This is a genomic window from Cellulomonas sp. (assembly GCF_036279715.1).
In the GTDB taxonomy this organism is placed as follows: domain Bacteria; phylum Actinomycetota; class Actinomycetes; order Actinomycetales; family Cellulomonadaceae; genus Cellulomonas_A.
The window spans coordinates 1-42645 of sequence record NZ_DASUIR010000141.1; the positions used below are offsets into that span (position 1 = coordinate 1).

37 protein-coding genes and 2 pseudogenes are annotated in these 42645 nt (G+C 72.1%); 13 read left to right on the forward strand and 26 right to left on the reverse strand.

What is annotated here, in order from left to right:
• Positions 1–84: 84 nt before the first annotated feature.
• Positions 85–603 carry a dihydrofolate reductase gene (locus VFW79_RS13305; RefSeq protein ID WP_329677775.1) on the reverse strand — a complete coding sequence of 173 codons (519 nt, stop codon included), beginning with the start codon at positions 601–603 and terminating at the stop codon, positions 85–87.
• Between the two features lie 11 nt (positions 604–614).
• Positions 615–1433: a thymidylate synthase gene (locus tag VFW79_RS13310; RefSeq protein ID WP_329677776.1), complete on the reverse strand. Its 819-nt coding sequence runs from the start codon at positions 1431–1433 to the stop codon at positions 615–617.
• Between the two features lie 60 nt (positions 1434–1493).
• Here VFW79_RS13310 and VFW79_RS13315 point away from each other — a divergent pair, with 60 nt between their 5' ends.
• The 4 genes and pseudogenes from VFW79_RS13315 to VFW79_RS13330 all read left to right on the forward strand — a co-directional run bounded on the left by VFW79_RS13315 (position 1494) and on the right by VFW79_RS13330 (position 4195).
• On the forward strand, positions 1494–2966 hold the full coding sequence (locus tag VFW79_RS13315; RefSeq protein WP_329677777.1) for an NAD-dependent succinate-semialdehyde dehydrogenase: 1473 nt from the start codon (positions 1494–1496) through the stop codon (positions 2964–2966).
• Between the two features lie 42 nt (positions 2967–3008).
• Positions 3009–3347: pseudogene (locus VFW79_RS13320) on the forward strand (AzlC family ABC transporter permease); the annotation flags it as partial.
• Positions 3346–3465 (forward strand): annotated as a pseudogene (locus tag VFW79_RS13325) (AzlD domain-containing protein); the annotation flags it as partial. The pseudogenes VFW79_RS13320 and VFW79_RS13325, both read left to right, overlap by 2 nt.
• 163 nt (positions 3466–3628) lie before the next feature.
• Positions 3629–4195, forward strand: a complete 567-nt coding sequence (locus VFW79_RS13330; protein ID WP_329677778.1) for a GNAT family N-acetyltransferase — start codon at positions 3629–3631, stop codon at positions 4193–4195.
• A 70-nt stretch (positions 4196–4265) separates the two neighbouring features.
• On the opposite strand, the gene VFW79_RS13335 is transcribed toward VFW79_RS13330, so the two are convergent.
• The gene (locus tag VFW79_RS13335) at positions 4266–4745 is read right to left on the reverse strand and encodes a hypothetical protein (RefSeq protein WP_414647974.1); all 480 of its coding nucleotides are present in this window, start codon (positions 4743–4745) and stop codon (positions 4266–4268) included.
• Positions 4742–5497: a 4-hydroxy-tetrahydrodipicolinate reductase gene (dapB, locus tag VFW79_RS13340; protein WP_329677780.1), complete on the reverse strand. Its 756-nt coding sequence runs from the start codon at positions 5495–5497 to the stop codon at positions 4742–4744. The genes VFW79_RS13335 and dapB overlap by 4 nt, the downstream gene beginning before the upstream one ends.
• A gap of 107 nt (positions 5498–5604) precedes the next feature.
• On the opposite strand from dapB, the gene VFW79_RS13345 reads away from it, so the two are divergent.
• Positions 5605–6594 carry a hypothetical protein gene (locus tag VFW79_RS13345; protein WP_329677781.1) on the forward strand — a complete coding sequence of 330 codons (990 nt, stop codon included), beginning with the start codon at positions 5605–5607 and terminating at the stop codon, positions 6592–6594.
• A 50-nt stretch (positions 6595–6644) separates the two neighbouring features.
• On the opposite strand, the gene VFW79_RS13350 is transcribed toward VFW79_RS13345, so the two are convergent.
• From VFW79_RS13350 to VFW79_RS13365, 4 genes are all read right to left on the reverse strand, one after another.
• Entirely contained in the window at positions 6645–7976 is a 1332-nt protein-coding gene (locus VFW79_RS13350; protein ID WP_329677782.1) for a pitrilysin family protein, read from the reverse strand.
• 1 nt (position 7977) lies between these two features.
• Positions 7978–10203 carry a polyribonucleotide nucleotidyltransferase gene (locus tag VFW79_RS13355; RefSeq protein ID WP_329677783.1) on the reverse strand — a complete coding sequence of 742 codons (2226 nt, stop codon included), beginning with the start codon at positions 10201–10203 and terminating at the stop codon, positions 7978–7980.
• Positions 10204–10416: 213 nt separating this feature from the next.
• A complete protein-coding gene (gene rpsO, locus VFW79_RS13360; RefSeq protein ID WP_109132862.1) occupies positions 10417–10686 on the reverse strand; it encodes a 30S ribosomal protein S15 in 270 nt (89 codons plus the stop codon).
• A 133-nt stretch (positions 10687–10819) separates the two neighbouring features.
• The gene (locus VFW79_RS13365; protein WP_329677784.1) at positions 10820–11839 is read right to left on the reverse strand and encodes a bifunctional riboflavin kinase/FAD synthetase; all 1020 of its coding nucleotides are present in this window, start codon (positions 11837–11839) and stop codon (positions 10820–10822) included.
• A gap of 111 nt (positions 11840–11950) precedes the next feature.
• Here VFW79_RS13365 and VFW79_RS13370 point away from each other — a divergent pair, with 111 nt between their 5' ends.
• Positions 11951–12481 carry an NUDIX hydrolase gene (locus VFW79_RS13370; RefSeq protein ID WP_329677785.1) on the forward strand — a complete coding sequence of 177 codons (531 nt, stop codon included), beginning with the start codon at positions 11951–11953 and terminating at the stop codon, positions 12479–12481.
• A gap of 18 nt (positions 12482–12499) precedes the next feature.
• On the opposite strand, the gene truB is transcribed toward VFW79_RS13370, so the two are convergent.
• From truB to rimP, 6 genes are all read right to left on the reverse strand, one after another.
• The gene (truB, locus tag VFW79_RS13375; protein ID WP_329677786.1) at positions 12500–13435 is read right to left on the reverse strand and encodes a tRNA pseudouridine(55) synthase TruB; all 936 of its coding nucleotides are present in this window, start codon (positions 13433–13435) and stop codon (positions 12500–12502) included.
• Positions 13428–13895 carry a 30S ribosome-binding factor RbfA gene (gene rbfA / locus VFW79_RS13380; RefSeq protein ID WP_329677787.1) on the reverse strand — a complete coding sequence of 156 codons (468 nt, stop codon included), beginning with the start codon at positions 13893–13895 and terminating at the stop codon, positions 13428–13430. The genes truB and rbfA overlap by 8 nt, the downstream gene beginning before the upstream one ends.
• 141 nt (positions 13896–14036) lie before the next feature.
• The gene (gene infB / locus VFW79_RS13385; protein ID WP_329677788.1) at positions 14037–16922 is read right to left on the reverse strand and encodes a translation initiation factor IF-2; all 2886 of its coding nucleotides are present in this window, start codon (positions 16920–16922) and stop codon (positions 14037–14039) included.
• 173 nt (positions 16923–17095) lie between these two features.
• The gene (locus VFW79_RS13390) at positions 17096–17359 is read right to left on the reverse strand and encodes a YlxR family protein (protein WP_329677809.1); all 264 of its coding nucleotides are present in this window, start codon (positions 17357–17359) and stop codon (positions 17096–17098) included.
• Between the two features lie 89 nt (positions 17360–17448).
• Positions 17449–18567: a transcription termination factor NusA gene (gene nusA / locus VFW79_RS13395; protein ID WP_329677789.1), complete on the reverse strand. Its 1119-nt coding sequence runs from the start codon at positions 18565–18567 to the stop codon at positions 17449–17451.
• 1 nt (position 18568) lies between these two features.
• Positions 18569–19171, reverse strand: coding sequence for a ribosome maturation factor RimP (gene rimP / locus VFW79_RS13400; RefSeq protein ID WP_329677790.1), 603 nt, complete (start codon positions 19169–19171; stop codon positions 18569–18571).
• 127 nt (positions 19172–19298) lie between these two features.
• Between rimP and VFW79_RS13405 the strand changes: the two genes are divergently transcribed.
• Positions 19299–20375, forward strand: a complete 1077-nt coding sequence (locus VFW79_RS13405; RefSeq protein ID WP_329677791.1) for a DUF4439 domain-containing protein — start codon at positions 19299–19301, stop codon at positions 20373–20375.
• A 117-nt stretch (positions 20376–20492) separates the two neighbouring features.
• Here VFW79_RS13405 and VFW79_RS13410 read toward each other — a convergent pair whose 3' ends face one another.
• Positions 20493–22304, reverse strand: coding sequence for a proline--tRNA ligase (locus tag VFW79_RS13410; RefSeq protein WP_329677792.1), 1812 nt, complete (start codon positions 22302–22304; stop codon positions 20493–20495).
• Between the two features lie 121 nt (positions 22305–22425).
• Between VFW79_RS13410 and VFW79_RS13415 the strand changes: the two genes are divergently transcribed.
• Positions 22426–23319, forward strand: coding sequence for an Fpg/Nei family DNA glycosylase (locus tag VFW79_RS13415; protein WP_329677793.1), 894 nt, complete (start codon positions 22426–22428; stop codon positions 23317–23319).
• A 5-nt stretch (positions 23320–23324) separates the two neighbouring features.
• Here the strand turns inward: VFW79_RS13415 and VFW79_RS13420 are convergent, their stop codons facing one another.
• From VFW79_RS13420 to VFW79_RS13430, 3 genes are all read right to left on the reverse strand, one after another.
• Positions 23325–24227, reverse strand: a complete 903-nt coding sequence (locus VFW79_RS13420) for a GNAT family N-acetyltransferase (protein WP_329677794.1) — start codon at positions 24225–24227, stop codon at positions 23325–23327.
• A gap of 117 nt (positions 24228–24344) precedes the next feature.
• Positions 24345–25508 carry a flavodoxin-dependent (E)-4-hydroxy-3-methylbut-2-enyl-diphosphate synthase gene (gene ispG / locus VFW79_RS13425; protein WP_329677795.1) on the reverse strand — a complete coding sequence of 388 codons (1164 nt, stop codon included), beginning with the start codon at positions 25506–25508 and terminating at the stop codon, positions 24345–24347.
• A 112-nt stretch (positions 25509–25620) separates the two neighbouring features.
• Positions 25621–26940: a M50 family metallopeptidase gene (locus VFW79_RS13430; protein ID WP_329677796.1), complete on the reverse strand. Its 1320-nt coding sequence runs from the start codon at positions 26938–26940 to the stop codon at positions 25621–25623.
• A gap of 204 nt (positions 26941–27144) precedes the next feature.
• On the opposite strand from VFW79_RS13430, the gene gabT reads away from it, so the two are divergent.
• Positions 27145–28512 (forward strand): 4-aminobutyrate--2-oxoglutarate transaminase, encoded by a 1368-nt coding sequence (gabT, locus tag VFW79_RS13435; RefSeq protein WP_329677797.1) that lies wholly within the window; start codon positions 27145–27147, stop codon positions 28510–28512.
• Positions 28513–28528: 16 nt separating this feature from the next.
• On the opposite strand, the gene VFW79_RS13440 is transcribed toward gabT, so the two are convergent.
• The 7 genes from VFW79_RS13440 to VFW79_RS13470 form a co-directional block, all read right to left on the reverse strand.
• Positions 28529–29674 carry a GGDEF domain-containing protein gene (locus VFW79_RS13440; protein ID WP_329677798.1) on the reverse strand — a complete coding sequence of 382 codons (1146 nt, stop codon included), beginning with the start codon at positions 29672–29674 and terminating at the stop codon, positions 28529–28531.
• 11 nt (positions 29675–29685) lie between these two features.
• Positions 29686–30966, reverse strand: a complete 1281-nt coding sequence (locus tag VFW79_RS13445) for a saccharopine dehydrogenase family protein (protein ID WP_329677799.1) — start codon at positions 30964–30966, stop codon at positions 29686–29688.
• A gap of 25 nt (positions 30967–30991) precedes the next feature.
• Positions 30992–31855: an ABC transporter permease gene (locus tag VFW79_RS13450; protein WP_329677800.1), complete on the reverse strand. Its 864-nt coding sequence runs from the start codon at positions 31853–31855 to the stop codon at positions 30992–30994.
• Positions 31852–32772: an ABC transporter permease gene (locus VFW79_RS13455; RefSeq protein WP_329677801.1), complete on the reverse strand. Its 921-nt coding sequence runs from the start codon at positions 32770–32772 to the stop codon at positions 31852–31854. Before VFW79_RS13455 ends, VFW79_RS13450 begins: the two co-directional genes overlap by 4 nt.
• The gene (locus tag VFW79_RS13460; RefSeq protein ID WP_329677802.1) at positions 32769–33920 is read right to left on the reverse strand and encodes an ABC transporter ATP-binding protein; all 1152 of its coding nucleotides are present in this window, start codon (positions 33918–33920) and stop codon (positions 32769–32771) included. Before VFW79_RS13460 ends, VFW79_RS13455 begins: the two co-directional genes overlap by 4 nt.
• Positions 33920–35125, reverse strand: a complete 1206-nt coding sequence (locus VFW79_RS13465) for an ABC transporter substrate-binding protein (RefSeq protein ID WP_329677803.1) — start codon at positions 35123–35125, stop codon at positions 33920–33922. Before VFW79_RS13465 ends, VFW79_RS13460 begins: the two co-directional genes overlap by 1 nt.
• Positions 35126–35393: 268 nt before the next feature.
• A complete protein-coding gene (locus tag VFW79_RS13470) occupies positions 35394–36842 on the reverse strand; it encodes a gamma-aminobutyraldehyde dehydrogenase (protein WP_414647976.1) in 1449 nt (482 codons plus the stop codon).
• A 200-nt stretch (positions 36843–37042) separates the two neighbouring features.
• Here VFW79_RS13470 and VFW79_RS13475 point away from each other — a divergent pair, with 200 nt between their 5' ends.
• Genes VFW79_RS13475 through VFW79_RS13485 form a run of 3 tightly spaced genes read left to right on the forward strand, consistent with a single transcriptional unit; the run spans position 37043 to position 40292 of the window.
• Complete coding sequence (locus VFW79_RS13475) at positions 37043–37519, forward strand: Lrp/AsnC family transcriptional regulator (protein ID WP_329677804.1); 477 nt, start codon at positions 37043–37045, stop codon at positions 37517–37519.
• The gene (locus tag VFW79_RS13480) at positions 37516–38898 is read left to right on the forward strand and encodes an aspartate aminotransferase family protein (RefSeq protein WP_329677805.1); all 1383 of its coding nucleotides are present in this window, start codon (positions 37516–37518) and stop codon (positions 38896–38898) included. Before VFW79_RS13475 ends, VFW79_RS13480 begins: the two co-directional genes overlap by 4 nt.
• Complete coding sequence (locus VFW79_RS13485) at positions 38895–40292, forward strand: FAD-dependent oxidoreductase (protein ID WP_329677806.1); 1398 nt, start codon at positions 38895–38897, stop codon at positions 40290–40292. The genes VFW79_RS13480 and VFW79_RS13485 overlap by 4 nt, the downstream gene beginning before the upstream one ends.
• A 7-nt stretch (positions 40293–40299) precedes the next feature.
• Here the strand turns inward: VFW79_RS13485 and dxr are convergent, their stop codons facing one another.
• Positions 40300–41502, reverse strand: a complete 1203-nt coding sequence (gene dxr, locus VFW79_RS13490) for a 1-deoxy-D-xylulose-5-phosphate reductoisomerase (protein ID WP_329677807.1) — start codon at positions 41500–41502, stop codon at positions 40300–40302.
• A 136-nt stretch (positions 41503–41638) separates the two neighbouring features.
• Here dxr and VFW79_RS13495 point away from each other — a divergent pair, with 136 nt between their 5' ends.
• A complete protein-coding gene (locus tag VFW79_RS13495; RefSeq protein WP_329677808.1) occupies positions 41639–42625 on the forward strand; it encodes an ATP-binding cassette domain-containing protein in 987 nt (328 codons plus the stop codon).
• Positions 42626–42645: the final 20 nt, after the last annotated feature.

Genomic DNA, 42645 nt, shown 5'->3' on the forward strand with positions numbered 1-42645 from the left:
CCGGTCCGGGGGCGACGGGGCTCACGGCGCGAGGGCTCGGGGCGCGGCGGGGCGCGGCGGCGGGCTGCCCCGCGTCCGGCGGGCCTATCTTGCGGCCGGCTCCGGGCTGGCGCGCCGGTAGGAGCAGAACCGGTAACGCACGCCGGTCGTGACCGACGTGTGCCAGCCCGCCTCGGGTTCACGCGCGGTCAGCGTCCAGGCCGCGTCGATCACGGGTGCGTAGGTGTCCCCCGCGACCATGTCGTCGATCTCGGTGACCTCGAGCCGGTCCGCGTGCCCGACGGCGGCCTCGTAGACGGCGCCACCGCCGATCACCCAGGCCTCTCGACCCGCGACGAGCTCGAGCGCGGCGGCCATCGTCGCCACCACCCGGGCGCCCTCGGCGACATACCCCGGCGTGCGGGACAACACGATGTTCTCGCGACCCGGCAGGGGCCGGAAGCGCTCCGGAAGCGACTCCCACGTCGCGCGTCCCATGACGACGGGATGCCCGGACGTGAGCGCGCGGAAGTGCGCCAGGTCCTCCGGCACGTGCCAGGGCAGAGCACCGTCGCGGCCGATGACGCCGTCTGGCGTCTGCGCCCACACGAGTGCGAGGGTCACCGCGCGACCCGTCAGACCGCGATCGGGGCGGGGATCGTCGGGTGGTGCTGGTAGCCGACGACCTCGACGTCCTCGAACGCGTACTCGTTGATCGACGGCGCCTTGCGCAGCGCGAGCGTCGGGTAGGGGTACGGCTCGCGCGCGAGCTGCTCACGCACCTGGGCGACGTGGTTGTCGTAGATGTGGCAGTCGCCGCCGGTCCAGATGAAGTCCCCGACCTCGAGACCGGTCTGCTGCGCCACCATGTGGGTGAGCAGGGCGTAGGACGCGATGTTGAACGGCACCCCGAGGAACATGTCGGCCGAACGCTGGTAGAGCTGGCACGAGAGCCGTCCGCCCGCGACGTAGAACTGGAACATCGTGTGGCACGGCGCGAGCGCCATCGACGGGATCTCGGCGACGTTCCAGGCCGAGACGATGTGACGACGCGAGTCGGGGTCGCGACGGATCGCCTCGATGACCTGCGCGATCTGGTCGATGTGGCCGCCGTCGGGCGTCGGCCACGAACGCCACTGCACGCCGTAGACCGGCCCGAGGTCGCCGTTCGCGTCGGCCCACTCGTCCCAGATCTTGACGCCGTGCTCGCGCAGCCACGCGACGTTCGAGTCCCCGCGCAGGAACCACAGCAGCTCGTAGACGATCGACTTGAGGTGCACGCGCTTGGTCGTGACGAGCGGGAACCCCGCCGACAGGTCGTACCGCAGCTGGTGGCCGAACAGGCTCCGCGTCCCGGTGCCCGTCCGGTCGGACTTGGGGGTGCCCGTCTCGAGGACCAGGCGCAGGAGATCCTCGTACGGAGTCGGGACCGAGGCACCCGCCGGAGTCGTCATGGCGGCAATCCTAAGGGCAGGCACCTGGCGCGACCCGGGGCCCAGGTCGACACTGGGCACATGTCGACGCCCACGCTCCCCCCCACCGTCGCGGCCCACGTCCCGACGGAGCTGCTCATCGACGGCGTGTGGCGCGCGGCCGCGTCCGGGCGCAGGTTCGAGGTGGCGGACCCGGCGACCACGCAGGTGCTGTTCGAGGTCGCGGATGCCGGCCCCGAGGACGCCCTGGCGGCGCTCGCGGCGGCGGACTCCGCCCGCGAGGAGTGGCGCGCGGTCTCGCCCCGCGCACGCGCCGAGCTGCTGCGCGCGGTGTTCGAGGAGATGCGGGCCCACGCCGAGGACCTCGCGGCCCTCGTGACCGCGGAGGGGGGCAAGCCGCTCGCCGAGTCCCGCGCCGAGGTCGCGTACGCGGCCGACTACGTGCGGTGGTACTCCGAGCAGGCCGTGCGGCTCGACGGGTTGGCGCGCCGGGCGCCGGCCGGTGGCGCGCACCAGCTCGTCCTGCGGCGCCCCGTCGGCCCCGCGCTGCTGATCACGCCGTGGAACTTCCCGATCGCGATGATCGCGCGCAAGATGGCGCCCGCGCTCGCAGCCGGCTGCCCCGTCATCGTCAAGCCGGCCCAGCTCACCCCGCTGACCACCGCATACGTCGCGGAGATGGTACGCGCCGAGCTCGAGGCGCGCGGTCTTCCGGCGGGTGTCCTGGGAATCCTGCCGAGCTCGTCCGCGAGCGCTCTCACGACGCCGCTGCTCGCCGACCCGCGGCTGCGCAAGCTGTCGTTCACCGGCTCGACGGAGGTCGGCAGGATCCTGCTGCGCAGCGCCGCACAGGGCGTCCTGCGCACGTCGATGGAGCTCGGCGGCAACGCGCCGTTCCTGGTGTTCGACGACGCGGACATCCCTGCCGCTGTCGAGGGTGCGCTCGCGGCGAAGATGCGGAACTCCGGGCAGACGTGCGTCGCGGCGAACCGCTTCCTCGTGCACGAGTCGGTCGCGGCCGAGTTCACCGACGGGCTCACCGCCGCGTTCGACCGCCTGGTCATGGGCCACGGCGCGACGCCCGGAACCACGGTGGGCCCCCTGATCGAGGCGGCTGCTGTCGACCGGGTCGAGGCTGCGGTTGCCGCCGCGGTCGACGGTGGCGCGGTCGTGCGGTCGGGTGGCCACCGCCCGCGGGGGGCGGGGTACTTCTACGCGCCCACGGTCCTCGAGAACGTGTCCCCGGACGACCTCGTGGTCACCGAGGAGGTGTTCGGTCCCGTCGCCCCCGTCGTGACGTTCGCGACCGAGGACGAGGCCGTCGCGCTCGCGAACGGCACCGAGTTCGGGCTCGTCGCCTACGCGTACACGCGCGACGTCGGGCGCGTCATGCGGCTCGTCGAGAGCGTCGAGACGGGGATGCTCGGCATCAACCGCGGCATGGTCTCGGACGCGAGCGCGCCGTTCGGGGGCGTGAAGTCCTCGGGGCTGGGGCGCGAGGGCGGCGAGGCGGGGATCGAGGAGTACCTCGAGACCGTGTACGTCGCGTTGTAGGACGCCATGGCCGCTGCGGTGGCCTCGGGCTGACCGACGGGCCTGTACGGCGTGTCGTTCGGGGCGCTCTCCATCACCGCGGGCCTCGACCTCCCGCAGACCGCGGCGCGCAGCCTCCTGATGTTCTCCGGGGGCTCGCAGTTCGCCTTCATCGGGGTGAGGGGCCCGGGCGGCGCCGTCGCAGCGGTCGCGACCGCCGGGCTGCTCGGGACGCGCAACGGCCTGTAAGGCCCGCAGGTCGCTCCTCTGCTCGGTGCCCGCGGGTGGCGTCGGCCCGTTGCGGCCCACCTGACGATCGACGAGTCGATCGCCGTCGCCGCGGCACAGCGAGACCCGGCTGCGTCGCGCGCAGGGTTCTGGTGGACCGGCATCGGGGTCTTCGCGGCTGCCCGCCGTCGTCGTCGCCGCGATCGCGCTCGCGCTGCGCGCGCCGTTCATCGTCGTGGTGATCGCCGCCGCCGCGACGGCGGCAACCCTGCGCGCTCTGGGGATGCCCTGAGCCCGGAGCGGGAGCCCAGCCGCAGTTGCTAGCCTCGAGACCCTTCCCCGCACCGCCCTCGTCGGCGCCCGTCGACCACACTCCTGGAGGTCCCGTTGGCCACGCGCTGCCGATTGCTCGCCTGTGGACCTGCGACGGGCTCCGGCGCCCTGGTCAGCGCCTGATGGCGCTCTTCAGCGAGCAGGCCGACGTCTCGGTCCGCCCCGCCGTCCCAGGAGACGAGCTCGCGATCGCCGCCACGCAGCTCGCCGCGTGGCGCGACACGCACCGGGACACGCTCGGCGAGGCTGTCCTGGCTGCCCTCGACGGAGCGGCGTTCGCCGAGCAGTGGGCGGTCGCGATCACGTCCCCGCCGTCTCGGGGCCACCGCGTGCTCGTCGCGTGCGACGGTGCCGACGTCGTCGGCTTTGTCGCAGTCGGCCCGATCCCGGCCCCGGAGGAGTCCCCGCTCGACGCGCCCGGAGGCGAGATCCTCGCGCTCGAGGTCGCCCCCCGGTCGCAGCGCGCAGGGCACGGTTCGCGGCTGCTCGCGGCCGCGGTCGACCTCCTGCGCGAGGACGGCGCCGATCACGTGCAGACCTGGGTCCTCGACGGGGACTCCGCGCGTGCGCAGTTCCTCGCCTCGGCCGGGCTCGGAGCCGACGACGCGATCCGCACCCTGGCGAGCGGCACGATGGCCGACGGCACGGAGCGCCAGGTGACCGAGCACCGCTGGTCCGCCGCGATCTGAGCACGGGTCAGCCGCCGGCCGCCCCGTGCCGGCCAGCTGCCGCGGTGCAGGTCAGGCCGCTGGGTGCAGGTCAGACCGCGCGGTGCAGCCGCGAGGCCGTGCGCAGCGACTCGCGGGCCCGACGCCGGTCCCCCGCGGCGTCGTACGCGAACGCCAGGCGGTACCACGAGCCCCAGTCGTCCGGGGCAGCCTCGACCTCGGCGCGGCTGGTCTCGAACTGGGCCCCCGCCGCGGTCCGGTCGATCCGACCCCCAGGAGAACGCGGCAGGTCGTCGACGCGCAGGGCACCGACCGCGGCGAGCTCGTCGGCCATGCGCTGCACGTCGACGGCCAGGCGCCACTCGCGCACGATCGACCAGACACCGAGCAGCGGCAGCAGGAGCACTCCCGCGCCGAGCACGATCCCGACGGGGGAAGCGGTCCGCAGCAACGCGACGGCACGATCGGTGACGAGCCACAGGTACAGGGCCAGCAGTGCCGTGAGCGCGACCGCACCGACGAGCGACGCGCGCGGCAACCGCCGGCGCAGCGACGACGTCACGTCCGTCACCCGAGGTCGAGCAGGTGCTCGAGCCCGACAGTGAGGCCCGGTCGCGCGCCGACGCGCCGCACGGCGTGCAGGACGCCGGGCATGAAGCTCACGCGGTCGAACGAGTCGTGCCTGATGGTCAGCTGCTCTCCGGGGTTGCCGAGCAGGATCTCCTCGTGCGCGATGAGCCCGCGCAACCGCACCGAGTGCACCCGGATGCCGTCGACGTCGGCACCCCGTGCCCCGGCGAGCGCCGTGGTCGTCGCATCGGGGCTGGGTCCGACGCCCGCCGCTGCGCGCGCCGCGGCGATCGCTGCGGCCGTGTGCCGAGCAGTCCCGGACGGCGCGTCGACCTTGTCGGGGTGGTGCAGCTCGATGACCTCGACGGACTCGAAGTACCGCGCGGCGCGGGCTGCGAACGTCATGGCAAGCACCGCGCCGAGGGCGAAGTTCGGCGCGATCAGGACGCCGACACCCGGACGGCTCGCGAGGTGGTCGCGAACGCGCCCGAGCGACTCCTCGGTCCAGCCCGTCGTGCCGACCACGGCGTGGATGCCGGCGTCGATGAGGGCGTGGACGTTCCCCTCGGTCGCGGACGGAACGGTGAAGTCGACGGCCACCTGGGCTCCGACCTCCGTCAGCAGGGAGAGGTCGCCTCCTGCGTCTATCGCCGCCACGACCTCGAGGCCGGGTGCCGCACGAACCGCCTCGACAACGGTCGAACCCATGCGTCCGGCTGCTCCCAGGACGGCGACCTTGATCTGCGCGCTCACGGAGAGTCACCCTAGTCGACCCCGTCGCGGTGGTCGGAGGCAGCCATCGGGGTGCTCCCGCTGCCGGCCGCCTCAAGGCGAGACGCAGAGGCGCCGATGGAGCAGCCATGCGCACCCCGACATTCGCGACATCGGCACGCCACCCCGCGACCGGTGTCGTGGTCCTGGTCGCCGGTGTCGCGACCTCGTCGTGGGCGCTGGTCCACGCCGCGGAGTCCTCGGCGCGCGCGGCGTGGGAGGTCCCCCACCTGACCGCACCGGACGGGTCGCCGGTCGCCCTGGCTGCCTTTCCTCCCGTCCTCGCGAGCGAGAGCCTGCGGATGTCGATCGGCTGGACGCTGACCGTGCTCGCCTGGGTCGCCGCGTGCTGGGTCGCCACCGCACGCCAGGCCCGCAGCGGTCGCGCGTGGCTCCCCCTGGGCGTGGGCGCCACCGCCGTCGCGGTCCAGTGCGTGCTGGCGTTCGCACCCCCCAACGGGATCGTCGCGCCGGTCGGCTGGCCCGGTCCGGCCCAGCCGATCGACTGGTCCGTCGACGCCTGGCCTCTCACGCTCGCCGACCCTGCGGCACTCTCGCCGCTCGTCGTGCTGCTCGCCCTGGCAGGCGCATCGTGGTGGGCCCAGCGCCCGGCACGGAGATCGGCCGGTCGGCGTCGGGACGAGGCCGGGGTGGGTCGCGCGGCTGCTCGCCGAGCACTGCTGGCCGTCGGCGTTCCCGCCCTCGCGCTCTGGCTCGGCGCCGTCACGGTGCTCGTCGCGACCGACGCCTACGGGTGGGGAACGGGCCGGGCCGCGCTGCTCCCCATGGCCGTCCTCGAGCCGGGCGGGTCGCTCCTCCTGCTGGTCGCCGCCGGAGCGCTCATCTCGGGCGCCGGCCGCGTCGGGGCGTTGACGCTCGTCGCAGCCCAGATCGCAACGACAGCCCCGATCGTGCTGATGTGGTGGGGCGGCAGCTCCGACCAGCTGCTGCTCGCGTGTGCGCTGTCCGCCGGGGCATCGGCCTGCGCGGCCACCTGGCGTCCCGTCGCACGAGCCCTCGCTGGTCTTGCTCCCGACGCGACCGACATCACGGCTGCTCCCAGCTCGCTCGCGTCCTGACGGTCGGCCGCGCGCCGCGGGGGTCTTCGCCGAACGACCCGCCCAGGTTGTCAGTCGCCGAAAGGGCCGATCCGCACGAACGACCGCGGGCGCGACGCGAGGTCGGCGGCGAGCTCCTGCACCCCGGCGGCTGTCACGGACTGGACGGCTTCGAGCGTCTCGTCGAGCGACATGAGCTCACCGAGCACGAGCTCGGCCTTGCCGAGCCGGTTCATGCGCGAGCCGGTGTCCTCCATGCCGAGCACGAGCCCGCCCGAGAGCTGCCCGATGGACCGTCGCAGCTCGCCGTCGGTGATCCCGCTGTCGGCGAGGCGCTCCCACTCCGAGACGAGCAGCTCCGTGACCTGGTCGACCTTGCCCGGGGCGCATCCGGCATAGACCCCGAAGATCCCGGTGTCGGCGTGGCCCGATGCGAACGAGTAGGTCGAGTACGCGAGCCCGCGCTTCTCCCGGATCTCCTGGAAGAGTCGCGAGGACATGCCGCCGCCGAGGACGGCGTTCAGCACCGACAGCGTGAACCGCCGCGGGTCCGTGGCCGTGAGCCCGGTGCCTCCGACGATGACGTTCGCCTGCTCGGTCACCCGGTGCGTCGTCATCTCGACGCCGGCGGTGGGGATGCCACCCTCGACGTCGTCGGCCCCGCGCCTGCCCAAGGGCGTTGCGTCGGCCGTGAGGTCCCAGCCGCCGTCGGCCAGCGCCGCGGCGACCTGCGTGCAGAGTGCGTCGTGGTCGACGCCGCCGGCCGCGGTCACGACGAGGCCAGCAGAGCGGTAGTGCTCGCGGTAGTGCTCCCAGACAGCCGAGCGCGGCACCGCCCGGATCGTGTCCGGGGTGCCACCGATGGGCCGTCCGAGCGGGTGCGCTCCGAGGACGGCGGTCGCGAACTGCTCATGGACGACGTCGCTCGGGTCGTCGTCGTTCATCGCAAGCTCTTCGAGGATGACGCCACGCTCGATCTCGAGCTCGTCGACGTCCAGGCGCGCGGACGTGACCATGTCCGCGATGACATCGACCGCCATGGGCAGGTCGGTGTCGAGCACCCGCGCGTAGTAGCAGGTGTGCTCCTTGCCGGTCGCTGCGTTGGCCTCGCCGCCGACCTCGTCGAAGGCCTCCGCGATGTCCATCGCCGTGCGCCGTGCGGTGCCCTTGAACAGCAGGTGCTCGAGGAAGTGCGTCGAGCCGTGGTGACCGTCGCTCTCGTCCCGCGATCCGACCCCGACCCACGCCCCGACCGTGGCCGAGCGCAGACCGGGCATGTGCTCCGTGAGCACCCGGACCCCACCGGGCAGGACGGAACGACGCACATGTGCGCCGCCGTCCTGCCCGGCGGTCAGCTCGCTGCCCGGCTGACCGGGCGCGACGAGCGGGAGGTCCAAGGGCACGTCAGTCGTCGGCTCCGGCGTCGACCGCGGCAGCAGCGCCCTCGGCCTCGTCGACGACCGCGTGCAGCGACAGCTTGCCGCGCGGGTCGATCTCACCGATCTCGACCTGGACCTTCTGGCCCACCGAGAGGACGTCCTCGACGTTGTCCACGCGCTTGCCGCCGACGAGCTTGCGGATCTGCGAGATGTGGAGCAGACCGTCCTTGCCCGGCGAGAGCGACACGAACGCGCCGAAGGTCGTGGTCTTGACCACGGTGCCCACGAAGCGCTCACCGATCTCGGGCATGTGCGGGTTCGCGATGGCGTTGATCGCGGCCCGCGCGGCCTCGGCCGACGGTCCGTCGGTCGCGCCGATGTAGACGGTGCCGTCATCCTCGATCGAGATGTCGGCGCCCGTCTCAGCCTGGATCTGGTTGATCATCTTGCCCTTCGGCCCGATGACCTCGCCGATCTTGTCGACCGGGACCTGCACCGTGATGACCCGAGGCGCGTACGGGCTCATCTCGTCGGGCGTGTCGATGGCCTCGTTGATGACGTCGAGGATCGCGAGACGCGCCTCCTTCGCCTGCGTCAGCGCGCTGGCGAGGACCGAGGCGGGGATGCCGTTGAGCTTCGTGTCCAGCTGGATCGCTGTGACGAACTCACGCGTGCCGGCGACCTTGAAGTCCATGTCGCCGAACGCGTCCTCGGCCCCGAGGATGTCGGTGAGCGCCGCGTAGCGGGTCTCGCCGTCCACGGTGTCGGAGACGAGACCCATCGCGATGCCCGCGACCGCTGCGCGCAGCGGCACACCGGCGTTGAGCAGCGAGAGCGTCGAGGCGCAGACCGAGCCCATCGACGTCGAGCCGTTCGAGCTGAGCGCCTCGGAGACCTGGCGGATCGCGTAGGGGAACTCCTCGCGGCTCGGCAGGACGGGCAGGAGCGCGCGCTCGGCGAGCGCCCCGTGACCGATCTCGCGGCGCTTCGGCGAACCGACACGGCCCGTCTCACCCGTCGAGTAGGGCGGGAAGTTGTAGTTGTGCATGTAGCGCTTGCGCGTCTCCGGGGAGAGCGTGTCGAGCTGCTGCTCCATGCGGAGCATGTTGAGCGTCGTGACCCCGAGGATCTGGGTCTCGCCGCGCTCGAACAGCGCCGAGCCGTGGACACGGGGAAGGACCTCGACCTCGGCCGAGAGCGTGCGGATGTCCCGCAGCCCACGCCCGTCGATCCGGAAGCCGTCCGTCAGGATGCGCTGGCGGATGAGCTTCTTGGTGACCGCGCGAACAGCCGCGGACAGCTCCTTCTCGCGACCCGCGAACGCGTCGGCGAGCGACGCCAGGGCCTCGGCCTTGACCTCGTCGAGCCGGCTCTCGCGGTCCTGCTTGTCAGCGATCGACAGCGCCTGGCCGAGCGGGCCCTCGACTGCGGCCTCGACGGCTGCGTACGCGTCGGGCTGGTACTCGGGGAACACCGGGAAGGCCTGCGTCGGCTTGGCGGCGCGAGCGGCCAGGTCGGCCTGCGCGGCGCACAGGACACGGAGGAACGGCTTGGCCGCCTCGATGCCCTGCGACACGACCTCCTCGGTCGGTGCGGTGGCGCCCTCGAACTTGATGAGGTTCCACGACTTCTCAGGCGCCTCGGCCTCGATCATCGCGATCGCGACGTCGTCACCGACGACACGGCCGGCCACGACCATGTCGAACGTCGCGCGCTCGCGCTCGGAGTAGCGCGGGAACGCGACCCACTGGCCGTCGATGAGCGCGACGCGCACACCGGCGACGGGGCCGGAGAACGGCAGGCCCGACAGCTGGGTCGAGATCGACGCAGCATTGATGGCGAGGACGTCGTACGAGTCGTCCGGGTGGATCGTCAGGACGGTGATGACGACCTGGACCTCGTTGCGCAGACCCTTGACGAACAGGGGGCGCAGCGGGCGGTCGACGAGCCGGCAGGCCAGGATCGCCTCGGTGGACGGGCGCCCCTCACGACGGAAGAACGAGCCGGGGATCTTGCCGGCGGCGTACTGCCGCTCCTCGACGTCGATCGTCAGCGGGAAGAAGTCGAACTGGTCCTTCGGGTGCTTCCCGGCGGTCGTCGCTGCCAGCAGCGTGGTCTCGCCGTCCAGGTAGGCGACGGCCGAGCCGGCGGCCTGGCGCGCGATGCGGCCGGTCTCGAAGCGGACGGTGCGTGTTCCGAAGCGACCGTTGTCGATCACTGCCTCGGCGAACTGAATCTCGGGACCCTCCATGGGTGCCCTCCTCTTTTGTGAAGGCGTCGCCCTGACCACGACGGTCTTCGATCGAGGCGCACGGAGCACGAGAGCTCCGGATGCCACTACCGAGGACCGGACGGGCGGGTCGGCGCGGGTGGTGTCACGGTCGTACGGCTGGGTCCGACGACGATGCCGGGCCCAGCGTGGAACCAGCCCGGACCCGTGCGGGTCCGGGCTGGTTGCGAACAGCTAGCGGCGCAGGCCGAGCCGCTCGATCAAGCTGCGGTAGCGGTTGATGTCGACCTTCTGCAGGTAGCCCAGGAGGCGACGACGCTGGCCGACCAGCAGCAGCAGGCCACGCCGGCTGTGGTGGTCGTGCTTGTGGACCTTGAGGTGCTCGGTGAGGTCCTTGATGCGCTGCGTGAGCATCGCGATCTGGACCTCGGGAGAACCGGTGTCGCCCTCGTGGGTGGCGAACTCGGTCATGATGGACTGCTTGACGGCACTTTCGAGGGGCACAGCTCTCCAGGTGTACTCGTTGCGCGGTGCTCCGGGGCATGTCCACCCGAGCGCTCTCGGTCCGCGGCCGATCTGACGGCTCTTAGATGCTACCAGGGACGACGCGCGCGCCCGACCCGGGCTGCTCGAGCGGTCAGCCCCGCGGCGGAGCCGGCGCCAGCACGTCCCGGACACGCTCCACATCGAGGCGCATCTGCCCGACGAGCGCGTCGATCGAGTCGAACCGCACCGTCGGACGCAGCATGGCGACGAACTCGAGGACGACCTCCCGGTCGTACAGCTCGAGGTCGGTGCGGTCCAGGACGTACGCCTCGACCCGTCGCTGGACACCCTCGAACGTCGGGTTGGTCCCCACCGAGATCGCAGCGGGCAGCACGTCCGTCGCCTCCGCGGCCGGGTCGCCGGGCGCGCGGAGCGGGCGCAACCAGCCCGCGTAGACGCCGTCCGCCGGCACCATGCCCGTCGCGTCCTGGGCGAGGTTGGCCGTGGGGAACCCGAGCTCGCGCCCCCGCGCGTCGCCGTGCACGACGATGCCGCGCATACGGTGCGGGCGGCCCAGGACCCGCGCCGCACCGGCGACGTCGCCGGCCTCGAGCAGCTCGCGGACCCATGTCGAGGACCAGCGTCGGTGCGGGGCGACGCCCGGAGCCGGCGCCGCCACGATGGCCGTGGAGACGACCGGCGCGACGTCGTCGATGACCTCGACCGTGAACCCGTACGTCCGGCCGAGCTCGATCATCGTCGTCAGGTCACCAGCGTTGTCCCGGCCGAACCGCACGTCGTGGCCCACGACCACGGTGCACGCCGCGAGCCCCTCGACGAGGTAGCGCACGACGAACTCCTCGGCCGTCTGGCGAGCGAACGCGAGCGTGTACTCGAGCAGCAGCACGGCGTCGAGACCGGTCTGCGCGAGCAGCTCGAGACGGTCGGCGTCGCCGGTCAGCAGCGGTGGCGCGGTGTCCGGCCGGTGCACCTGCGAGGGGTGCGGGGTGAACGTCACCGCGACGGCTCGCACCCCCGCCGCCCGCGCGTCCCCCACCATGCGTTCCAGCACCCCGACGTGACCGCGGTGCACACCGTCGAAGTTCCCGATCGTCACGACCGACGGCCCGTAGCCGCTCGGCACGTCCGCCAGATCGGTCCAGCGCTGCACGCGTACTCCTCGAATCTCGGACGGGGACCGTGCCTGCGCGCGGCAGGATCAGCCGGGACAAGACTGCCACGCTCGGCGCACGCACCCGAACGCGGGCCGTAGGGTCGGGGCATGCTGTGGCAGACCTTCGGTGAACGGACCATCTACGACAGCCCGTGGGTGCGGCTCGTCCTCGTCGACGTCGACGTGCCCGGGCACGGCCGGATCGACCACCACGTCGTGCGGATGCCGATGCACGCGGCCGGCACGGTCGTCCACGATCCCGACCGCGGCCTCCTGCTGCTGTGGCGGCACCGGTTCATCACCGACACGTGGGGCTGGGAGATCCCGGCCGGACGCGTCGACCCCGGCGAGACACCGGCGCAGGCGGCGGCCCGCGAGGTGCTCGAGGAGACCGGCTGGCGTCCAGGCCCGGTCCGACCGCTGCAGACGTACCACCCGGCGAACGGCACGTCGGACCAGACGTTCCACGTGTTCGTCGCCGACGGCGCGACCCACGTCGGGCCGCCGTCCGACCCGAGCGAGTCCGAACGTATCGCGTGGGTCTCCGTGGACGAGGTGCGCGCTCTCGTGCTCGCCGGGGAGGTGCGCGACGGGCTCTCGCTCACCGGTGTGCTCCGCTACCTCCTCGCACCCACCTGAGGGAGCCGAGCCACGGGCTCAGGCCGGCGCGAAGACCAGCACCGGCCGGGCCTGCTCGCCGCTCGTCTCGAGCAGCGCCACGAGCTCTCCCGCCGGCGACAGCGCAGCGATCGGCTCGCTCAGGGTCGGTGGACCGGCCTCGATCCGCTTGCCGAACGACAGCGCAGCAGCCTCGGCCACCGTGAGCTCACGGACGGGGAAGGTCGCCCGGGCGGCGTCGGCGAGCGGGAGGACGTCCAGCGGGACGTCCTGCGGCCAGGCCTCGAGCTCGTCGAGGGTGCGCGCCATCGCGAGCGGGTAGCCACCGACCCGGGTCCGGCGCAGCGCCGTGAGGTGCCCGCCGACTCCGAGACGGACCCCGAGGTCGCGCGCGAGCGCCCGGACGTAGGTGCCCGACGAGCACACGACGCGGACGTCGACGTCCAGCGCGGGCGTCCCCCTGTCGCCCGCGTCGACCGAGCGCACGTCGCCCACGGCGAACTCGCTCACGGTGACCGGGCGGGCGGCCAGCTCGACGTCCTCGCCGGCGCGCACCCGCGCGTAGGCCCGCTGCCCGTCGATCTTGATCGCGCTCACCGAGCTCGGGACCTGCAGGATCGAGCCCGTCAGGAGCGCGACCTCGCGATCGATGTCGGCGCGGGTCACCACCGACGCGTCACCTGAGGTCACGAGCTCCCCCTCGGCGTCGTCCGTCGTCGTCGACGCGCCGAGGCGGATCGTCGCGACGTACTCCTTGTCGGCGCCGACGACGTAGGTCAGCAGCCGCGTCGCCCGGCCGATGCCGAGCACGAGCACGCCGGTCGCCATCGGGTCGAGCGTGCCGGCATGCCCGACCTTCCGCGTCCCGGCCAGGCGGCGCATGCGTGCGACGACGTCGTGGCTCGTGCAGCCGGCCGGCTTGTCGACGACGACGAGCCCGTCCGGCGCCGTAGGACGCCGGACGCGGTCAGGCACCGGCGCGGTCGTCGTCGTCCTCGTCGTCCGACTCGTCCGCGTCGGCCGGCTTGCGGTACGGGTCGGCGTCGCCGGCGAACTGGGCCGTGGCCGCGAGTGCCGCAACCTCCGCGTCCCGACGCGCGGCCTCCGACAGCGCTGCGGTCAGGTGGGCGGCCGTCTCCGGGACGGCGTCGAGGTGGAAGTCGAGCGACGGCGTCAGTCGCATGCCGGTCTGCTTGCCGACCTCGGAACGGATGAGACCCTTCGCGCTGTCGAGCGCGGCCGCGGAACCGGCCCGCGCCTCGTCGTCGCCGTAGACGGTGTAGAAGACGTCCGCGTGCTGCAGGTCGCCGGTCACCCGCACATCGGTGACGGTGACGAACCCGAGCCTCGGGTCCTTGATCCGCGTGTCGAGCATCTGCGCGACGATCTGCTGGATCCGCTCGGCGAGCTTCCTCGCACGACCCTGGTCTGCCATGTTCTCCGGCCTTCTGGAAGGTCCGCCCCGGCCTGCGGGACGGGTGATCGACGTCGACGCCCGCGGGGCACTCGACACTGACGGACGCACGACGCGCGGTGGCCCGCGCCGAAAGGCACGGGCCACCTCCACGTCACGTCGTCACTTGCGAGGCTTCTCGCGCAGCTCCCACGTCTCGATGACGTCACCGATCTCGACGTCGTTGAACGACCCGAGCCCGATACCGCACTCGAACCCTTCGCGGACCTCGGTCGCGTCGTCCTTGAACCGCTTGAGCGACTCGATCGTGAGGTTGTCCCCGACCACGGCACCGTTGCGCTTGACACGCGCCTTGGTGTTGCGGCGGATCTCTCCGGACCGGACGATCGACCCGGCGATGTTGCCGAACTTCGACGAGCGGAACACCTCGCGCACCTCTGCGGTGCCGAGCTGGGCCTCCTCGTACTCCGGCTTGAGCAGACCCTTGAGGGCCGCCTCGACGTCGTCGATCGCCTGGTAGATGACCGAGTAGAACCGGACGTCCACCCCCTCGCGATCGGCGAGGTCCTCGACGCGCTCCCCGAACTTCACGTTGAAGCCGATGATGATCGCGTTGTCGACGGTGGCGAGGTTGACGTCGTTCTGAGTGATGGCACCCACACCGCGGTGGATGACCCGCAGCTCGACCTCTTCGCCGACGTCGATCTTGAGCAGCGCGTCCTCGAGCGCCTCGACGGCACCCGACACGTCGCCCTTGAGGACGAGGTTGAGCGTCTCGACCTTGCCCAGCTGGAGCGCCTGCGTGAAGTCCTCGAGGCTGATGCGCTTGCGACGCTTCGCCAGGAGTGCTGCACGCTCGGCCGACTCGCGCTTCTCGGCGATCTGCCGCGCGGTCCGCTCGTCCGGTGCCACCAGGAAGGTGTCGCCGGCCCGCGGGACCGAGGCCAGACCGAGCACCACGACGGGACGAGCCGGACCGGCCTCGTCGAGCGTGTTGCCGTGCTCGTCGAACATCGCCCGGACGCGTCCGTGGGCGGTGCCCGCAACGATCGCGTCACCCACGTGCAGCGTGCCGACCTCGACGAGAACCGTCGCCATGGGGCCGCGACCCTTGTCGAGGTTGGCCTCGATCGCGACGCCACGAGCGTCCTTGTTCGGGTTGGCCCGCAGGTCGAGCGACGCGTCTGCCGTGAGCAGGACGGCCTCGAGCAGCTGGTCGATCCCCTGGTTGAGCTTCGCCGACACGTCGACGAACATCGTGTCGCCGCCGTACTCCTCGGCCACCAGGTTGTACTCCGTGAGCTGCTGGCGGACCTTGGCGGGGTTGGCCCCCTCCTTGTCCACCTTGTTCACCGCGACGACGATCGGGACGCCTGCGGCCTGGGCGTGGTTGAGCGCCTCGATCGTCTGAGGCATCACACCGTCGTCGGCCGCGACCACGAGGATCGCGATGTCGGTGACCTGCGCACCACGCGCACGCATGGCCGTGAAGGCCTCGTGACCCGGGGTGTCGATGAAGGTCACCGCGCGGTCCACGCCCTCGTGCAGCGTGCGGACCTGGTAGGCACCGATGTGCTGGGTGATCCCGCCGGCCTCGCCCGCGACGACATCCGTCTGGCGGATGGCGTCGAGGAGCTTGGTCTTGCCATGGTCGACGTGACCCATGACGGTGACCACGGGCGGGCGGGCGAGCAGCTGCTCGTCGTCCTCGTCCGCGAGCTCCGCGTCGAGGTCGATGTCGAAGGACCCGAGCAGCTCGCGGTCCTCCTCCTCGGCCGAGACCATCTCGATGATGTAGCCGAGCTCCTGCGCGAGCGTGCCGAACGTGTCCTCGTCGAGCGACTGCGTCGCCGTCGCCATCTCGCCGAGGTGGAACAGCACCGTCACGAGGCTCGCCGGGTTCGCGTCGATCTTGTCCGCGAAGTCGTTGAGCGACGAGCCGCGACGCAGGCGCACGACAGTCGTGCCGTTGCCGCGAGGAACCTGCACGCCACCCAGCGACGGGGCCTGCATCTGCTCGAACTCCTGGCGCTTCGCCCGCTTGGACTTGCGCCCACGGACCGGGCGCCCTCCTGCGCGACCGAACGCACCCTGGGTCGAGCCGCGACCCGCACCACCCGGACGGCCACCGCCACCACCAGGACGACCGGCGAAACCGCCGCCACCACCGGGCGCGCCACCAGGACCGCCAGCCCCACCGGGACCGCCGGCGCCACCACCGGGACGACCGGCGTAGCCGCCGCCGCCCCCGGGACGCGCACCGCCACCGGCACGAGCGGGACCAGGACGCTCACCCGGACGGCTGACGCCGCTCGCGTTGCGCCCGGGCATCATGCCGGGGTTGGGACGCGGGCCGCCGGGACGAGGACCGCCCGGACGCTCGGTGGCTCCTGCGGGCGCACCGCTCGCGGCGGGTGCCTCGGTACGACGCTCGCCCGGTCGGGGCATGCCCTGAGACGGAGCGAACGGGTTGTTGCCCGGACGCGGGCCGCCGGAGCGCGGGCCCGCAGACCCACCGGGTCCGGACGGACGCTCGCCGCGACCCATGCCCTGCGACGGCGCGAAGGGGTTGTTGCCCGGTCGCGAACCGCCGGTGCGGGCCGGTGCCGGTGCAGGAGCCGGTCGCGGACCGGGACGGCCGGCGTCGGCAGCCGGTGCGGCCGTCCGAGCCGGGGCCGGGGCGCTGGGAGCGGACGCAGCTGCGCTCGGCGCAGCGACGGTCGGCGCCGAGGATGCCGGGGCGCTGAGAGCGCTCGCGGCAGGAGCAGCGACCACGGGGGTCGACACGACAGCCGGAGCCGCCGGCGCGGGAGCCGTCGGCGCTGAAGCAGCGGGTGCCGCGGCTGCCTTCGGGGCGGGACGCGGAGCAGGTGCGGGCGCCGGGGCGGCACCTGCGGGGTAGAGGTCGCGCAACTTGCGCACGACCGGCGGCTCGATGGTCGAGGACGCCGAACGGACGAACTCCCCGAGCTCGCCGAGCTTGGTCATCATGGTCTTGCTTTCAATGCCGAGCTCTTTTGCGAGCTCGTAGACGCGGACCTTGGCCACATCTCTCCTGTCTCGGTCCGCCCAGGAGAGGGTCGGACCGTCGTTAGTTCTGGGTACTCATCGCTGGGTACTCATCGGTGCGTGCTCATCGGGCAGCCATCGGCTTGTCAAACCCGCTTCCCATGTCGACGGTTCGACGTTGCCGGGTACGGACCCGGCAACGGTGATGCTCCTCACGGTGCTCCGAGGTGTGCCTCGACCGCAGCGGCGTCCAGCGGCCCTGCATGTCGCAGGGCCCGCGGGAAAGCGCGGCGGCGTTCGGCGAGCTCGAGACAACGGGGGTCGGGGTGCAGCCACGCACCCCTGCCCGGCATGCAGCGGCCCTCGTCCACGACCAGTGCGGGGAGACCCGCACCGTCCGTCCTGACGACGATCCTCAGCAGTACCGACCTTCGATCGGTCGACCGGCACCCCACGCACGTGCGCACCGGGCCCATGGCGACGACAGCGAGGTCGTCGGGGGTCCGCCTGCTCGGCGAGGAGAGCCGGGTGTCCGACCCAGCCTCGGCAAGTCTAGCGCGCCGCGTCACCGGCTGTGACCGGGCGCGGCCCCCTGACCGCTCCGGCCGCCGCGCGAGTCGCCGCGCGACTCGACTCTGGTCGGGCCCGAGGTGGGACGCTCGGTCGGCGCCTCGGCGACGTCCTCGGCCGTGTCGGACCGGATGTCGATGCGCCAGCCCGTGAGCTTGGCCGCCAGTCGGGCGTTCTGACCCTCCTTGCCGATCGCGAGCGACAGCTGGTAGTCCGGGACGACGACGCGAGCAGCACGCGCGACCGGGTCGACGATGGTGACCGACAGGACGCGCGCGGGCGACAGCGCGTGCGCCACCATCTCGGCGGGGTCGTCGGAGTAGTCGACGATGTCGATCTTCTCGCCGTGCAGCTCCGCCATGACGGCCCGCACGCGTGCGCCCATCGGTCCGATGCACGCGCCCTTGGCGTTGAGCCCCGGCACGTTGGCGCGGACCGAGAGCTTGGTGCGGTGCCCGGCCTCGCGGGCGATCGACATGATCTCGACGGTGCCGTCCGCGACCTCGGGGACCTCGAGGGCGAACAGTCGGCGCACGAGGTTGGGGTGCGTCCGGGACAGCGTGACCTGGGGACCCTTCATCCCGCGTGCGACCTCGAGCACGAGCGCGCGCAGGCGCTCCCCGTGCACGTACCGCTCCGTGGGCACCTGCTCGTGCGCCGGGAGCACTGCCTCGGTCCCGCCGACGTCGACGAGGACGACGCGGCTGTCGCGGCCCTGCTGGATCACTCCCCCGATGACCTCGCCCTCCTTGCCGCGGAAGTTGCCGAGCACCTGGTCGTCCTCGGCATCGCGCAGCCGCTGGACGATGACCTGGCGCGCGGTCGCGGTTGCGATCCGGCCGAACCCGTCGGGGGTGTCGTCGAACTCGGGCCCAGGCAGCGGGCGCGGCGCCGGCTCGCCGTCGGGACCGGGCTCAGGGGTCGGCAGCTGCTCGCGCGCCCACACGGTCACATGACCGGTCTTGCGGTTGAGCTCGACGCGCGCGACGGCCTGTGCCCCCGGCGTGCGGTGGTACGCCGACAGCAGCGCCTGCTCGATCGCCGAGGCGAGCACCTCGAAGCTGATGTCGCGCTCGCGCTCGAGCATGCGCAGTGCCTGGATGTCGATGTCCATGTCAGCCCTCCAGGCCGGTCGGGTCGTGGGCTGGCTCGTCGGTCTCGGCGTCGTCCAGCACGTCGGCGAACGCGTCGTCGGGCAGCTCGGCCATGCGGGTCAGCTCGACCTCGACGCGGCCGTCGCGCACCTCGGCGAGGCGCACGCGCACGGGCTCGCCCACGGCGGGCCGCCGGCCCTTCACCGCCGGCGGCTCGGGCACGAGGATGAGGACGGCGTCGTCGGTCGAGCGGTCCACGTCCACGAGGCGCCCGGTGAGCGTCGAGCCGTCGAGCAGACGCAGGGTCACGAGCCTGCCGCGGGCGCGCGTGAAGTGGCGGCGCTCGGTCAGGGGGCGGGAGACACCGGGGCTCGACACCTCGAGGGTGAGCTCGCCCGCGAAGGCGTCCGTCGCGTCGATGGCCGTCGAGATCTCGCGTGAGATCGCCGCGACGCGCTCGAGGTCGAGCCCCCCGACGGCGTCCTCCTCGAGATCGACGACGATGCGGACGACCGAGCGCGCCCCGGCGCTGGTGACCTCGACGTCCTCGAGGTAGAGGCCTGCCGCCGCGATGAGCGGCTCCACGGCGTCGCGTACCCGCTGCGTGTGTGCTGGCGCTGGCATGATCGCCTCCTGTCGGCTCCAGCGGGTCACCCTGCTTGGCGTCGACCCTGTGATGTTGTGACCTCAAGAGTAACGACTCCGCGTCGGGTCGCTGGACCGACCCTGCGGCGTGGCAGGATCACCGGCGATGAGCCTGTTGCGACCGACCCCACGAACGCGCGGTGCAGCACGCCGCCAGATCCCCGCCCTGCGGCTGGCCGTTGCCGCACTGGCGGTCGCGACCGCCCTGGCCGGATGCGACATCCGGCTCGAGACGCCGGCGCCGACAGCGCCCGCACCGGACGCGACCGAGACGGTGCGCAGCCGGACGGTCGACGACGCGCTCGAGCTCGCGGCGGGTGCGCGCGCCGCGAGCACGAGTGCGAGCGCTGAGGTCCAGGCGGTCCTCGCCCAGGTCGCCGACTTCTCCGCCCAGCATGCCGTCGAGCTGGGCGGCACCTACGACTCGGGCCTGGCGACACCGTCTCCGAGCACCTCGACGCCCGCGGCGGAGCCGACCGCTCTGCCCGACGCCTCACAGGTCCTCACGCTGCTCGCGACGGCCGACAGGACAGCCGCAGCCGACGCGGCCGACGTTCCCGGCGGTGCACTCGCGCGCCTCCTGGCCTCGATCGCGGCCTCGCGCGCCGGCCTCGTGGCCCGGCTCGCCGCTGCCCTCGGAGTGGCTGCGCCGGTCGCTGGACCCGCGGTCGCATCACCGTCCGCGTCGGCGTCCGCGCCCACCGACAGCGCGACTGCCACCCCCACCGCCGGCGCGCCGGGCACAGCCACGCCGCACCCGGCCGACGTCCCGACGGCGGACCGCACCGGCATCGTGGCGGCCGAGGACCAGGCCGGCTACGGCTTCGAGGTCCTCGCCGCGAAGCTCGACGACCCCAGCCGATCGTCGGCGAGAGCTGCCGCCGCGGCGCACCGCGCGCGGGCCGAGGCCTGGGCGACGGAGTGGGCGCTCGACGGCACGGCGACGGACCCCCGACGAGCGACGTACGCGCTCCCGGCCGGCCTCGACGACCCCGCGACCGCTCGCGCGCTGGCTCAGACCCTCGAGCTGGGGCTCACCACGACGTACGCGAGCGCCGTGGCGGACAGCGCACGCGCCAGCAGGCCCGAGCTCATCGCCGCGCTCCTCGTGGCGGACGCCGACGCGGCAGCCTGGGGAGTGCCGACGACGGCCTTTCCGGGTCTCCCCGAGCGGGTCGGCTGACCCGTTCCGACCCGGCGACGCCCGCCGCATCGCCGGCCCCGCGGCCGGCACCGGGGCGATGCTGCCCAGCACGACCGGGCGAGGTCGCCAGGTCGGACGGGCAGAGCGCCCGGGAGGTCAGCGCGCGAGGAGCCCGTCGACGAGCTCGGCGACCCGGTCGGCCGCCACGGCGACGGGAACCTGCTCCGTGCCACTGCCGTCCTCGGCCGCGACACGCGGGCGCACCTCGACGACGCCCTCGGCCAGACCTCGTCCGACGACGACCACGAGAGGCACGCCCAGGAGCTCCGCATCCGCGAACTTCACGCCCGGCGACACCTTGGGGCGGTCGTCGTACAGGACCTCGATGCCCCGCGCCGACAGGGTCGTCGCGAGAGCTTCGGCTGCCTCGAACACCGCGGCGTCGCGACCCGTGGCCACCACGTGGACGTGCGCCGGGGCCACCCCGGCCGGCCAGGCGAGCCCGCGGTCGTCGTGGTTGGCCTCCGCCAGAGCGGCGAGCACCCGCGTGACGCCGATGCCGTAGGAGCCCATCGTCACGACGACCGACTTGCCGTTCTGGTTGAGGACCGACAGTCCGAGCGCCTGCGCGTACTTGCGACCGAGCGCGAAGATGTGGCCGATCTCGATGCCGCGTGCGAGCTCGAGCGGGCCCGAGCCGTCCGGTGCCGGGTCTCCCGCGCGCACGTCGGCGGCCTCGACGGTGCCGTCGGCCGTGAAGTCGCGGCCGGCGACCAGGTCGAAGACGTGCCGGCCGGGCTCGTTCGCCCCGGTGATCCAGCGGGTCCCTGCCACGACGCGCGGGTCGAGCAGGTACCGCACGGCACGGCGACCCTCGTCGTCCACTGCGGTCCCGTCGATGTTCGGACCCAGCACTGCCGGCCCGAGATACCCCTTGACGAGCTCCGGATGAGCGGCGAAGTCCGCCTCCCCGGCCGCCTCGACCTCGGCGGGCGCGACCGATGCCTCGAGGCGCTTCAGGTCGACGTCGCGGTCCCCGGGCAGGCCGACGACGAGCAGCGTGCGCTCCCCCGTCGGCTGCACGAGCGCCAGGACGACGTTCTTCAGCGTGTCGGCAGCGACCCACGGCCGGTCGGCGCGCGGGAAGCGCTCGTTCGCGACCGCGACAAGCGTGTCGATGGTCGGGGTGTCCGGGGTGTCCTCGATGTGCGCGGCGGGCGCGTCGTCGAACGCGATCGCGGCCGGGACGACCGTGGTGACAGCCTCGACGTTCGCGGCGTACCCGCCCGGGGACCGCACGAACGTGTCCTCGCCGATCGGCGTCGGGGTGAGGAACTCCTCGCTGCGCGAGCCGCCCATCGCGCCCGACGTCGCCGCCACGATGACGTAGTCGAGACCGAGCCGGGTGAAGATCCGCTCGTAGGCGTCCCGCTGGCGCTGGTAGGAGGCCGCGAGCCCGTCGTCGTCGACGTCGAACGAGTAGGCGTCCTTCATGATGAACTCGCGCCCGCGGATGAGGCCGGCGCGGGGACGGGCCTCGTCGCGGTACTTCGTCTGGATCTGGTACAGCGCGAGGGGCAGGTCCTTGTACGACGAGTACAGGTCCTTGACGAGCAGCGTGAACACCTCCTCGTGCGTCGGCGCGAGCAGGTAGTCACCGCCCTTGCGGTCCTTGAGTCGGAAGATGTTGGGGCCGTACTCGGTCCACCGCCCCGTCGCCTCGTACGGCTCACGCGGCAGGAGCGCCGGGAAGTGCACCTCCTGAGCGCCGGCCTCGGCCATCTCCTCGCGGACGACCGCCTCGACCTTGGCGAGGACCCGCAGCCCGAGCGGGAGCCAGGTGTAGATGCCCGGCGCGGACCTGCGGATGTAGCCGGCGCGCACGAGCAGCCGGTGGCTCGCGACCTCGGCGTCGACCGGGTCCTCTCGCAGGGTGCGGACGAACAGCGTGGACAGACGAAGAAGCATGGGCACGAGCCTAGTGCCGGTGCCGGAGGGTCTTGGCGCCGCGGTCGCGGCGTGCCTCGCGGGTCCGGACGCGAGAAGGAGGGGGTGCGCAGCGCTGGTCGTGTGCGCCACGATGGGGTCCGTGCCTGAGCTGCCCGAGGTCGCGGCGCTCGCGCTGTTCCTGCGCGAGCGGACGGTCGGGCGCGTGGTGACGCGCGTCGACGTGGCGGAGATCAGCGCCCTCAAGACCTTCTCGCCCCCGCCGACGGAGCTCGTCGGCCGTCGCGTCACCGACGTCTGCCGGCACGGCAAGTGGATCGACCTGATCGCCGCCGGGGAGCAGGACGGTGAGCCGCTGCACCTCGTCGTGCACCTGGCGCGGGCCGGATGGCTGCGCTGGCACGATCGTGTGCCCGATACTCCCGTGCGACTCGGCAGGTCCCCGCTGGCTCTGCGCGTCCGCTTCGATGACGGCTCGGGCTTCTCGCTCACCGAGGCCGGCACGCGTCGGCGGCTCGCCGTGCACGTCGTGACCGACCCGCAGCAGGTCACCGCCATCGCGACGCTCGGGGTCGAGCCGCTGTCGGACGCCTTCACGGTCGAACGGCTGGGCGAGCTCCTGGCCGCACGCCGCCAGCAGGTCAAGGGCCTGCTGCGGGACCAGGGCACCATCGCCGGGATCGGCAACGCCTACTCGGACGAGATCCTGCACGCGGCGCGCCTCAGCCCGTTCACCCCGACGACGAGCTTCGACCCGGCGCGCACCGCCGAGCTGCACCGCGCGATCGTCGGGGTGCTGCGCGACGCGGTCGAGGCCGCCGCCGGCCGACCCGCCGACGAGCTCAAGGACGCCAAGCGACGCAACCTGCGCGTGCACGGTCGCACCGGTCTGCCCTGCCCCGGCTGGGACGGCACCCCGTGCGGCGACATCGTGCACGAGGTCGCCTTCGCGGACTCGTCGCTCCAGTACTGCCCGACGTGCCAGACCGGCGGGCACCCGCTCGCGGACCGGCGTCGCTCCCGTCTGCTGCGCTGAACGGCTCAGAACAGGACTGTCGCGTACGTGCCGACCTGGCGGAAGCCGACCGCACGGTAGGCCGCGAGAGCGCGGTCGTTGTAGTGGTTCGCATAGAGCGACACGACCGGCGCGACGTCCCGCCGGGCCGCGGCGACGACGGCCGCCATGCCTGACTCCGACAGGCCGCGGCCGCGGTACGAGGGATCGACCCAGACGCCCTGAACCTGCGCGACCCCACCCGCGATCGCCCCGAGCTCGGCCTTGAAGACAACGACCGGCGTCCCCGAGCGCGCCCCCTCCCCCTCGTCGATGCGCACGTACGACCGGTGCTGGTCGATGAGCGAGCGCACACGGACCTCGTACGGGCCGTCGAACCCCGACACCGGCGAGTAGCCGACCTCCTCGACGAACATGCGCACGCACGCCGGCAGGATGAGGGGGTACTCGTCGGGCACGGAGAGTCGCACGAGCGGGTCCGGCTCGATCAACGGGTCGCCGTCGATGACGTAGGAGGGCTGGTCGGACCGCACCTCGCGGGCCGGCGGCCAGATCGGTGAGAGCCGGCTCCACAGGCCGAGGACCGCCCAGTCCGTCCCGACGATCGACGACGAGCGGCGACCGTGCGAACGGCCGAGGGCGGCAAAGGCGTCAAGGGCGGCGGGATCCCGCGTGGGGACCACGGGCACGAGGTTGACACCGGCCCAGCAGACCGCGACGAGCTCGCCGTCGGCCTCGTACCCCCACAGCTGTCCGCCCGAGCGGCGCAGACCCTCCCGCGCCGCAGCCTCGATCCTCGACGTCGCGAGCACGGACGCGACCGGGTCGACGGCGCAGACCGCGAGCGCCGACGCGAGATCCACGTCGGCGAGCACCCGGCCTCCCGCGGGTCGACCGTCGATGGTCGACTCGCGCGCACGTCCGATCATGAAGGGATTGTGCACCACCGACCCGCGGGTCGGTGCGGGGCGACGCGCCGCCGGGCCCCGACCTCGTGAACCCGCCGTGCGGTCAGGGCCCGGCGGTCGTGCGTACTGTGCGTCGTGTCAGCCGACGGTGACGACCGGGGTCCGCGGGGCGCCGTCGCCGACGGGCTCCATCGTCTCGGCGAGCCGCATGGCCTCTTCGATCAGCGTCTCGACGATCTGCGACTCGGGGACGGTCTTGATGACCTCGCCGCGCACGAAGATCTGACCCTTGCCGTTGCCCGACGCGACGCCGAGGTCGGCCTCGCGCGCCTCGCCGGGTCCGTTGACGACACAGCCCATGACGGCGACGCGCAGGGGCACGTCGAGGCCCTCCAGTCCCGCGGTCACGCGCTCGGCGAGCGAGTACACGTCGACCTGGGCGCGCCCGCAGGACGGGCAGGAGACGATCTCGAGCTTGCGGGGACGCAGGTTGAGCGACTGCAGGATCTGGATCCCGACCTTGACCTCCTCGACGGGGGGCGCGGACAACGAGACCCTGATGGTGTCGCCGATCCCCTTGCTCAGCAGCGCGCCGAACGCCGTCGCGGACTTGATGGTGCCCTGGAACGCCGGCCCGGCCTCGGTGACGCCCAGGTGCAGGGGCCAGTCCCCGCGCTCGGAGAGCATCTCGTAGGCGCGCACCATGATCACGGGGTCGTTGTGCTTCACGGAGATCTTGAAGTCGTGGAAGTCGTGCTCCTCGAACAGCGACGCCTCCCAGACGGCCGACTCGACGAGCGCCTCCGGCGTCGCCTTGCCGTACTTGGCGAGCAGACGCGGGTCGAGCGAGCCGGCGTTGACGCCGATCCGGATGGAGACGCCCGCGTCCTTGGCAGTGCGGGCGATCTCCTTGATCTGGTCGTCGAACTTGCGGATGTTGCCGGGGTTGACGCGTACTGCCGCACAGCCGGCCTCGATCGCCGCGAAGACGTACTTCGGCTGGAAGTGGATGTCGGCGATCACCGGGATCTGCGACTTGTGCGCGATCGCGGGCAGCGCGTCGGCGTCGTCCTGGGTGGGGACGGCGACGCGCACGATGTCGCACCCCGCGGCGGTGAGCGCGGCGATCTGCTGGAGGGTGGCGTTGATGTCGGTCGTCGGTGTGGTGCACATCGACTGGACGCTCACGGGTGCGTCGCCACCGACGTCGACCTTGCCGACCTTGATCTTGCGGGTCGGGCGTCGAGGGGCAAGCACCGGGGCTGGCGCCTCCGGCATGCCAAGGCTGATCGGGATGCTCACCCGTCCATTATCGTCACTGCCGCCGCGCGCGACGCCGCGGGGAGTGTGTCTCGCACGACATCGGCACATCTCCCCCGCGACGCCACCCTGCCACGCCGCCCGCGCAGGCCGGTCAGCCGAGCGAGATGGGGTGGACGATGTCGGCGTAGATCAGCAGGACGCCGAGCCCCGCGAGCAGGACGAACACCCCGTAGGCGAGCGGGACGAGCCGGGCTGTGTCGAAAGGTCCGGGCCGGGGCAGGCCCCGCACGCGCGCGACCTGCCGCCGCGCGCCCTCCCACAGAGCCCCCAGCACGTGCCCTCCGTCGAGCGGCAGCAGCGGGATGAGGTTGAACACGAACAGCGCGATGTTGAGCGAGGCGACGAGGCTCAGCAGGCTCGCGACCCGCTCGCCCATCCCATAGCCAGGGGCCTGGTCGGAGGCGATCTCCCCCGCGAACCGACCGATCCCGACGATGCCGATGACCCCGGTCCCGTCGCGGGGTTCGGCCCCCGCTGCCGCCTTGGCGACGTCGACGACGCGTGCGGGCAGCGTGGCCACGACCTTCATGGTCTGCCACACCGCCGAGCCGGTCACGACCGGGACCTGGGCTATCGACTGCCGCTCGAGCACGGTCCCGGGTGAGATCCCGAGGAAGCCCACGGACTGCGTGACGGGCGTGCCGTCCGCCGCACGCTGCTGCGTGCCGTCCGCGGCGTACACCGGGCGGTCAGCGACGACCGGCGACACCGACGTCGTGACCTGCTTGCCATCGCGCTCGAGCACCACCTGGACCTCGCGGGCGCCCGTCGTGCGGATCAGCTCCGAGAGCTGGGCCCACGACGTGATCGCGTGGCCGTCATAGCTCGTGATGCGGTCCCCGGGCAGCAGGCCTGCGGCGGCGGCCGGCGCGAGCGGGTCGGCCGAGGTGCACGTGGCCGACGTGGCCGCGCTCGCGGGGAGCACGCACTGCGACACGCCGGCGAGCGTCGTCGACGCCACGGGCGACCCGAAGCCGACCATCACGACGCCGAGCAGCACGGCCGCGATCACGAGGTTCATGACAGGGCCGCCGAGCATGACCACGAGCTTCTTCGGTGCCGAGAGCCGGTAGAACGCCCGGTGGTCCTCGCCGGGACGGATCTCCTCCGCGCTGACCTCACGCGCCTGCGCGGCGATCCGCCCGAAGACGGTGCGCGGCTGCGGGTTGCCCATCGCCTCCGCGGTCGGGTACATCCCGACGAGCCGGACGTACCCGCCGAGCGGGATCGCCTTGATGCCGTACTCGGTCTCGCCGCGGGTACGCGACCACACGGTCGGGCCGAACCCGACGAAGTAGTGGCTGACGCGCACGCCGAACCGTCGGGCGGGCACCATGTGCCCGACCTCGTGGAGCGCGATCGACACGAGCACGCCGACGAGCACGACGAGGACACCGACGAGGTACGCCACCACAGCTCCGATCAGGTCGTGCGGGCCCGACGCGCCCGTCCCTGTCCTCCATCATCCCCTGTGATCCTGGGTGCGCGCTGCGTGCCCATCACTGCGCGGCGGGCCCACGAGCCGCATCGTCCGACGGGTCGCCCGCACTCGCGACGACGGATTTCGTTGTGTCCGACGACACCGAATGACGATCTGCCCAGATAGGATCCCCAGATGGCGCCTGATCCCGAAGTCCGGACCGGTCTTGCACAACGCCGGCAGCTCCTCACCGAGATCCCCGGGCCGCGGTCCCGCGCGCTCGCCGAGCGGCGCGCGCGCGTCGTCGCAGCCGGGGTGTCCTCGACGTTCCCGGTCTACGTCGCGCGCGCGTCCGGCGCCGTGCTCGAGGACGTCGACGGCAACGTGCTGGTCGACCTCGGTTCAGGGATAGCCGTGACGTCCGTCGGTGCGAGTGCTCCGGAGGTCGTCGCTGCGGTCGCAGCGCAGGCGGCCGACTTCACGCACACGTGCTTCATGGTCAGCCCGTACGAGTCCTATGTCGCCGTCTGCGAGGCCCTCGCCCGGCTGACCCCGGGTGACCACGAGAAGCGCTCCGTGCTCGTCAACTCGGGCGCCGAGGCCGTCGAGAACGCCGTCAAGATCGCCCGCCGGGCCACCGGTCGCGACGCCGTCGTCGTGCTCGACCACGCCTACCATGGCCGCACGAACCTCACGATGGCCATGACAGCCAAGGCCATGCCGTACAAGATCGGCTTCGGTCCGTTCGCCGGTGAGGTCTACCGCGTCCCGGCGTCCTATCCGCTGCGCGATCCCGTCGGCATGACCGGTGAGGAGGCCGCCCAGCGCGCCATCGACCTCGCGCAGCGGCAGGTGGGCGCCGACCGGATCGCGGCGATCGTCGTCGAGCCGATCGTCGGCGAGGGCGGCTTCATCGTGCCCGCGCGCGGGTTCCTGCCCGCGCTCGCGGCCTGGGCGCGCGCACACGGCATCGTCTTCGTCGCGGACGAGGTCCAGACCGGCTTCGCGCGCACGGGCGACATGTTCGCGTGCGACGACGAGGGCGTCGTGCCCGATCTCGTCGCCGTCGCCAAGGGCATCGCCGGAGGCATGCCCCTCGCGGGCGTGACGGGCCGCGCCGAGCTGCTCGACGCGGTCCACTCGGGCGGGCTCGGCGGCACCTTCGGCGGCAACCCGGTCGCGTGCGCGGCCGCCCTCGCGGCGATCGACCTGTACGAGCGCGACGACCTCGCGGGTTCGGCACGCCGGATCGAGGCACGCATCCTGCCGCGACTGCGTGAGCTGGCCCGGCGCGTCGGCTCGATCGCGGAGGTCCGCGGGCGCGGCGCCATGCTCGCGCTGGAGATCGTGCGGCCCGGCACGCTCGAGCCTGATGCCGCGGAGGCGACCCGGGTCGCGCGCGCGTGCGCCGCGCAGGGCGTGCTCGTGCTCACGTGCGGGACGTGGGGCAACGTGCTGCGCCTCCTGCCGCCGCTCGTGATCGGCGACGACCTCCTGGACGACGCGCTAGGTGTGCTCGCGGGCGCGCTGGCAGCAGGCAGCGAGTTCGCGGCCCGCCCTTAGCGGCGCCCGGTGGCGGTCAGTCGACCGACGACACGACCCGGTCGCGACCGGCGTGCTTGGCCCGGTACATGAGGGCGTCGACGCGGCCGAGGACGTCAGCCGGGTCCTCGCCGGGCCGCAGCGCCGTCACCCCGAAGCTCGCCGTCACGGCCGTGCCCGCGACCCCCGCGACGGTGTCGGGCAGGACGCTGCAGATGCGGTCGGCGAGTGCTGTCGCCTCGGCGAGCGCCATGCCGGGCGCCACGACCACGAACTCCTCACCCCCGACACGCGCCACGAGGTCACTCTCGCGCACGTGGCGCTGCAGGACCGCCGCGACCATGCACAGCACCTCGTCCCCGACGAGGTGCCCGCGCTCGTCGTTGATCCGCTTGAAGTGGTCGACGTCGAGGTAGACGACTGCCACATGAGCACCACCCGCGGTGGCCACGGACTGGTACGTCAGCTCGTCGAGCAGCCGTCGTCGGTTCGCCGCCCCCGTGAGCGGGTCCCGGTACGCCATCTCCCGCATCGCCGCGGCCTCGATGGTCGCGTTCGCGGCGGATCGGAAGGCCCGCGCGGCACGCTCCTTCGCACGCGACAGCACGTACACCATGCCGGTCAGGACCAGCATGTACACACCGAACCGCAGCAGGTCGGCGACATGCGCGTCATGGTCGGGCCCGGTGTGCAGCGCGATGAGGCCCACGACCACCGAGCCGCCCGTGACGGCCAGTGCGTGCAGGAGTGCGACCCGCGTGGGATACACGAGGTAGCCGATGACGGCGAAGATCACGAGACCCATGAACGTCTGCGGAAAGAGCGCGCTCCAGCCCTGGCCGGCGTCTGCCGGCGCGAGCAGCCGCTCGTCCATCACGACGAGCCAAGTGACCACGAGCACAGTGAGGAAGGCCCGGGAGAAGAGGATCACCACCCGCGGTCGCCGCAGGATCACCCAGGCGAACGTCCCGACCACCACGAGGAGGAACGGGAACGAGTAGCGGATGAACTTGTCGTGCGCGCCCAGGACGATCATCTCCGTGACGATCGACGTCGCTCCGATCGCCAGGCACGCGAGCAGGACGCGCCGCACGAGGCGCATGTTCTGCTCGCTGAAAGCACGCGCCTCGATGTCCGTGCCGGGGTGGGCACGCTCAGGCCCAGCCCCGCGCAGACGACTCAACCAGCGCATGGTCACACGGCGCGTTCCTCCAGGCCCCACGGCGAGCCGTACCCGTCGGGTACGGGTGCTGCCAGGAGCTCGAGGAATGGTACGGCGTCGAACGCCTCCGGGCCGAGAACGCCCACGCCGGACCATGTACCGGCAGCCAGCAGCTCGAGCGCGACGACCGGGTTGACTGCCGTCTGCCAGACGACGCACTGCGCGCCGTACTGCGCCATCGACCATGCGTTGTCGACGATGTGGTGCAGGTAGACCTCACGCGGGTTCCCGTCGGCACCCGTGCCCGTGACGAGCAGGCCCGCGCACGTGGAGCCCGTCATCCGCGGTCCGATCGTCGCCGGGTCCGGCAGCACCGCCGCCACCACGTCGCGCGGGCTGACCGCGACACCCTTGACGTCGACCGGCGTCGTCGAGTCCAGGCCGAGCGTGTGCAGGGTGCGCAGCACCGAGATGAACTCCTCGCCCAGCCCGTACTTGAACGTGACCTTGCGCGCGTCGACCCAGCGCGGCATGAGGAGGACCTCCTCGTGCTCGACGTGCACGCACTCGACCGGCCCAATGGGCTCGGGGAACTGGAAGACCTCCGGCTCGGAGAACGGCGGGACCGTGTACCAGCCGTCGGCGGTGCCCGACCCCGCGGCCGCACGCTCTGCCGACCAGATCACCGGCGGGTTGAGGCACTCCTCGATCGTGGTCCAGATCGAGAACGACGGCGCGAAGATCGGCTCGCCGTCGTCGCCGTGCACGACGAGGTTCGCCCCGTCGCGCACGCCGAGCTCGTCGATGCTGGAGAAGAGGTGGTCGGCCGCGTACCGCGCGAAGACGTCCGACAGGCCCGGCTCGACGCCCATGCCCACGAGGGCGAGCCGGCCCGCGTCGTGCCACGAGCCCGCGAGCGCGAACTGCTCGTCGCCGAGCTTGAGGCCCACCTCCTCGTGCGGGCGCTCGGGATGCGGAAGCGACAGCGACATGGCCATGTCGAGGTAGTCGGCACCGGCGGCCAGGGTCCCGGCGAAGACTGGCATCACGAACCGCGGGTCGACGGCGTTGAGCACATGCGTCCCCGAGTGCTCACGGACGAGCGCCTCGACCGCCCCCGCGTCGGACGCGTCGACGACCGCGGCCACGAAGCGCCCACCGACGACGTCGTGCTCTGCGGCGGCGGCCACCGTACGCCGCGCGCGTGCCGGGTCGTAGTCGGCCACCACCATCGTCTCGAAGAAGTCCCGGCGTGCGGCGATGCGCGCGACCGCATCGCCCACTCCTCCGCTGCCTACGACGACGATCCGCATGCCCACCCTCTCGCTCTCACTCTGGTCAGCGCCCACGGCGCCTGCCGTCCTGGACGATCTGTACCCCGACGACGATGACGAGCGCCAGGATGAACATGAACGACCCGATCACGTTGGCCTGCGGCGGGATGCCTCGCGTCGCAGACACGTAGACGAACTTCGGGAACGTCGTGAAGCTGCCCGAGTTGAAGTTCGTGATGATGAAGTCGTCGAAGCTGAGGCTGAACGACAGCAGCGCGGCGGCCGCGATACCGGGTACCAGCAGCGGGAAGGTGACCTTCCAGAACGCGAGCCACGGCGACGCGTACAGGTCCGCGGCGGCCTCCTCGAGCCGAGGGTCGAGGCTCGCGACACGCGCCTTGACCGTCACGACGACGAAGCTGATGCAGAACATCACGTGCGCCGCGACGACCGTCCAGAAGCCGAGCTGGACCCGCAGCGACAGGAACTGGGCGAGCAGCGCGGCGCCGAGCACGACCTCGGGGGTCGACATCGGCAGGAAGATCAGCAGGTTCGCGATCGCGCGGCCGCGGAACTTGTAGCGCACGAGCGCGATCGCGGCCAGCGTCCCCAGCACGGTCGCGATCGTGGTGGCGAGCAGCCCGACCTCGATCGAGTTCCGGAACGCCTCGCACACCTGGGGGGCGCCGCACGGGCTCTTCCAGTTGTCGAGCGTGAAGCCCCGCCACACGAGGTTGGTCTTGCCGGCGCTGTTGAACGAGAACGCGACGGTGTACGCGACCGGCACGAGCAGGTAGGCGAAAGCGATCGCCGCGAACACCGGGACGACGACATCCCCGAGCCGCCACCGACCGAGCAGCCTCCGGGTGGGAGCCGCGGGCGGTCGGGCCCGAGTGATGGCCGGCGCGGGAGCAGCGGTGAGGCTCATACGAGCTCCTCCGTCCCGGCACGGCGCACGTAGATGCTCACGAGAGCCAGGATCGCGACCATGAGCACGACGGACAGCGCCGAGGCCGTCGGGTAGTCGAGCACCTTGAAGAAGCGTGCATCGATCACCTGCCCGATCATCGCCGTGTCGGTGCTGTTGCCGAGCAGGCTCGAGTTCACGTAGTCGCCCGACGCCGGGATGAACGTCAGGAGGGTCCCGGACACGACCCCGGGCATCGACAGCGGCAGCGTGACCGTGCGGAACGTCGTGAACCCGCCTGCGTACAGGTCGCCGCCGGCCTCGATGAGACTCGGGTCGAGACGCCCGAGGCTCGCGTAGATCGGCAGCGCCATGAAGGGCAGGAAGTTGTACGTGAGTCCCGCCACGACGGCGAAGGCGGTCGCGGTCAGTCGTCCGTCGGGCGCCATGAGGTGCAGCCACTTGAACGCCGTCACGACGAACGCGTCGTCGGCGAGGATCTGCTTCCACGCAATGGTGCGCAGGATGAAGCTCGTGAAGAACGGCGCGATGATCAGGACGAGAAGCATCCCCTGCAGCATCGTGCGGCCGCGAGCCCGCACCGCGATGACGTAGGCCATCGGGTAGCCGATGAGCAGCGCCGCAACTGTCGCGATGAGCGCGAAGACGAACGACCGTGCGAGCTGGGGCCAGAACTGGCTCAGCGCGTCGACGTAGTTCTGCCAGTGGAACGCGGGCTGGAACTGCCCGACGTCGCCACCCGGAACCTTGACGTACAACGAGGTCGCGAGCAGTGCGACTGCGGGGACGACGAAGAACAGGACCAGGTACGCGGTCCCCGGCAGCAGCATGAGCGAGGCGCTGGTCCGCGCGCGCTTGACGGGCGGTGGCGCGGGCACACCCGCACCCTGCTCCGACAGCGCCGCCGCGATGCTCACGGCTCGTCGTCCAGGTCGGCGGTGCCGTCAGCGGCGTCCTCGTGGCCGTCGAGACCGAACGTGTGGTCGACCGACCACACCAGCGAGACCCGGTCACCGACCCGGAGCGTCGCACCGCCGACGAGGTTCTGGGCGAACACCGTGAAGATGCCCAGCCGGCCCAGGTCGACGAGGTACTGCGTGCTGACCCCGGTGAACGAGACGTCGGTGACCGTGCCGGGGCCGAGCACGTTGCTGCCGGGCCCGGGCTCCTGGCCGGCCAGCAGCAGCTGGATCTTCTCGGGTCGCACCCCCACGAGGACGTCGCCGACGACACTGACCGCACGCGCGGTCGGCACGACGAGGCGCGTCCCGGCGACCTGGACCCCGAGCGTGTCCGCCCGGGTCTCGACGACCGTGCCGGCGACGAGGTTCGACTGCCCGAGGAAGTTGGCCACGAACGCCGTCCGGGGCAGCTCGTACAGCTCAGCCGGTGCGCCCTGCTGCTCGATGCGCCCACGGTTCATGACCGCGACCGTGTCGGCCATCGTCATGGCCTCCTCCTGGTCGTGCGTGACGTGCACGAACGTGAGACCGACCTCGGTCTGGATCCGCTTGAGCTCGAGCTGCATCTGGCGTCGCAGCTTGAGGTCGAGCGCGCCCAGCGGCTCGTCGAGCAGCAGCACGGCCGGGTTGTTCACCAGGGCCCGCGCGAGTGCGACCCGCTGCTGCTGCCCGCCCGACAGCTCGCTCGGCCGGCGGTCGGCGAGGTGACGCAGCTGGACGAGGTCGAGCCCCTCGGCGGCGCGCTCGAGCGGCTGGGCGACCCGCTTGCGTCGCAGCCCGAACGCGACGTTCTCGAGCACCGTCAGGTGCGGGAACAGCGCGTAGCTCTGGAAGACGGTGTTGACCTGCCGCTGATGGGCCCGCGTGCCGGTCAGGTCGCGGCCGCCGATCGAGATCGCCCCCGACGTCGGCTGCTCGAGCCCAGCGACCATCCGCAGCGTCGTCGTCTTGCCGCAGCCGGACGGTCCGAGCAGGGCGAAGAACGAGCCGGACGGGACCGTCAGCGTGAGGTTGTCCACAGCCAGGTAGGTGCCGAAGGCCTTGCTGACGTCCCACAGCTCGAGAGCCGCTCCCCCACCGCCGGGGGCTGCCGCGGCCACCATCAGGCGCCGATCACGTCAAGGAAGGCCTTGTTGTACGTCGTCTCCTCGTCGGGCGTGAGCGTCCGGAACACGTGCGTCTTGGCGAGCGTCTCGGCGTTCGGGAAGATCAGCTGGTTGTCGACGAGATCCGGGTTGATCGCCTCCATCGCCTTCTGGGCGCCCTCGACGGGCGTGATGTAGTTGACCCACGCAGCGACCTGTGCCGCGATCTCGGGGTCGTAGTAGTAGTCGACGAGCTTCTCGGCGTTCGACCTGTGCGTCGAGCCGATCGGGATCATGAGGTTGTCGCTCCAGAGCGTGCCGCCGGCCTCCGGAAGGCCGAACTCGAAGCGGTCGTCGTTCTCCGCGTTGAGGGTCGTGATGTCCCCCGACCACCCGATGACCGCGATCGCGTCGCCCGAGACGAGGTCCTGCGTGTAGGAGTTGCCACGCACCTGGCGGATGTGGCCCGAGGCGATCTTCTCCTTGAGGACCTCGAGGGCGGCGTCGAACTGGTCCTTGCCCCAGCTGCCCGACACGTCGACCCCCTGGTCGAGCATGATGAGCCCGACCGTGTCGCGCATCTCGGAGAGCACCTCGACCCGACCGGCGAGCTCGGGGGCCCACAGGTCGGACAGGCCCTTCAGGCCCGCCGGGACCTTGTCCTTGGCCCAGGCCAGTCCGCCGAAGCCCGACTGCCACGTGAGCGAGTGCGTGCGGCCCGGGTCGAAGTCGACGTTCGCGAGGTTCGGCAGGATGTTCTTCGCGTTCGGGACGAGCGCCCGGTCGATCTCCTGGGTGTACCCCATCCGGATCATGCGGGCGGCCATCCAGTCCGTCAGCACGATCAGGTCGTAGCCGATGTCCTGGCCGTTTGCGAGCTGCCCCGAGACCTTGCCGTAGAACGAGTCGTTGTCCTCGATGTCCTCGGCGTAGGTCGCCTTGATCCCGGTCTTGGCCGTGAAGGCGTCGAGCGTGGGGTAACCCGTGCCGGCGTCGTTCTGGTCGAGGTAGAGCGTCCAGTTGGCCCAGCGGACCGTCTTGTCCGTCGCGGAGGCGTCAGCCGCGCCGGTTCGGCTCGCCGTGGCCGACGGCGATCCACCCGTGCCGCAGGCCGCGAGCAGCGCCCCGGTGCCGACCGTGCCGAGCGCCGCGGCGAGGAACTGCCGGCGCGACAGGCTCGACGTGGAGCGCGGGCGTGCGGCCTGGGCGACGAGGGCACGCACGCGCGGGTCCTGCGGCAGGGGTCTGCGGTCGGGCGACATGGCACTCCTCGGGTCGGGTGACCGGCGGGACCTGCGGTGCCGGCAACCTGCTGACGATGATGTGACGATGGTGACGTGCAAGGGTCGAGTGCACAAGGATTTCGTTGTCAAAGAGTCGGACTGCAACGAAAAGTTTCCACGACTGGAACATTGGGTGCGCTTCACGTCACATCCAGGCGGCTGAGCAGCCATCCGCCCTGGCCGGCTGCGGCTCCCCCACCAGACCCGCTCAGGCGCCCAACGAGCTCATGACGTGCTTGATCCGGGTGTAGTCCTCGAACCCGTACATCGACAGGTCCTTGCCGTAGCCCGAGTGCTTGAAGCCGCCGTGCGGCATCTCCGACACGAACGGGATGTGGGTGTTGATCCACACGACCCCGAAGTCGAGCGCGCGCGACATCCGCATCGCGGTGCCGTGGTCCCGGGTCCACACCGAGCTGGAAAGCCCGTACTGGACGCCGTTGGCCAGCCGGACGGCCTCGGCCTCGTCCACGAACGTCTGCACTGTGATGACGGGGCCGAAGATCTCCTGCTGCACGGCCTCGTCGTCCTGCCGCAGACCGTCCACGAGCGTCGCCTCGTGGAAGTAGCCACGGGTGCCGACCCGGTGGCCGCCGACCACGACGTCCGCGTGGTCGGGCAGCCGATCGAGGAAGCCGATGACCCGCGCGAGCTGCGCGTCGTTGTTCACCGGGCCGAACGCCACCGACGCGTCGTCGGGCATCCCCGTGCGCTGCCTGCGCGCCTGCTCGGCGAGCGCGGCCACGAAGTCGTCGTGCACCGAGGCGTGCACGAGGACGCGGGTCGCCGCGGTGCAGTCCTGGCCTGCGTTGAAGTACCCGGCCATCGCGATCCCCTCGGCCGCCGCGCCGAGGTCTGCGTCGGCGAACACGATCACAGGAGCCTTGCCCCCAAGCTCGAGGTGCACCCGCTTGACGTCGCGGGCGGCCGAGCCGGCCACCTCCATCCCGGCGCGCACGGACCCGGTGATCGAGACCATGTCGGGCCGGGGGTGGTCGACGAGCGCGCGGCCCGTGTCGCGGTCACCGCACAGCACGTTGAAGACGCCCGGCGGGAGGAACTCGGCCGCGACCTCGGCGAGCAGGAGCGTCGAGGCAGGGGTCGTGTCCGACGGCTTGAGCACGACGGTGTTGCCGGCTGCGAGCGCCGGGGCGATCTTCCAGACTGCCATCATCAGCGGGTAGTTCCAGGGCGTGACCTGCCCGATGACCCCGACCGGCTCGCGCCGGACGAACGACGTGTACCCGGTCAGGTACTCGCCGGCGGACGCTCCCTCGAGGATGCGCGCGGCCCCCGCGAAGAACCGGAAGTGGTCGCCGCACAGCGGCACCTCCTCGGTCGTGGTCAGGCCGAGCGGCTTGCCGGTGTCCTTCGACTCCACCACGACGAACTCCTCGGCGCGGGCGTCGATCGCGTCGGCGATGCGCAGCAGGGCCCGCTGCCGCTCCGCGGGCGTCGTGCGGCCCCACGTCTCGAATGCGTCAGAGGCGGCCGAAACGGCCGCATCGACGTCGCCGGCACCGCTGACCGGCGCACGCACATAGGCCTCACCGGTGGTCGGGTCGATCACGTCGCTCGTGCGTCCGTCAGCCGCGCCGGTGCGTCGGCCGGCCACGAAGTTCTGGAGCTGAGGCAACGCTGGGGTCGCAGGGCTCACGTCGGACTCCTGGGGGGCGCGTGCGCGGACAGTGGCTCCACCCGCGTCCGCCGCAGGCTAACCCGTCGACACCGTCCAGCACATCCCTCTCAGTCGATTTCCGCGTTACGATCGCGTTTCTGCGAGCGAATCAGCGGCACGGGCCCCTTCTGAGTACGGATTCACTTGCGCGATCGCGCGCCAGCCGCGACCATGAGGAGGTGACGACTCGGCCACCTGCTTCCACCACCCCGCCCCTCGACGACCTATCCAAGGCCATCATCGAACAGCTCCAGGAGGATGGCCGCCGCGCCTACGCCACGATCGGGAAGGCTGTCGGCCTCTCCGAGGCCGCGGTCCGCCAGCGCGTGCAGCGGCTCGTCGAGGGCGGGATCGTCCAGATCGTCGCGGTCACCGACCCCGTCCAGGTCGGATTCACGCGCCAAGCCATGATCGGCATCAAGGCCGAGGGCGACCTCGAGGCCCTGGCCGACGCGCTCGCGGCCCTGGCCGAGGTCGACTACGTCGTGATCACGGCCGGCGGGTTCGACGTGCTCGCCGAGGTCGTGTGCGAGGACGACGACCACCTGCTCGAGGTGCTCAACCACAAGATCCGCGCCCTGCCCGGGGTACGGACCACGGAGACCTTCGTCTACCTGAAGCTCCGCAAGCAGCTCTACAACTGGGGTACCCGATGACCGGATCGACCACGCCCCGCGGCACGCTCCGAGCCACGGCCGCCCGTGACCACCTGTGGGGGCACTTCACCCGTCAGAGCGCATGGGAGCACCACGTCCCCGTCATCGTGCGCGGCGAGGGTCACCACATCTGGGACGACACCGGTCGGCAGTACATCGACGGGCTCTCGGGCCTGTTCGTCGTCCAGGTCGGCCACGGCCGCGCCGAGCTCGCCGAGCGCGCCCGCCAGCAGGCCGAGCAGCTCGCGTTCTTCCCGCTGTGGTCGTACGCGCACCCGCAGGCGATCGACCTCGCCGAGCGGCTGGCCGCGCACGCGCCGGGCGACCTGAACCGCGTCTTCTTCACGACAGGCGGCGGCGAGGCCGTCGAGACCGCCTGGAAGCTCGCGAAGCAGTACTGGAAGCTCGTCGGCAAGCCCGGAAAGTACAAGGTCATCTCCCGCGCCGTCGCCTACCACGGCACCCCGCAGGGCGCCCTGTCCATCACCGGCATCCCGGCGCTCAAGGCCCCGTTCGAGCCTCTCGTGCCGGGTGCGCACAAGGTGCCCAACACGAACATCTACCGGGGCCCCGAGCACCTGCGCGACGACCCTCAGGCCTTCGGCCGCTGGGCGGCCGACCGCATCGAGGAGGCGATCCTCTTCGAGGGCGCCGACACCGTGGCAGCGGTCTTCCTCGAGCCTGTGCAGAACTCGGGCGGCTGCTTCCCGCCGCCGCCCGGCTACTTCGAGCGCGTGCGTGAGATCTGCGACGCCCACGACGTGCTGCTCGTCTCCGACGAGGTCATCTGCGCGTTCGGCCGCATCGGCGAGATGTTCGCGTGCGACGACTTCGGCTACGTACCAGACATGATCACGTGCGCCAAGGGCCTGACCTCGGGGTACTCCCCGATCGGCGCGACGATCGTGTCCGACCGGCTGTTCGAGCCGTTCCGCACCGGCAACACGACCTTCTACCACGGGTACACCTTCGGGGGGCACCCGGTGTCGGCCGCGGTCGCGATGGCGAACCTCGACATCTTCGAGCGCGAGCACCTCACAGAGCGGGTCCACACCAACGCGCCGATCTTCCAGCGAACCCTCGAGAAGCTGCTCGACCTGCCGATCGTGGGCGACGTCCGCGGCGCGGGGTACTTCTACGGGATCGAGCTCGTCAAGGACAAGGCGACCCGGGAGACGTTCGACGACGACGAGAGCGAGCGCCTGCTGCGCGGGTTCCTGTCCAAGGCGTTGTTCGAGGCAGGCCTCTACTGCCGGGCCGACGACCGTGGGGACCCCGTGATCCAGCTCGCCCCGCCGCTGACGACGGGTCCCGCCGAGTTCGACGAGATCGAGCAGATCCTGCGAGGCGTGCTCACCGAGGCCTGGAACCAGCTGTGACCGAACCTCGGGCGATCTCGCTCTGGTTCGACCAGCTCGCCGCGGATCCCCGCACCGCGGCGACCGGTCCCGACCCGCTCGCACCCCGTCCGTCGCTCGACGGTGACACGCAGGCCGACGTCGTCGTGGTCGGCGCGGGCCTCACCGGGCTGTGGACCGCGTACTACCTGCTCGAGGCCGACCCGTCGCTCGACGTGATCGTCGTTGAGCAGGAGATCGCGGGCTTCGGTGCGAGCGGCCGCAACGGCGGCTGGTGCTCGGCGCTCTTCCCGACCTCACCGGAGGGCCTCGCGCGCCGGCACGGGCGCGACGCGGCCCTCGCGATGCGCGCCGCGATGCGGGATACAGTCGTCGAGGTCGGCGGCGTCGCGGCCGCCGAGGAGATCGACTGCGACTTCGCCTACGGGGGCACGGTCACCCTCGCCCGGACCCGCCCACAGCTCGCCCGCCTGAGCGCCGAGGCGGACGGGAGCATGCTCTGGGGCGACGAGGTGCACCTGCTCGACGCGGCGGGTGTCGCCCGGCACGTCGTTGCCGACGGCGTCATCGGCGGCACCTGGACCCCCGACTGCGCCCGTCTCCAGCCGGCACGGCTCGTGCGCGGCCTCGCCGACGTGGTGACCGCACGGGGTGCGCGCCTCGTCGAGCGGACGCGTGCCCTTCGGCTGTCGCCGCGCGCCGTCGTCACCGACCAGGGCACCGTGCGCGCGCGGACGGTCGTCCGGGCCACCGAGGCGTGGACGTCACAGCTGCCCGGCAGCCGTCGGGACGTCGCCCCGGTCTACTCCCTGATGATCGCGACCGAGCCTCTGTCGGCGGCGTTCTGGGCCGAGGCAGGCCTGGCCCGGGGCCAGACGTTCACCGACGGGCGCCACCTGATCGTGTACGGCCAGCGCACCAGCGACGACCGGATCGCGTTCGGCGGACGGGGCGCCCCCTACCACTGGGGATCGGAGATCCGGCCCGGGTTCGACCACGACGACCGGGTGGCGGAGCACCTGCGAGCCGCGCTCGTCGACCTCTTCCCCGGCGCGGCGGGCGCACGCATCACGCACGCCTGGGGCGGCCCGATCGCGATCCCTCGGGACTGGCACGCCTCGGTGGGGTACGACGAGGACACGCAGACGGCGTGGGCCGGCGGGTACGTCGGTGATGGAGTCGCCACGTCCAACCTCGCCGGCCGCACGATCGCCGACCTGGTCACGGGGTCGAACAGCCCGCTCGTGCGCCTGCCGTGGGTCGGTCACCGCTCGCCGTCGTGGGAGCCGGAGCCGCTGCGCTGGGCGGGCATCACGGCCGGGCTCCGCGGCGCAGCGCTCGCGGACGTCGAGGAGCGGATCACCGGGCGCCCGAGCCGCGTGGCTCGCGCGTTGGCGCCGATGCTCGGGCACTGAGCGCGGATCAGCGCCGCGCGAGCACCTCGTGCGCGCGCGCCCGCGCCCAGCCTTCGGCCGCGAGCACGTCCTCGAGCGCGAGAGTCCCGCCGTCACCCGACGCGCGCTCGCCGTCGTGCTCGAGCAGCACGCGCTCGACCGTGTCGACGATGTCCAGGAAGCCGATGCGCCCCGCCAGGAACGCGGCCACGCACTCCTCGTTCGCGGCGTTGTAGACCGCCGGGTGAGTCGCCGAGGCGGTCACGGCGTAGCGCGCGAGCCCGACCGCCCGGAACGTCTCCTCGTCGAGCGGCTCGAACGTCCATGCGGTCGCGCTCGTCCAGTCGCACCCCGGGGCGACGTCGGGCAGCCGGTCCGGCCACGACAGCCCGAGCGCGATCGGCAGGCGCATGTCGGGAGGCGACGCCTGGGCGATCGTCGCGCCGTCGACGAACTCGACCATCGAGTGCACCACGGACTGCGGGTGCACCACGACGGTGATGTCCTCGACCGGGACGTCGAACAGCAGGTGCGCCTCGATGAGCTCGAGCCCCTTGTTCATGAGCGTCGCGGAGTTGACCGTCACGACCGGACCCATCGACCAGGTCGGGTGTGCGAGCGCCTGCTCCGGACGCACGCTCTTGACGTCGTCGCGCGACCAGCCGCGGAACGGTCCGCCTGACGCGGTCAGGATGAGGCGACGCACCTCGCTGCGCCGACCCGAGCGCAGCGACTGGGCGATCGCCGAGTGCTCGGAGTCCACCGGGACGATCTGGTCCGGTCGCTGCTGGGCGGCCTTGACCAGCCGGCCGCCGACGACGAGCGACTCCTTGTTCGCGAGCGCGAGCGTGCTGCCTGCCCCGAGCGCCGCGAGGGTCGGACCGAGCCCGACCGAGCCGGTGATCCCGTTGAGGACCACGTCGACCTCGCGCCCGGCGAGCTCGGTGGCGGCCTGCGGACCCGCGAGCAGCTCGATGCCGACCTGCCGCAGGCCGGCCTCGGCGCTCGCGCGGGCGATCTCAGCGAACACCGCGGGCGCGGCGTCGGCGTCAGCCACGGCCACGGTCTGCACCCCGAGCGCGACCGCCTGCCGTGCGAGCGCGACGGGGTCGGCGCCGCCCGCGCTGATCCCCACGACTGCGAAGCGGTCGGGGCTGCGGCGGATGACGTCGATCGCCTGGGTGCCGATGGACCCGGTCGACCCGAGCAGGAGGACGCTGCGTTGGTTCACCGACCTATCATCCCCCGGGCCCTCGTGCCAGACTCCCGAGATGGGTGCGCCGCACGCCCAGGGCGGCCCAGCCCAGGTCGACGTCGAATGCGCGGCACGTCCCGTTGGGAGACCCTCGATGATCCATGCTCGCGGCTTGGCACGCACCTACCACTCCCGACGCGGGGACGTCGATGCCGTGCGTGGCGTCGACCTCGACGTCGCTGCCGGCGAGATCGTCGGCTTCCTCGGCCCCAACGGCGCCGGCAAGACCACCACGCTCCGCATGCTCACGACGCTGCTCGCCCCGACGCGCGGCGAGGCCACCGTGGCGGGCATCGACCTGCGCCGCGACCCCGGTGGTGTCCGCCGGCGCATCGGCTACGTCGCACAGTCCGGGTCCACGTCGGGCGCGGCGCGCGCGGGTGAGGAGGTCATCGACCACGCGCTCCTCTACGGCGTCGCCCGGTCCGAGGCAGCTGCCCGCGGCCGCGAGCTGTTCGGCCAGCTCGAGCTCGACGGCCTGTGGGACCGCAAGTGCTCGACACTGTCGGGCGGTCAGCGACGACGGCTCGACATCGCCATGGGCCTCGTCCACATCCCCGAGCTCGTGTTCCTCGACGAGCCGACCACCGGCCTCGACCCGCAGGCGCGCGCCAACCTGTGGGTGCACGTCCGGGCCTTGCGTGACGACCGCGGCAGCACCGTGTTCCTCACGACGCACTACCTCGAGGAGGCCGACGCGCTGTGCGACCGGATCCTCGTCATCGATCACGGCTCGATCGTCGCCGAGGGCACCCCCGAGGAGCTCAAGCAGCGGGTGAGCGGCGACGCGGTCGTCCTGACGGCAACCCGGCCGGACGACGTCGGGCGCCTCGTGGCGATCGCCGGCGCACTCCCCGGAGCGGGGGTGCCGACCGTCGAGGGCACCGTGGTGGAGGTGCGCGTGCCCGCGGGTCGCACGCTGCTCGCCGGCCTGCTGCGGTCGCTCGACGCGGACGGCATCGACCTCGCCGGCGTCGAGCTGCGCAGGCCGACCCTGGACGACGTCTTCCTCACCCTGACCGGACGGTCGCTGCGTGACGGAGAGCGGCCCGACGGTCCCGCCGACCGGGCGCCGACCACGGACGGAGGGGCACCATGACCGCCACGACGGGACCCACG

Coding starts and splice junctions, on each gene's coding strand:
- VFW79_RS13410 (WP_329677792.1), bottom strand. CDS start 22,304: ATGCTTCTTCGTCTGTCCACGCTGTTCGTCCGCACCCTGCGAGAGGAC.
- VFW79_RS13460 (WP_329677802.1), bottom strand. CDS start 33,920: ATGGTGGCCGCGGCAGCCCCCGGCGGTGGGGGAGCGGCTCTCGAGCTG.
- VFW79_RS13310 (WP_329677776.1), bottom strand. CDS start 1,433: ATGACGACTCCGGCGGGTGCCTCGGTCCCGACTCCGTACGAGGATCTC.
- rbfA (WP_329677787.1), bottom strand. CDS start 13,895: ATGGCAGACCAGGGTCGTGCGAGGAAGCTCGCCGAGCGGATCCAGCAG.
- gabT (WP_329677797.1), top strand. CDS start 27,145: ATGGCGCCTGATCCCGAAGTCCGGACCGGTCTTGCACAACGCCGGCAG.
- VFW79_RS13420 (WP_329677794.1), bottom strand. CDS start 24,227: ATGATCGGACGTGCGCGCGAGTCGACCATCGACGGTCGACCCGCGGGA.
- VFW79_RS13315 (WP_329677777.1), top strand. CDS start 1,494: ATGTCGACGCCCACGCTCCCCCCCACCGTCGCGGCCCACGTCCCGACG.
- VFW79_RS13390 (WP_329677809.1), bottom strand. CDS start 17,359: ATGGGCCCGGTGCGCACGTGCGTGGGGTGCCGGTCGACCGATCGAAGG.
- VFW79_RS13450 (WP_329677800.1), bottom strand. CDS start 31,855: ATGAGCCTCACCGCTGCTCCCGCGCCGGCCATCACTCGGGCCCGACCG.
- rimP (WP_329677790.1), bottom strand. CDS start 19,171: ATGCCAGCGCCAGCACACACGCAGCGGGTACGCGACGCCGTGGAGCCG.
- VFW79_RS13355 (WP_329677783.1), bottom strand. CDS start 10,203: ATGGAGGGTCCCGAGATTCAGTTCGCCGAGGCAGTGATCGACAACGGT.
- VFW79_RS13405 (WP_329677791.1), top strand. CDS start 19,299: ATGAGCCTGTTGCGACCGACCCCACGAACGCGCGGTGCAGCACGCCGC.
- VFW79_RS13370 (WP_329677785.1), top strand. CDS start 11,951: ATGCTGTGGCAGACCTTCGGTGAACGGACCATCTACGACAGCCCGTGG.
- nusA (WP_329677789.1), bottom strand. CDS start 18,567: ATGGACATCGACATCCAGGCACTGCGCATGCTCGAGCGCGAGCGCGAC.
- VFW79_RS13330 (WP_329677778.1), top strand. CDS start 3,629: ATGGCGCTCTTCAGCGAGCAGGCCGACGTCTCGGTCCGCCCCGCCGTC.
- VFW79_RS13345 (WP_329677781.1), top strand. CDS start 5,605: ATGCGCACCCCGACATTCGCGACATCGGCACGCCACCCCGCGACCGGT.
- VFW79_RS13480 (WP_329677805.1), top strand. CDS start 37,516: ATGACCGGATCGACCACGCCCCGCGGCACGCTCCGAGCCACGGCCGCC.
- VFW79_RS13445 (WP_329677799.1), bottom strand. CDS start 30,966: ATGCGGATCGTCGTCGTAGGCAGCGGAGGAGTGGGCGATGCGGTCGCG.